The following is a 57093-nucleotide window of genomic DNA, read 5'->3' on the forward strand; positions in this document are numbered from 1 at the left end:
CCACCGTCGGCGGGGCCGGTTGTCAGTGGGCCCCGATAACCTCGTATGTGTGTCGTCCCTTGCGCTGTACCGCCGCTACCGCCCCGAGTCGTTCGCCGAGGTCATCGGGCAGGAGCATGTCACCGACCCGCTGCAGCAGGCGCTGCGGAACAACCGGGTCAATCACGCGTACCTGTTCAGCGGGCCGCGTGGGTGTGGCAAGACGACCAGTGCCCGCATTCTTGCCAGATGTCTGAACTGCGAGCAGGGCCCGACGCCCACGCCGTGCGGGGAGTGCCAGTCCTGTCAGGACCTCGCGCGCAACGGGCCGGGCTCCATCGATGTGATCGAGATCGACGCCGCTTCGCACGGTGGTGTCGACGACGCCCGTGAGCTGCGCGAGAAGGCCTTCTTCGGGCCCGCGTCCAGCCGGTACAAGATCTACATCATCGACGAGGCGCACATGGTGACCTCGGCCGGTTTCAACGCCCTCCTGAAGGTCGTCGAGGAGCCGCCGGAGCACCTCAAGTTCATCTTCGCCACCACCGAGCCCGAGAAGGTCATCGGGACCATTCGGTCGCGTACGCACCACTACCCGTTCCGGCTCGTGCCGCCCGGCACCCTGCGGGAGTACCTCGGGGAGGTCTGCGGGCGCGAGGGGATTCCCGTCGAGGACGGCGTGCTGCCGCTCGTCGTGCGGGCCGGGGCCGGGTCCGTGCGTGACTCCATGTCCGTCATGGACCAGCTGCTCGCCGGCGCGGCAGAAGACGGTGTGACGTACGCCATGGCCACCGCCCTGCTCGGGTACACCGACGGGTCGCTGCTCGATTCCGTCGTCGATGCCTTTGCGGCGGGGGACGGCGCCGCCGCTTTCGAGGTTGTCGACCGGGTCATCGAGGGGGGCAACGATCCCCGTCGTTTCGTCGCCGATCTTCTGGAGCGGCTGCGGGACCTTGTCATCCTCGCCGCCGTTCCCGACGCCGGGGAGAAGGGGCTCATCGACGCCCCCGCCGATGTCGTCGAGCGGATGCAGGCGCAGGCCTCCGTGTTCGGGGCCGCCGAGCTGAGCCGGGCCGCCGACCTCGTCAACGCCGGGCTCACCGAGATGCGCGGGGCCACCTCGCCCCGGCTCCAGCTCGAATTGATCTGTGCCCGGGTGCTGCTGCCCGCTGCCTACGACGACGAGCGCTCGCTCCAGGCCCGTATCGACCGCCTTGAGCGCGGGGCCAACTTCCAGGCCGCGCCCGCCGGTGGGCCCGCGATGGGGTACGTGCCCGGGCCCGAGGCGCATGCGCCGATGCAGGCCGGCCCCGGCGGGCCCGAGGCTGCTCGGGCTGCCGTGCGGGGTACGGGGGCGGCGGGGTCGGCAGCTGGGGGCGGGCCCGCCCACTCGGGGGCCGGCGCGCCTCCCGTTCCGCCGGTGCAGCAGGCGCCTGTCCAGCAGGTGCCCGCACCGCAGGCACCCGGGCCGCATGCGCCCGTTCAGCAGGCACCCGCGCCGCAGGCGCCTGTTCAGCAACCCCCTGTGCAGCCGCCGCCCGCCGCTCAGCCCCAGCCCGCTCAGGCCGCGGAGCGGAGCCCCGCCGGGGCCTGGCCGTCCGCTGCCGCGCCCGGGCAGGGGGGCGGCCGTCCCGGGGCGTGGCCCGGCGCATCCGCGCCCGCCGCTGCCCCCACGCCTGCCCCGGCCCCCTCCGCAGGCGCCTGGCCCTCGGCGGCTCCCGCGCCTGCCCCGGCTCCCGCGGCTCCCGCCGAGCAGGCGCCCGCGCCCGCGGCCCAGGCGAACGCGGGCCAGGGCAATGCCGTGCAGGTGCGCAACATGTGGCCGGACATTCTGGAGGCCGTCAAGAACAAGCGGCGCTTCACCTGGATCCTGCTCAGTCAGAACGCGCAGGTGGCCGGCTTCGACGGCACCACCGTCCAGCTCGGCTTCATCAACGCGGGCGCCCGCGACAACTTCGCGAGCAGCGGCAGCGAGGACGTGCTGCGCAGCGTGCTCTCCGAGCGGTTCGGGGTGCAGTGGAAGGTCGAGGCGATCATCGACCCGTCGGGCGGCGTCCAGCCCCCGCCTGCCGCGGGCAACTTCGGCGGCAGCGCCCCCCGGCCCCCGTCCCCGCCCGTCCAGCAGTACCAGCCGCCGCAGCCGCCCCCGCAGGCCGCCCGGCCCGCGACCCCGGCCGCGCCCGCTCCCGTACAGCCCTCGCGGCAGCCGTCGCAGGCCGCCGCTCCCGTACGGCACGACGTACGGCAGGAGGAGGCCCCGCCCCCGGTCAGCCTGGAGGACGACACTCCGGAGGACGACGACCCGGACCTGGTGGACAACGCGCTGTCCGGGCACGACCTGATCGTGCGCGAGCTCGGGGCGACCGTGGTGGAGGAATATACGAACGAGGGGTGAGGGGCCACCTGGTGGCCCGCACAAAGATCGAGCCATCGCGGCGGCTAGGCTGGCTGCCGTGAAGGTCCTTGTCATCGGCGGCGGTGCCCGTGAGCACGCCCTGTGCCGTTCCCTGTCCCTCGACCCCGACGTGACGGCGCTGTACTGCGCCCCCGGCAACGCCGGGATCGCGGAGGTCGCCGAGCTCCACCCCGTGGACCCGATGGACGGGGACGCGGTCGCCCGCCTCGCCGTCGAGCTGAAGAGCGACCTGGTCGTCGTCGGGCCCGAGGCCCCTCTCGTCGCCGGGGTCGCAGACGCCGTACGCGCCGCGGGCATCCCCTGCTTCGGCCCCTCGAAGGAAGCCGCCCAGCTGGAGGGCTCCAAGGCCTTCGCCAAGGACGTGATGGCGGCGGCGAACGTGCCCACCGCCCGCTCCTACGTCTGCACCACCCCCGAGGAGATCGACGAGGCGCTGGACGCCTTCGGTGCCCCGTACGTGGTGAAGGACGACGGTCTCGCGGCCGGCAAGGGCGTCGTCGTGACGGACGACCTCGCCGTCGCCCGGGAGCACGCGCTGGCCTGCGAACGCGTCGTCATCGAGGAGTTCCTCGACGGCCCCGAGGTCTCGCTCTTCGCGATCACCGACGGCGTCACCGTCCTGCCGCTCCAGCCCGCGCAGGACTTCAAGCGCGCGCTCGACGGCGACGAGGGCCCCAACACCGGTGGCATGGGCGCCTATTCGCCGCTTCCGTGGGCCGACCCGAAGCTCGTCGACGAGGTCATGGCGAGCGTGCTCCAGCCGACCGTCGACGAGCTGCGCCGCCGCGGAACGCCCTTTTCCGGCCTTCTGTACGCGGGCCTCGCGATCACCTCGCGCGGGGTGCGGGTCATCGAGTTCAACGCCCGGTTCGGCGACCCCGAGACGCAGGTCGTGCTCGCCCGCCTCAAGACGCCGCTCGCGAGCGTCCTGCTGCACTCGGCCACCGGCACGCTCGACGCCGAACCGCCGCTGACCTGGCGCGACGATGCTGCCGTGACCGTGGTCATCGCCTCGCACAACTACCCCGCGACGCCGCGCACCGGCGACCCCATCGAGGGCCTGGCCGACGTCGCGGCCCAGGACCAGCCCTCCGCGTACGTCCTGCACGCCGGGACCAAGCGGGACGGTGACACGGTCGTCAGCGCGGGCGGCCGGGTCCTCTCGGTCACCGCGACCGGCAAGGACCTCGCCGAGGCCCGGGAGCGGGCGTACACGGCGGTCGGCCGGATCCGGCTCGACGGCTCCCAGCACCGCACCGACATCGCGCGCGAGGCGGCCGGGGCGCAGGGCTGAAATCCGCCAGAATTCCGTGGGGCCCCGGTGTGCGCCGGGGCCCCGCGGCGTTTGGCCCACGCCCGCAGCGTCCCGGCCCGGGCGGCGCATTGCCCGGGCCCGGACGTCGCCGTACCCCGGCCCGGACCCCGCAGGGCGTGGGCCCGGAACAACCGCACCTTTGCCCAAAGCCATTCCATCGAGTGACGAGTGGCCCATCCGGATGACTCCTGCCGACGCCCCAACTAGGGTGCGGCGAAGGCGTTCCGGCACTTGGCCCACCGGCATTGCGATGTCAGTGGCGGGTGCCACAGTGGGGGAGTGAGCAACGCCGTCGCAGGGCAGAGGGGGTGAAGTCCGGCCGTGTCCGGTACCGGAATGGGTGGAGAGGCGGGTGCGCAGCATGCGCGCTCGCGGGCTCTCGCCGTGCTGCGCATCCGTAGCAGGGCGCTGGCCGTGGCCCTGCTGCCGGCGGCGGTCGCCGTCGTGCTGATCGTCGCGGCCGCGCAGGGCCGTATCGACGGCAGCGGCTGGGACAGCGCGCGCTGGGCGGTCACCGCCGCCGCGCTGCTCGTGCTGCTGCTCGCAGCCGCCGTGGCGGCGGTGATCGTACGGGCCAGACCGGCTCTGTCCCCCACGGTGGACCTCGCCGAATCGGCCGCCCCCGACCTGTACCGCCTGGTCAGGGACCTGGCCGAGCGGCTCGATGTGCCGCCGCCCTCCGCGATAGCACTGACTCCGGACTGCGACAGCTGGCTGGAGGACCGTACGCATCCGGCGCACACCGCCGCCGGGCACGGGTCGTTGCCCGCGCGCTTCATACGCGGCGGCGCCGAGGTGCGCTCCGGCCGCGCCCGGCAGGTGCCGGCCGCTCCGGTCCTGGTCATAGGCTCGCCCTTCATGTGGTGGATGCGCGTCGGAGAGCTGCGCGCGATCCTCGCCCCGGTCGTCGCCGGTACGGGCCCCTCCGCGCACCCGGACATAGCCGCCGCCCGCCGGTTCGTGCGGGGTCTGGACGCGGCCGTCGGCGTGGCTGCCCGGCCCGGGCTCGGCCCGCTGCGGCGCATCCCGCTCGGCTTCGTCGGATCGATCGCCCGGCTGCTCCTGCGCGGCTGCCGGGTGCACGCCGCCGAAATGGAGCGCGGGGTCGCGGCCGCCGCCTCCGAGCGCGCACAGGCTGTGGACTACGGAGTGCGCATCGTCGCCCAGGAGCAGGTCGGGCTCGCCTACGCGGGCTGGGACCGGCTGCTGACCCGGGTCGCGCTGCCCGCCTGGCGGATGGGGCGCTGGCCCTCCCGCCTCGATGCGGGAGTGGTCTCGGCGCTCACCGAGCTGTCCCGGCGCGACCGCCTGGCAGAGGGCTTCACGTCCCGGCTCGGTGAGCGGCCGGCCTGCGACCTCCTGGAGGAGCCCGGCGTCGCCGACGAGGCCACCTCGCTGCTCGCCGCCCGGCTGTTCCACGGCGGCCCCGCCGAAACCGGCCCCGACTGGGCACCGGTCGACTGGGCGGCGTATCCGGAGGAGGTCGTCGACCGCAAGTGGCGCACCGAGGCGGCCCGGCTGCACCGGGTCCTCGACGCGCTGGGCGAGCGCCGCGACACGGAGCCCGGCGCCCCGACGCTGGCCCGCGTCATCGACCACCTGACCGCGTCGGACGGCGAGGCCGCGGAGCGGCTGGCCGCCCACATCGCGGCGGAGGTGGCCGGCGAGGAGGCCGCGTCCGCGCCGCCCGTGCCGGGCCCGGAGTCCTGGGGCGCGGACGCGGTGCCGCTCTTCCCGCTCCAGCCGCCCCGTACGGGCCGCGAGTTGCTCGCCGACCATGTGACGGCGATGGTGTGCTGCGCGGCGGTCGACACCGCGGGCGCACTGCCCGGGCTCGACTGGCTGGACGGCCCTTCCCTCCTCGTCGACGACGTACGCCGCTCGGACCTGGCCTCGCCCGTGCTGACCCTGGTGGAGGACGGCGACGCGGACGCGCTGCGCGGCTGGCTGGCCTCCGTCGGCATCCGCCCGGAGAAGCCGGTACGGCTGGTCTGAGGGTGCCCCACCCCTACCGGGCGCCCGCCCCGCCCAACGTGGGCACCCCACCCCTGCCCGGCGCCCGCCCCGCCCACCGTGGGCACCCCACCCCTGCCCGGCGCCCGCCCCGCCCACCGTGGGCACCCCGTCCCCGACAAGCCTCCGGCCCCTCCCACATCCGGAATGAAACATTCCCCTTAACGTCAATTCGCGACGAACGGTGACGGAGTGCGTGCGTTATGTGATGTGCTGGGGATCGGTAGCTGAACAGACGGCGCACCACCGTCGCACCGCGGCCGCATCACCAGCCGCATCACTGTTGTCTCGGGGGATCGAGGGAGGGGGAGTGACATGGGGGTGGAACGGTCGGACCACATCCGGCGCTGGGAGTCGGGTGCCCTCGCGCACGCCGTCTCGGACCCCTTCGGGCAGGGCCCGCTGCCCTGGCTGCGCGGCAGCGAGACCTACTTCGACGACACCGGGCACGTGGTGCCCTGGTACGTCGACCACGTCCCGGTCCAGCGCGGCACTCCCCGCAGCACCGCCCGGGTCACCGGGCCGCGCACCGCCGACGACGTACGCCAGCAGATCAAGGGGTTCGCCTCCAGCGGGGCCGTCGAGCCCGGCGAGGCCATCGACTTCCACATCACCGTGGACCCCCCGCAGCAATTCACCGTCGACGTCTACCGGATCGGGCACTACGGCGGCGACGGTGCCGCGAAGATCGCCACCAGCCCCCGGCTCTCCGGGATCGTCCAGCCGCCGCCGCTGGCGGCCGACCGGACCGTCTCCTGCCACCACTGGTGGCAGTCCTGGCGCTACCAGGTCCCCTCGCACGCCTCGATCGGTGCGCATGTCGCCGTGCTGACCACCGCCGACGGCTACCGCTCGCACATCCCGTTCACGGTCCGCGACAGCCACCCCGCCGATCTGCTCCTGCTGCTGCCCGACATCACCTGGCAGGCGTACAACCTCTATCCGGAGGACGGCCGCACCGGCGCCAGCCTCTACCACGCCTGGGACGAGGAGGGCCGCCTGCTCGGTGAGGAGGACGCGGCGATCACCGTCTCCTTCGACCGGCCGTACGCGGGCGCGGGCCTGCCCCTGCACGTCGGCCACGCCTACGACTTCATCCGCTGGGCCGAGCGCTACGGCTACGACCTCGCCTACGCGGACGCCCGCGACCTGCACGCCGGCCACGTGGACCCCTCCCGATACCGGGGCCTCGTCTTCCCCGGCCACGACGAGTACTGGTCGGCCCCGATGCGCCGCACCGTCGAGCTGGCCCGCGACGGAGGCACCTCGCTCGTCTTCCTGTCCGCCAACTCCCTTTACTGGCAAGTGGAGTTGGGGCCGTCCCCGTCCGGCGTGCCCGACCGCCTCCTCACCTGCCGCAAGCGGCGCGGCCCCGGCCGCCCCGCCCTGTGGCGCGACGTCGCCCGGCCCGAGCAGCAGCTCCTGGGCATCCAGTACGCGGGCCGTGTCCCCGAGCCGCACCCCATGGTCGTACGCAACGCGGACCACTGGCTGTGGGAGGCGACCGGGGCCGGTGACGGCGACGAGATCGAGGGCCTGGTCGCGGGCGAGGCCGACCGCTACTACCCGCGCACCGCCCTCCCTGAGCACCAGGACCGCATCCTGCTCGCCCACTCCCCGTACCGGGACGGCGAGCAGCACGCCCGGCACCAGGAGACATCGCTGTACCGGGCCCCCTCCGGCGCGCTCGTCTTCGCGTCCGGCACCTTCGCCTGGTCACCGGCGCTCGACCGGCCGGGCCACGTGGACCCCCGCATCCAGCGGGCCACGGCCAACCTCCTCGACCGCATCTGCAAGCGGCACTGAGTTCAGACACAGGCCCTGATTCCGCGGAACACGTCCGCTCGCGACCCGCGACCTGGGTACCCGGCCGCATGCGAGAGAATCGGAATCGCTCCTGGATCAACCTACGCGGAGGAACCGTGTCCGGATTCGTAGAAAAGCCCGAGCCACTTGAGGTTCCGGGCCTGACCCACCTCCACACGGGCAAGGTGCGTGACCTCTATCAGAACGAGGCCGGCGACCTGCTGATGGTCGCCAGCGACCGGATGTCCGCGTACGACTGGGTGCTGCCCACCGAGATCCCCGACAAGGGCCGTGTGCTCACCCAGCTCTCGCTGTGGTGGTTCGACCTGCTCGCCGATCTGGTGCCCAACCACGTCATCTCCGAGGAACTCCCCGAGGGCGCCCCCGCCGACTGGGCGGGCCGCACGCTGGTGTGCAGGTCGCTCGCGATGGTCCCGGTGGAGTGCGTCGCCCGCGGCTACCTCGCCGGCTCCGGCCTGGTCGAGTACAACCAGTCCCGTACGGTGTGCGGCCTCGCGCTGCCCGAGGGCCTGGTCAACGGGTCCGAGCTGCCCGCGCCGATCTTCACGCCCGCCACCAAGGCGGCCGTCGGCGACCACGACGAGAACGTGAGCTACGAGGAGGTGGCCCGCCAGATCGGCGCGGAGACCGCGGCCCAGCTGCGCCAGACCACCCTCGCCGTGTACGGCCGGGCCCGCGACATCGCGCGCGAGCGGGGCATCATCCTCGCGGACACCAAGTTCGAGTTCGGCTTCGCGGGTGACGAGCTGGTCATCGCCGACGAGGTGCTCACCCCGGACTCCTCGCGCTTCTGGCCGGCCGCGACCTGGGAGCCGGGCCGCGACCAGCCCAGTTACGACAAGCAGTACGTCCGCGACTGGCTGACCTCGCCGGCCTCCGGCTGGGACCGCACCAGCGAGCGGCCGCCGCCCGCGCTGCCCCAGGAGGTCGTGGACGCGACCCGGGCCAAGTACATCGAGGCGTACGAGCAACTCACCGGCAGCAGCTGGTCGTAGAACCGGTACCCGAGCAAAAAGAAGCCCCCCGGCCAATGGCCGGGGGGCTTCCTTCTTCTGAGCGAACGACGAGGTTCGAACTCGCGACATCCACCTTGGCAAGGTGGTGCTCTACCAGCTGAGCTACGTTCGCATGCGCCGTGGCGCGGAGACCACTATACCCAACCCCGCTCGCGGGCGAGACGCACCGCGGTGTGACGGTTCTCCGCACCCAGCTTGGCGGCGGCCGATGAGAGGTAGTTCCGCACCGTCCCCTGGGAAAGGGCGGCCCGCTCGGCGATCTCCGCGACGGGCGCCCCGTCGGCCGCGAACCCCAGCACCTCCGCCTCGCGCACGGTCAGCGGAGAGTCCCCGGCGGAGATCGCGTCGGCCGCCAACTCCGGGTCCACATAACGGTTTCCGGCATGTACGGAGCGGATGATCTCGGCGAGCCGCTGGGCGCTCACGGTCTTCGGCACGAAGCCCCGCACGCCCGCCGAAAGCGCCCGCTTGAGGTGGCCGGGGCGCCCGTGACTGGTCACGATCATGGTCCGGCAGGACGGCAGTTCGGCCCGCAGGGTTGTGGCCACTGTCACACCGTCCGCCCCCGGCATCTCCAGATCGAGGACCGCGACATCGGGCCGGTGGGCCCGCGCCATCGCGAGGGCCTCGGGCCCGGACGCGGCCTGCGCGACCACCTCCAGATCGTCCTCAAGGCCGAGGAGGGCGGCGAGCGCACCCCGGATCAGATGCTCGTCGTCGGCGAGCAGCAGGCGTACGCGGCTCATCTGGGCACCTCCGCGGTCAGCCGGAACAGTCCGTCGCCCGCCGGGCCGGCCTCCAGGGTGCCGCCGAGCGCCGAGAGCCGCTCGCGCAGGCCCGCGAGGCCGGAGCCGGGGGCGGTGTTCGGCCGTTCCGGTACGCCGTCGTTCTCGACGACCAGCGTCGCGGTGCGCTCGGCCACGGCCAGCTTGATCGCCACGCTGCGGGCGTCCCCGTGCCGCAGCACATTGGTGGTCGCCTCGCGCACCACCCAGCCGAGCGCGGACTGCACCTCGACGGTCAGCCCGTCGGAAGGGCCGCTGTAGTCGCAGCCGATCCCGGCCGCCTCAAGCACGCCTCGGGCGCCCTCGATCTCCACGCCGAGGTCCGCCTCGCGATAGCCGCGCACCACTTCCCGTACCTCTTTCTGCGATTCCTGGGCGATGCGCTGCACCTCCACCATCTGTGCCACCGCCTCGGGCCGGCCGCGCTGGGCGAGCTGGACGGCGAGTTCGGCCTTCAGGGCGATGACGGCGAGGTTGCGGCCCAGCACGTCGTGCATGTCCCGCCCGAAACGCAGCCGTTCCTCGGCGACGGCGAGCCGGCCCTCGGTCTCCCGGGCCCGGTCCGACTCCCAGAGCACCGACAGCGTCCAGGCTCCGCAGCGCGAGACCATCAGGACGTAGGTGCCGGACAGGGCCACGCCGATCGCCAGGCCGAGCAGTCGCCCGGCCGGCACTCCGACCGGCACGAACACCGCCACGGCCGGGATGCCGAGCAGGGCGAACCGCCACAGGAACGTCCGGGGCGGGAGGAGCAGGCAGTACGTCATCCCGAAGGGCAGCATGATGTACAGCACGACGAGCAGGAGCGTCGGATCCGCGATGCCGTGCGCCGCCCGGAGCCCGGCGAGCACGACGAGCGAGAGCGCGCAGAGCACCCCGGCCACGATCAGCCCGCGCCTCGGCGCCTCGGCGCGCCCCAAGTAGTGGTCGACGGCCGCCCGGTGGGCCCTGATGCCCTGGAAGGCCTGCGCCGCGCCCGCAACGATCGTCGCCCCGGCGAGGGCCAGCGGCAGCGGTTCGTGCCGCAGGCCCTGCAGGACGAACGGCACGTCCCAGCTGAGGAAGAAGAACCAGGTCGAGCACCGCCAGATCAGCCGGCTCTGCACCTCGACCTTTTCGACCCTGCTGCGGTCGCGCCAGTGCCGTCGATGCCACGCTCGTATCCGGCCGAACACCCTGCCGTCCCCCTGTCTCAGCCCGTCTCGGCTTGTCTCAGCGTCGCGGCTCCCAGCGGAAGCGCTTGCGCACGACCCAGACCGCGATGAACGTCCAGACAACCATGACGAGGAGTTCCCGCAGCACCTCGCCCGTGCCCGCGCCGGTCCAGCCGTTCCTGATCATGTCCATCACCGGGCTCAGCGGAAGCATTTCGCAGACCGAGGCCAGCTTGTCGGGCAGCACGTCCAGCGGTACGACCATGCCCGAGCCGGCGATCGACAGCATCATCATCGGCAGGACCGCGACCTGGGCGCCCTCCGCGGAGTTGGTGAGGGCGGCGGTCGCCGCGGCGAGCGCGCCCATCAGGCCCATGCCGAGCAGCAGCCCGACGACCGCGAGCCACACCGTGCCCGGCGCGGCCACCCCCATCAGGACCGAGCCGCCCACCACGAGCAGCACGGACTGCGCGAGCCCGATGAGCACCGCGGGCAGCGCCGCCCCCGCCAGGATCTCCAGGTCCCGCAACTCCCCGGTGCGCAGCCGCTTCAGGACGAGTTCCTCACGGCGGATGACGTAGACGCCGGTCAGCGTCGAGTACACCGCGAACAGCAGGACGTAGCCGAGCGCGCCCGGCAGCAGCACCGTGCCGACGGTGAGCCCGGTCTGCTTCAGGTCGAGGCTCTTGACGGCCGAGTGCATCGAGAAGGTGAGGACGCTCGGCAGCGCGAGGACGGTGAACATCGCCGACTTGTTGCGGCCGAGCAGGATGAGTTCGGCGCGGGCCAGCGCCTTCATGCGGTCGGCCGCGCCTCGTGTGGTCCGCTCGGCGACACGCGCCGGGGCCCGTACCGCGTCCAGGGTGCTCATCGAACGGTCTCCTTCTCCTGGCGCTGGTCCTGCGCGATCTTCATGAACGCCTCTTCGAGCGAGGCCGAGCGCACGTCGAGCCCCCGCAGCTCGACCCCGCTGTCCATGGCCCACAACAGCAGCCCGGTGGCGGTGTGTTGGAGCGCGGTGGTCTTCAGGCGTACGGTGCGGCCGCTCGTCTCGTGGCTGCTGACGCCGAGCCGGTCGAGCGGCGGCAGATCGCCGAGGTGGTAGCCGTCGGGCAGCTCGAAGGCGATGTGCGAGGGCTGCGCGGCGACGACTTCGTCGACCCGGCCGCTCACCGCGATGCGCCCTTCGTGGAGGATCGCGAGCCGCTCGGCGAGCGCCTCGGCCTCCTCCAGGTAGTGGGTGGTCAGGAGCACGGTGGTGCCGCCGTCGCGCAGCGCCCGCACCAACTCCCAGGTGTCGTGCCGCCCTTCGGCGTCCAGACCGGTGGTCGGCTCGTCGAGGAAGAGCACCTCGGGCCGCGACAGCAGCGCGAGCGCCAGGTCGAGCCGCCGCTTCTCACCCCCGGAGAGCTGCTTGACCCGTACGTCGGAGCGCCGCCCCAGATCGACGAGCTCCAGCGCCTCGTCCACTGGCCGGGCGCCACTGGTGCAGTCCGCCCACATCCGTACGGTCTCGGCGACGGTGAGCTCGGCGGGGAAGCCGCCTTCCTGGAGCATCACGCCGGTACGGGGGCGCACGGCGGCCCGCTCGGTGTACGGGTCGTGCCCGAGCACCCGTACGCTGCCGCCGCTCGGCGGGGCCAGACCTTCGAGGAGTTCGACGGTGGAGGTCTTGCCCGCGCCGTTGGTGCCGAGCAGCGCGAAGAGTTCTCCCCGCGCCACGGAGAAGGAGATTCCGGAAACGGCCTCGAAGCCACCGGCGTAGGTGCGCCGCAGCTCCTCGACCTCGATCACGTTCGCTGTGCCTGCCATGACTTCAGCGTTCCGCGGGAAGAGGCGGCGGGGCAGTGCGCGGTGTCATCACCGCCCATGACAAATGTCAGGAGTGAACCGGCACACGACTAAGGCCCCAGTTCGATGAACTGGGGCCTTAGTACTTCCTGAGCGGACGACGAGATTCGAACTCGCGACCCTCACCTTGGCAAGGTGATGCTCTACCAACTGAGCCACGTCCGCATGCCGCCACACAGCTTTCACCGCGTGGTGCGAGCACTACTCTACCTGATCCACAAGAGAGATCGGTACGCAATGCAGAGCGGGTGACAGGAATTGCACACTGCGCCTTCCCCCTGGAAGGGGGATGTTCTGCTACTGAACTACACCCGCACGCTCCGGTGGACCGGGCCTTTCGGCCTTGCCCCTCGGCGTGCTCCAGACTCTAGCTGATCAGCAGGGGGGGTTTGCAACTCCGGTGTCCGGGGCGGGTGCAGGGCCGCCCCGGACGGGAGGTCAGCTCGCCTCGGCGAAGGCGTCGTAGACCTTCTTCGGGATCCGGCCGCGGGCCGGCACGTCCATCTTGTTGGAGCGCGCCCAGGCGCGGACGGCCGCGGGGTCGGGCGCGACGGCGGTGTGTCTGAAGGTCTTCCCGGACTTCGACCGCTTGCGGCCCGCTGTCACGTAAGGCGCGAGCGCCTTGCGCAGTTTCTTTGCATTGGCGGGATTGAGGTCGATCTCGTAGACCTTTCCGTCCAGGCCGAACGTGACCGTTTCCGCCGCTTCTCCGCCGTCGATGTCATCGGAGAGTGTGACCACTACGCGCTGAGCCACGGATATCGGTTCCTTCCTACGGTGTCGCCGCCCCCACATGCCTGACGTGCGGCGATACCGGCCTTCCGGCTGTTATGGAGCAATGTTGCTTTCGCTGGGATTCCTTTGTACAGCGGCACCCATTGCAATGTGAAGCCCAGCCAATTGCATCAGCGTGTCTCAACGCAATGACTTCGGCGACTTTTTCTCGGGATTTTTCCCACGTGTTGTGGAGGCCGAAACCGGAACGTGATCGGAGGTCAGCTATATCTACCCGCGTAGATTTTTTGGGCGGGTACTCTGAGGGAACCGCCTTCGCACCACACCACACCGGGAGTGCCAGTGGCACGCGTCGTAGTCGACGTCATGCTCAAGCCGGAAATCCTCGACCCGCAGGGACAGGCGGTGCAGCGCGCACTGCCCCGTCTCGGCTTCGAGGGGATCGGCGACGTACGTCAGGGAAAGCGTTTCGAGCTGGAAGTGGACGGGCCGGTCGACGAGGCCGCCCTCGCCCGCATCCACGAGATGGCCGAGACCTTCCTCGCCAACACCGTCATCGAAGACTTCACCGTCAAGGTCGAGGAGCAGTCCAAGTGACTGCACGCATCGGCGTTGTCACCTTCCCCGGCACCCTTGACGACCGGGACAGTCTGCGGGCCGTCCGCATCGCGGGCGCCGAGCCGGTCTCGCTCTGGCACCGCGACAAGGACCTCAAGCAGGTCGACGCGGTCGTCCTCGCCGGCGGGTTCAGTTACGGCGACTACCTGCGGGCCGGGGCCATCTCCCGGTTCTCGCCGGTGATGGAGACGATCATCGAGCAGGCGAAGGCCGGTCTCCCGGTCCTCGGCATCTGCAACGGCTTCCAGATCCTCACCGAGTCGCACCTGCTGCCGGGCGCCATGCTCCGCAACAACCACCTGCACTTCATCTGCCGCGAGCAGAAGCTGCGGGTGGAGAACGCGGAGACCGCCTGGACCGCCGACTACGAGGCCGGCCAGGAGATCCAGGTTCCGCTCAAGAACATGGACGGCCGGTACGTCGCCGACGAGCGCGTGCTCGACGAGCTGGAGGCCGAGGGCCGGGTCGCGTTCCGCTACCTGGACATGAACCCCAACGGCTCGCTGCGCGACATCGCCGGCATCACCAACGCCGCCGGCAACGTCGTCGGCCTGATGCCGCACCCCGAGCACGCCGTGGAGCCGCTGATCGGTACGGGCCGTACCGACGGCCTCGGATTCTTCACCTCGATCCTGAAGAAGCTGGTCAACGCATGACTTTGGACACCGTCAAGCACGCCGCCGAGACCCCGGACGTCGAGCAGCCCTGGAAGGAGCTCGGCCTCAAGGAGGACGAGTACGCGCGCATCCGGGAGATCCTCGGCCGCCGCCCGACCGGCGCCGAGCTCGCCATGTACTCGGTCATGTGGTCCGAGCACTGCTCGTACAAGAGCAGCAAGGTCCACCTGAAGCAGTTCGGCGACAAGGTCCCCGAGAACGACGCGATGCTGGTCGGCATCGGCGAGAACGCGGGCGTCGTCGACGTCGGCCAGGGGTACGCGGTCACCTTCAAGGTCGAGTCGCACAACCACCCCAGCTACATCGAGCCCTACCAGGGCGCGGCCACCGGCGTCGGCGGCATCGTCCGCGACATCCTCGCCATGGGCGCCCGCCCGGTCGCGGTCGTCGACCCGCTGCGCTTCGGCGCGGCCGACCACCCCGACACCAAGCGCGTCCTGCCCGGCGTCGTCGCGGGCATCGGAGGCTACGGCAACTGCCTGGGCCTGCCGAACATCGGCGGCGAGGTCGTCTTCGACGAGTGCTACCAGGGCAACCCGCTGGTCAACGCCGGCTGCATCGGCGTCATGAAGCACGAGGACATCCACCTCGCGAAGGCGTCAGGACCCGGCAACAAGGTCATCCTGTACGGCGCCCGCACCGGTGGCGACGGCATCGGCGGCGTCTCGGTCCTGGCGAGCGAGACCTTCGAGTCGACCGGCCCGGCCAAGCGCCCCGCCGTCCAGGTCGGCGACCCGTTCCAGGAGAAGCTCCTCATCGAGTGCACCCTTGAGATCTTCAAGGAGAAGCTCGTCGCGGGCATCCAGGACCTGGGTGGCGCGGGCCTGTCGTGCGCGACCTCGGAGCTCGCGAGCGCCGGTTCCGGCGGCATGCGCGTCGAACTGGACACCGTGCACCTTCGTGACTCCTCCCTCTCGCCCGAGGAAATCCTCATGAGCGAGTCGCAGGAACGCATGTGCGCGGTCGTCGAGCCGCAGCACGTCGACCGCTTCATGGAGATCTGCGAGAAGTGGGACGTCATCGCCACCGTCATCGGTGAGGTGACCGAGGGCTCACAGCTGGAGATCTTCTGGCACGGCGAGCAGATCGTGGACGTACCGCCGCGCACCGTCGCCCACGAGGGCCCGGTCTACAACAGGCCGTTCGCGCGCCCCTCCTGGCAGGACGCGCTCCAGGCCGACGACGCGGGCAAGCTGGCGCGCCCGCGGTCCGGCGCCGAGCTGAAGGACCAGGTCCTGAAGCTGGTCGCCTCCCCGAACCAGGCCTCCAAGGCGTGGATCACCGACCAGTACGACCGTTTCGTACAGGGCAACACGGTGCTCGCGATGCCCGAGGACGCGGGCATGGTCCGGATCGACGAGGAGTCGAACCTGGGTGTGGCCATGGCGACCGACGGCAACGGCCGGTACGCCAAGCTCGACCCGTACACCGGCGCCCAGCTCGCGCTCGCCGAGGCCTACCGCAACGTCGCCGCCTCCGGCGCGAAGCCCCTGGCCATCTCGGACTGCCTGAACTTCGGCTCCCCCGAGGACCCGGACGTGATGTGGCAGTTCGCCGAGGCCACCCGTGGCCTCGCGGACGGCTGCCTCCAGCTCGGCACCCCGGTGACCGGCGGCAACGTCTCGCTCTACAACCAGACCGGCGAGACCGCCATCCATCCGACCCCCGTGGTCGCGGTGCTCGGCGTGATCGACGACGTGAACCGGCGCACCCCGATCGCGTTCGCCGAGGAAGGGCAGCTGCTCTACCTCCTCGGTGACACGCGCGAGGAGTTCGGCGGCTCGGCCTGGTCCCAGGTCATCCACGACCACCTCGGCGGACTGCCGCCCAAGGTCGACCTGGACCGCGAGAAGCTGCTCGGCGAGATCCTGATCTCGGGCTCGCGCGACGGCATGATCGACGCCGCGCACGACCTGTCCGACGGCGGTCTGATCCAGGCCGTGGCCGAGTCCTGCCTGAAGGGAGGGAAGGGAGCGCGTCTCGTCGTGCCCGACGGGCTCGACGCCTTCACCTTCCTCTTCTCCGAGTCGGCCGGCCGCGCGATCGTCTCCGTACCCCGCTCCGAGGAGCTGCGCTTCACCGACATGTGCGGCGCGCGCGGCCTTCCGGCCACCCGGGTCGGTGTCGTGGACGGCGAATCCATCGACGTCCAGGGCGAGTTCACCCTCGAACTGACCGAACTGCGCACGGCCCACGAAGCGACCATCCCGGCGCTCCTGGCGTAACACCGCTCCAACTCCTCGGCCCCGTACCCCAGTTGAAGAGGTACGGGGCCGAAGTGCGTTCAGGCGTCGACGAGTTGCTTCGCCTCGATGGGCTCGTACGATGCCGGGGCGGTCTCGGCGGGGAGGCGGGCGGCCAGCACCGCGGCCACCGCCATGAGGCCGGCCGCCACCAGGAAGACCACGTCCATCGCGGAGACGAAGCCCTGCACGGCGGTGTCACGGGCCGCGCCGGTCAGGTGGGCGATGGCGCTGGTCGAGCCGCCGGGCACCTTCGTCTCGTACACCCGGCTGAGCAGCGTGCCGAAGACGGCCGCGCCAAGGGCGTTCCCCAGCGTCTGGAAGAACCGGATGCTGGTGGTCGCGATGCCCAGCTGGTGGGCGGGGGCGGCGTTCTGGACGTACGGGATGAGCTGGCCTATGAGCAGGCCGAACCCGCAGCCCATGAGCAGCAGCGCGCCCCGGACCTGCCACAGCGAGGTCGCGGTGTCGAGGGTGGAGAGCAGGGCGAGCGCGAGGGCGGCGGTGACCGTGCCGGTCAGCACGAAGGTCTTCATGCGCCAGCCGCGGTCGGTGAGCCTGCCCGCCGCGAGGCCGACGACGGTCATGCCGAGCGCCATCGGGATGAGGTAGAGCCCGGCGGCCGCGGGGCCGATCCCGCGCACCGCCTGGAGGTAGACCATGACGTAGACGAGCGCGCCCATCATCGCGGCGCCGAGCAGCCCCTGGATGGCGAAGCCGTACCGCAGTTGGGGCACCTTGAACATCGAAAGCGGCAGGACCGGCTCGGCGGCGGTGCTCTGGCGGCGCAGGAACAGCGCGAGCGAGAGGACGCAGGCCACGATCAGACCCAGGACCTGGGGCGATCCCCAGGCGTACTGCTTGCCGCCCCAGCTCGTCACCAGGAGCAGACTGCTGGTGAACGCGGCGGCCAGCGCCGCGCCGAGGTAGTCGATGCGGTGGCGGACCGGGGAGACCGGCAGCTTCAGTGCGAGGACGGCGCCGATCAGTGCGGCGATGCCGAGCGGCAGGTTGATGTAGAAGATCCAGCGCCAGTTGGCGTGGTCGGCCAGCGTGCCGCCGATCCAGGGGCCGACGGCCATGCCGGTGCCCGCGACGATTCCGCCTATGCCGCTTCCCTTGTTGCCGCCCTTGCCGTCAGGCCCTTTGAGCTGGGCGAGTACGACCATGGTGACGCTCATGAGCCCGCCGCCGCCGAGGCCCTGGAGGGCGCGGGCCGCGATCAGTTCGGTCATCGACTGGGCGGCGCCGCACAGCGCCGAGCCGAGCAGGAAGCTCGCGACGGCGCCGACGAAGACCTTCTTCGCGCCGAGGCTGTCGCAGAGCTTTCCGTACAGGGGCAGCGCCGCAGCGGAGGCGAGCGCGAACGCGCTGATCAGCCAGGGGATCTTGTCGACTCCGTGCGCCGGGTCGAGATCGCGGGCGATGGGCACGGTGGCCGCCGACACGATGTTCATGTCGAGCACGGCCAGCAGGATCGTGGCGATGCAGACGATCATGCCGATCACGGTCTGGGTCTTCGTCATGGGCACCACCATGGAGCAGAAAATGTACTGAGTCAATCTTTCATCCCGGCTTAAATTTCATCCTGGTACAGTAAGGGCCATGACTGCTGGTGAGGGGCTGCGCGAGCGCAAGAAGCGGGAGACCGCGATGCGGATCTGGCGCACCGCGCTCGACCTGTTCACCGAGCGCGGCTTCGACCACGTCTCGGTGGCGGAGATCGCCGCCGCGGCCGACGTGTCGAAGATGACCGTCTTCAACTACTTCGGCACGAAGGAAGACCTGGTCACCGCGCCGATGATGAACCACGTCGGCGATGTCGTACGGGCGGTGCGCGAGCGCGAGGCGGGGGAGTCGGCGGTGGCCGCGGTGCGCCGCCAGTTCCTGGAGATGATCGAGCTGCGCGACCCGTCGGTCGGCCTCAACGACGACCCGCGCTCCCTCCAGGCCCGCCAACTCATCCAGAACACACCGGTGTTGCTCCAGCGCGCCTCCCTCGCCTTCCGCGAGGCACAGCAGGAGCTGGCGGAGCTGCTCGCCGAGGAGGGCGGCGACCCGATGCTCGCCGCGGTCGCGGCCGCCCAGCTGAACGGCGCCCGCAACGCGCTGATCAACGAGCACCACCGCCGCATCCTCGCCGGGGAGTCCGCGCGATGGGTCGCCACCGATGCCGCCGAGCGCGCCGAGCGGGCGTTCGCGCAGGTCGAAAACGGTCTGGGGAGCTACCCCGGCCCGGCGTAGGCTCGGTTTCATGTCCCTGGCCAAGAAGCGCGCCCGCAAGTACGACCCGGCGAAGATCCGGGCCGCCGTCCTCGCCCAGTTCGGCCACGTACGCCGAGCCGTCGGCACGCTCACGCCCGAGCAGCTCGCCCGACCCACCCGGCTCGGCGACTGGACGGTGCGCGAGCTGGCCGTGCACCACACGATGGCGCTCGGCATGCTGGACCGCTACCTCGCCGAGGAGGAGCCGCTCAAGCAGGAGGTGGCGCTGCTCGACTGGCCGTTCCGCACGGCGGACGTCGCGGATCAAGTCTCCGACGGAACAAGGGAGTTGGCGGCCTCGACCGCCGATCTCGACGCGCTGTACGAGCAGCGGGCGGCCCGCACCGAGGAGCTCTTCGCGACCACTGCGGACACCCGGCTCATGCCGACCCGGTTCGGCGCGATGACCTTCGCCGACGTCCTGGTGACCCGCGTCGTCGAACTCGTCGTCCACACCGACGACTTGAATGACGCGCTGCCCGAACTCGGCATCCCCTACGACCCGCAGGCGCTCGCCGCGTGCACCCGGCTGCTCGCCGACGCACTGGCCGTGAAGGCACCCGGCGGCTCGGTCGAGGTGCGGATCCCGCCGTACGCGGTGGTGCAGTGCGTGGCCGGCCCCAAGCACACCCGGGGCACCCCGCCGAACGTCGTCGAGACCGACCCGCTCACCTGGATCCGGCTCGCCACCGGCCGTACGGGATGGGCCGAGGCGCTGGACTCGGCGAAGGTCACGGCGAGCGGGGAACGGGCCGACCTGGCGGCGGTCCTTCCGGTGATGTCGTAGCCGTACGTAGGTCTGCGAAGGCGTAGGTCTGCGAACGAGTACGCCTGCGAACGAGTACGCCTGCCGATCGCGGAACCGGGCCCCCGCCCGGCCCGTCCCATCGGCATGGGAAAGCCCAGCCGCACGCCCCGCCGCAAGCTCAGCATCGCCACGGCCGTCCTCGCCGGGCTGTTGGCCGTCGCTGCCTGCGGCGACGTGCACGCCATCGCGCCGGTCGCCACGGCGAGCCGCGCCCCGGACGTACCGCTCACCACCACCAGGTGGACCGTGAACGGGCTCCTCGACACGGGTGTCTCACAGCGCGTGCCGGACGGCACGGCGGGCAAGGCGTATCTGATCTTCGGCGAGGACGGGCGGGTGCAGGGCAAGGCCGGGTGCAACACCATCAGGGGTGCGGCGACGGTTTCCGCATCCGCGCACACCATCACCTTCGGCCCCCTCGGCTCGACCCGAATGTTGTGCACGGGCCCCGAAATGCGGCTTGAGCGGGCTGTTCTCGACGTCCTCAAAGGCAAGGTCGGCTACCGCCTGGACCACCGCGGGCTGATCCTCACCGCCACACCGGGCGGTAAGGGCCTGTCCGCGGGCGTGGGCTGAACAGGGCGTGGGCTGAGGGCGCGCTCACGCAGCGCACACGCGCCCCTACCGGGCCCCGCCCCCGACCCCGGGCGCGAAGCGAACTCCGTCACACTCGGCCCGTTCGCACATCCGCCATCGCAAGCACGCGCAAACACCGCGAGCGGCCGAGGCGCACCCGGGCCCACCTGCGCGGACGCACCGAAGGCTCGACGGGGAACCCGCCGCGAGGCCGCGAGGCCCGAAAGCTACAAAAGCGGGCAGGCGGCCGGCTGTCCTTATCCCCAATTCGGACCAGTGGTCGATCTCGCCTACACTCGGTGGCGTGCCACGTGGTGACGGACGACTCAACCACGACCTGCTCCCCGGTGAGAAGGGCCCCCAGGACGCTTGCGGCGTCTTCGGTGTCTGGGCTCCGGGTGAAGAGGTCGCGAAGCTCACTTACTTCGGGCTCTACGCCCTCCAACATCGGGGCCAGGAATCCGCGGGCATCGCGGTCAGCAATGGCTCCCAGATCCTCGTCTTCAAGGACATGGGACTTGTCTCCCAGGTCTTCGACGAGACCTCGCTCGGTTCCCTCCAAGGTCATATCGCGGTCGGTCACGCCCGCTACTCGACCACCGGTGCCTCCGTGTGGGAGAACGCTCAGCCGACTTTCCGGGCGACCGCCCACGGCTCGATCGCGCTCGGCCACAACGGCAACCTGGTGAACACCGCGCAGCTCGCGGAGATGGTCGCCGAGCTGCCCAAGGAGAACGGCCGGGCCACCCAGCTCGCCGCCACCAACGACACCGACCTGGTCACCGCGCTGCTCGCGGGCCAGACGGACGAGGACGGCAAGCCGCTGACCGTCGAGGAGGCGGCCGCCAAGGTCCTCCCGCAGGTCCAGGGCGCCTTCTCGCTGGTCTTCATGGACGAGCAGACGCTGTACTGCGCCCGCGACCCGCAGGGCATCCGCCCGCTGGTGCTCGGCCGCCTGGAGCGCGGCTGGGTCGTCGCGTCCGAGAGCGCCGCTCTCGACATCTGCGGCGCCAGCTTCGTCCGCGAGATCGAGCCGGGCGAGCTCGTCGCCATCGACGAGAACGGCCTGCGCACCTCACGATTCGCAGAAGCGAAGCCCAAGGGCTGTGTCTTCGAGTACGTGTACCTGGCGCGCCCGGACACCGACATCGCCGGCCGGAACGTCTACCTCTCCCGAGTGGAGATGGGCCGGAAACTCGCCAAGGAAGCCCCGGTCGAGGCCGACCTGGTCATAGCGACTCCGGAGTCCGGCACCCCCGCCGCGATCGGATACGCGGAGGCCAGCGGCATCCCGTACGGCTCGGGCCTGGTGAAGAACGCCTACGTCGGCCGTACGTTCATCCAGCCCTCGCAGACCATCCGCCAGCTCGGTATCCGGCTCAAGCTGAACCCGCTGAAGGAAGTCATCCGGGGCAAGCGCCTGGTGGTCGTCGACGACTCGATCGTCCGCGGCAACACCCAGCGCGCGCTGGTGAAGATGCTCCGCGAGGCGGGCGCCGCCGAGGTCCACATCCGGATCTCGTCGCCGCCGGTGAAGTGGCCCTGCTTCTTCGGCATCGACTTCGCGACCCGCGCGGAGCTGATCGCCAACGGCATGACCATCGAGGAGATCGGCACGTCCCTGGGCGCCGACTCGCTCTCGTACATCTCGACCGACGCGATGATCGAAGCGACGACGATCCCCAAGGACAACCTCTGCCGCGCCTGCTTCGACGGCGTGTACCCGATGGAGCTCCCCGACCCCGAGCTGCTCGGCAAGCAGCTCCTGGAGTCCGAGCTTGCCTCCGGCCCCGCCGCGACGGCCGCCGCCGACGCGCTGCGCCGCCCGTAACACCCCTGCAGTACGACACGAAAGTTCTCTGAGCCATGTCATCCGCAGAGTCCAATCAGGGTGCTCCGAACCCGGGCACTGGTGCCAGCTACGCAGCCGCGGGCGTCGACATCGAGGCGGGCGACCGCGCCGTCGAGCTGATGAAGGAGTGGGTGAAGAAGACGAAGCGCCCCGAGGTCCTCGGCGGCCTCGGCGGATTCGCCGGACTCTTCGACGCCTCGGCCCTCAAGCGCTACGAGCGCCCGCTGCTCGCCTCCGCCACCGACGGCGTCGGCACGAAGGTCGACCTCGCCCGCAAGATGGGCGTGTACGACACCATCGGCCACGACCTCGTCGGCATGGTCGTCGACGACCTGGTCGTGTGCGGCGCCGAGCCGCTGTTCATGACCGACTACATCTGCGTCGGCAAGGTCCACCCCGAGCGCGTCGCGGCCATCGTGAAGGGCATCGCCGAAGGCTGTGTCCTGGCGGGCTGCGCGCTGGTCGGCGGCGAGACCGCCGAGCACCCGGGCCTGCTCGGCCCCGACGACTTCGACGTGGCGGGCGCCGGCACCGGCGTCGTCGAGCACGACCAGCTCCTGGGCGCCGACCGGATCCGCGAGGGCGACGCGGTCATCGCCATGGCGTCCTCCGGTCTTCACTCGAACGGGTACTCACTCGTACGGCATGTGGTGTTCGACCGGGCCAAGATGACCTTGGACCAGCAGGTCGAGGAGTTCGGCCGCACGCTCGGCGAGGAGCTCCTGGAGCCCACCAAGATCTACTCGCTGGACTGCCTGGCCCTGACCCGCACCACCGAGGTGCACGGTTTCAGCCACATCACCGGCGGCGGCCTCGCCAACAACCTGGCCCGGGTCATCCCCGACCACCTGCACGCCACGGTCGACCGCTCGACCTGGACGCCGGGCGCGGTCTTCGACCTCGTCGGCAGGGCCGGCAACGTGGAGCGGCTCGAACTGGAGAAGACGCTCAACATGGGCGTCGGCATGATGGCGATCGTCCCCGAGGCCTCGGTCGACGTCGCACTCCGGACCCTCGCGGACCGAGGCGTGGACGCCTGGGTCGCCGGCGAAATCCTGGAGCGCGGCGACCACCGTGACGGCGCCGAGCTGACCGGTGACTATTCCAAGTAAGCCGCTACAGGCAGCACGAAACCCGGTCTGGGGCGAAGGCCCCGGACCGGGTCGGTGTGCTCAGAGCAGCGAAGAGATGCGTTGCTGCGAAAGCGGGATCAGCGAAGTCAAGCGCCGCGGCGCTGCGACGACGGACCGGACTCTTCGTCCTCGTCGTCGTCATTCCCGTACAGATCCGCATAGCGGGCGTACGGGTCGTCGTCCTCGTCGTCCTCCAGTGGCTCCGCGTTCGGCGGTTGGCTCACTGTCGGGTTCGGAGTAGATGCGCCCAGCTCGTTGGCCAGACGCGACAGGTCAGTCCCGCCGCTGCTGTACTTCAGCTGGCGGGCGACCTTCGTCTGCTTGGCCTTTGCCCGGCCGCGCCCCATGGCTCGACCCCCTCGGTGACGGGGCTCGACGGCCCCAGAGTCTTGACACGCGTTCATGATCCGGAACGGACTCTCCGTGGAGAGACCGCGTCCGTAGGGCTTCAACGGTACCTGCTTCCGCGGCCATACGGTACGCCGCCCGCATGACGCGCCACTTGGCAGAACCAACAAAGAGCCCTGTCCTCGCTGGTCAACCGCGATTTTAACCTCTTCTTGGCGCCCGACCCGCCGACCGGCGTGAGTCATGTCTCTCAGCCCGGTCGGCGGGCGCTTCAGGGGCTCAGTGTTGACGTGCCTCCGCCATGCGCTGTTCGGCGATCCGGTCGGCCGCGGCGGCCGGCGGAATGCCGTCTTCCTTCGCACGAGCGAATATGGCCAGCGTGGTGTCGAAGATCTTCGAGGCCTTCGCCTTGCAGCGGTCGAAGTCGAAGCCGTGGAGCTCGTCGGCCACCTGGATCACGCCACCCGCGTTCACGACGTAGTCGGGTGCGTACAGGATCGCGCGGTCCGCGAGGTCCTTCTCCACACCCGGGTGCGCGAGCTGGTTGTTGGCCGCGCCGCACACCACCTTCGCGGTGAGCACGGGCACGCTCGCGTCGTTCAGGGCGCCGCCCAGTGCGCACGGGGCGTAGATGTCGAGCCCCTCGGTACGGATCAGCGCCTCGGTGTCCGCGGCGACGGTGACCTGGGGGTGCAGGTCGGTGATGGCGCGTACCGACTCCTCGCGTACGTCCGTGATCACGACCTGGGCGCCGTCCGCGAGCAGGTGCTCGACGAGGTGGCGGCCGACCTTGCCGACGCCCGCGATGCCGACCTTGCGGTCGCGCAGCGTCGGGTCGCCCCACAGGTGCTGGGCCGAGGCCCGCATGCCCTGGAACACGCCGAACGCGGTCAGCACGGACGAGTCGCCCGCGCCGCCGTTCTCGGGGGAGCGGCCGGTCGTCCACTGGCAGGTGCGCGCCACGACGTCCATGTCGGCGACGTAGGTGCCGACGTCGCAGGCCGTCACGTAGCGGCCGCCGAGCGAGGCCACGAACCGGCCGTAGGCGAGCAGGAGTTCCTCAGTCTTGATCGTCTCGGGGTCACCGATGATCACGGCCTTGCCGCCGCCGTGGTCCAGCCCGGCCATGGCGTTCTTGTAGGACATTCCGCGCGACAGGTTGAGGGCGTCGGCGACGGCCTCCGCCTCGGTCGCGTACGGGTAGAAGCGCGTACCGCCCAGGGCCGGGCCCAGGGCGGTGGAGTGGATGGCGATGACGGCCCTGAGCCCGGTGGCTCGGTCCTGGCACAGCACGACCTGCTCGTGTCCGCCCTGGTCGGAGCGGAAGAGGGTGTGCAGTACGTCATCGGCTCCGGTCACATCGGTCACTGTGGTGACTCCCAAGTACGAAGCGGCGGTTGACGGCCCGCCTGCGGGTGGGGCAGGCCTGGTTCGGGAGCAGGTTAAGTCCTACGCGCGCGTAGATCAGGCGCAGTGCTGAGGATCACCCCCGTCAGGAGCACAGGGGGGCGCGCCCGTGGGACGATGCGGGGCATGGCGGTGGTGTCCTCGGTGATCGTTCCGTACGCGTCCTACCTGCGGGTGTACGAGCCCCTTGCCGCCTTTCCCGAGCCCGAGCGGAGCCACTGGCAGCGCTACGCCGAGCGCGGGCGCACCCCGGGGGCCCAGGACGAACTCCGGCGCGCGCTGGCCGACTTGGTGCCCACCCCGCCCGTCCCGGTGCCGGTGCACGAGAGCGGGGACGCGTTCGTGGCCGAGGTCGACGGGGTGGTGTGCGTGTGCCCCTGGCGGACCCGGCTGCGCGGCTGGCAGGCCCTGGAGGGCCTCGCGGGCCAGTTCCCCGAGCCGGTCCTGGACGCGCTGCTGCCTCCGGTGGTGCGACGGCAGGCCGAGGCGGACTACGAGCGCTGGCGGGAGCGGAACCCGGACGCCCGGCCGTGGATCTTGACCAGTGTTTGGCACATCCCTGTGAGCTGGTTCACGGTCTTTTCGGACGAAGAGCGCGAGTATGCACCCGGTGAGGGTGCGACCGCGCCCGTGCTGCGCTACCGCACCCCGATGGTGCAGGCCCGCCGCCGCCTCGCCAGGGCACTGCGGACGCTGCGGGACCACATCGACGAGGGGCCGCTGACCGAGGGCCTGGTGGACGTCGGGCGCTGGCTGGAGGAATTCCATCCGCGCTCGCTGGTCGAGCTGGACTACGGCGGCCTGGTGCACGCGCTCTCACAGGACAGCCTGGAGGCGGACCGCTCGGCGGCCGACGTGGCCGAGGGGATCGCCGCGCTGCGGGCCGGCGACGACGCCGGCGCGGAGGAGGCGTACGGCCGCTTCACGGAGCGCTGGCGGGCCGTCAAGGAGCGCCGGATGGCCAACTGAGGTCCGTCGGCTGGTTCTGAGGGGCCTTCGGGGTCGTTCGGCGGCCGTCGCCGAAGCCTTCGCGAGGACTTCGTGGGGCCTTCGGGGGGCTTTCGGGAGTTGGCCTCAGGACGTAGGTCCTGATCCGGGCCTTTGCCCTAAGGGTGACGGACCGCACTTATCTCACCCTTGCGCCCAGACCCCACCCTCGTGCCAAAATAGGACAAGGGGTCCGGGGAGGATCCCTTCCGCCCAACTAAGGGCGGATTGCTCGGTATTGCTTGCTATGGGGGGTCTGACGACTCCTGATCGCTCTGTGACTGATCGTCACTGTGGCGTGACTGTCCGCTATGGCATGGTCCATCGGCTTCCGTCGCTGATGAACACCTGGGAGGGCAATTCCATCGGTTTGGCCGACGTGGCTGGACGGATGGTGTAGTTGTAGTGCCGAGGACAAGCCGTTCGTCCTATAACCGACTCGGCTCGCGTCCGCCATTTCGGGCAACGCGGGTCAAGGTGCAGAATTTAGAGGAAAGAACCGAGAAGGTTCGGTTCTCCCGAGGAGGCCGCTCATGACCGCTCGCACCCCTGATGCCGAGCCGCTGCTGACCCCGGCTGAGGTTGCCACGATGTTCCGCGTGGACCCGAAGACGGTGACCCGCTGGGCCAAGGCCGGCAAGCTCACGTCCATCCGCACGCTGGGTGGGCATCGCCGGTACCGCGAGGCAGAGGTCCGCGCACTGCTGGCGGGTATTCCGCAGCAGCGCAGCGAGGCCTGAACAACACCCCAATAATCCGGGCCATCCGGGGCCCCCACCCCGATCCAGCCCGCCTATAGCTCCATATGACGCCCAGCCCGCCCCAACGGGCTGCGTCATTGATCGCGCTGGACTCCGCCGGGTCCAGCGCGATCTTTTTATGTCCGGCCTTGTCCGGCACTTCCGGCAACTCCCCGGGGCCTCGTGCGGCCGCTCCGGAAGGGGGCCTTCCGTCGGCTCCGTGGCACCACCATCCAGGGTGGTGCAATTGCACATATTAAATCGGGGTGTTGTATGAGGTGCGTAAGGTCAGTCGTTCCGGAAACTCATTCCGTGACTCCCGTCACACCGTCAAGGGCCGTCCAATCAGAGCCTGCCACCGCGCGGGCGGCCACCAACCCGCCATAGGTCACCGGTTGGAGGGACTTTCGTCCTCGGGGCGCGTGGGCTCGGAGACCTCCATGGCGAGCCTCAGGAGCCGATGGCAGACCGCGCAGTGGCGGGTGAGGTGGCGGTAGCCCAGAGCGGCCGACAGATGGGCACGCAGCAGCGCCCGCGTCTCGTGCCTCGACGACGCCGTCATGCACCACCTCCCGGGGGAGCCCCCGTTCCCCTCCCTTGCAGGGGTACCGGCGGCAGGTGCCCCCGTCAAGACGGCGAGAAGGCCCGGATCCTGGGGGATCCGGGCCTGGTGTCGCTGCGGGTGCCGCGCTGGGAAACACCGAAGCCCGCATCCGGTGTGCTGGGAAACACCGAAGCCCGCATCCGGTGAGGGATGCGGGCTCGGGAATGGCGGCGGTCCTGACGGGATTTGCTGCGTCTGTTTCGCGGCTCCGCCGCGGGGCGCAGCCTCCGGGGGGCTGCATCCGGCACAAACACCGGAGCCCGCATCCGGTGAAGGATGCGGGCTCGGGAACGGCGGCGGTCCTGACGGGATTTGCTGTGTCCATTCGCGGCTCCGCCGCGGGGCGCAGCCTCCGGGGGGCTGCATCCGGCACAAACACCGGAGCCCGCATCCGGTGAGGGATGCGGGCTCCGATTTGCTGCGGTCCTGACGGGATTTGAACCCGCGGCCTCCACCTTGACAGGGTGGCGAGCACTCCAAACTGCTCCACAGGACCTTGTTTCGCAGCCCGTTGGTGCTTGGCTGCGAGTGAGACTGTACAGCAGGTCAGCGGGCCAGGTCGAACTCACTCACAGCGATACCCGCGCTACGGCGCAGCCGCGTCGATCGCCTTCACGATGCGCTTGTCGGAGACCGGGAACGCCGTGCCCAGGGCATGCGCGAAGTAGCTCACCCGGAGTTCCTCGATCATCCAGCGGATGTCCAGGACCTGCCGCGGAACCGGCCGTCCCTGCGGCAGCTGCTCAAGCAGCCACGCGTACTCGTCCTGCATCTCGTGGACCTTCTCCATGCGCGTGGTGTCGCGCTGGACGGCCGTCGGCATCTGCTGGAGCCGGCGGTCCACCGCGACCAGGTAGCGCATCAGGTCGGCGAGGCGCCCGAGGCCGGTCTTCGTGACGAAGCCGGGCGGCACGAGGGCCGCCAGCTGGTTCCGTACGTCCGTGACGTTGTTGACCAGGGTCAGGCTGTTCGTGGCCTTCAGGCGGCGCTCGCAGGCCTGCCAGGCGGCCAGGATCTGCTGGACCTGGCCGACCGTGCGCACCGTCGCGTCCACCAGGTCCGCGCGGACCTTGTCGTACAGCTTGCGGAACGATTCCTCGTCCCACGCCGGGCCCCCGTGGTCCGCGATCAGCTTGTCCGCCGCCGCCGTCGCGCAGTCGTCGAAGAGCGCCTGGATCGAGCCGTGGGGATTGCGCGACAGGGCGAGCTTCTGCTGGTTGGTCAGCTTGTCCGAGGCGAACTTGGCCGGGTTCACCGGGATGTTCAGCAGGATCAGCTTCCGGGTGCCGCGCCACATCGCCTGCTGCTGCTCGGCCTCGGTGTCGAAGAGGCGTACGGAGACGCTCTCGCCCGCGTCCACGAGCGCCGGGTACGCCTTCACGGGCTGGCCGGCCCTGCGGGTCTCGAAGACCTTGGTCAGGGTGCCGATCGTCCAGTCCGTGAGGCCCGAGCGCTCGATGGACTCGCCCGAGGGGCCCGCGGTCGCCGCGGCGGCCTTGGAGAGGGCCTGACGGGCCTTCGGGCGCAGTTGGAGCTTGAGCGCCTCCAGGTCCTTGTCCTCGGCGAGGTTGCGGCGCCGCTCGTCGACGATCCGGAACGTGATCTTGAGGTGGTCCGGGACGCGCGTCAGGTCGAAGTCGTCGGCCGTGACCGGGACGCCCACCATCCGCTGGAGCTCGCGGGCCAGAGTCACCGGCAGCGGCTCCTGCAGCGGCACCGCACGCTCCAGGAACTTCGAGGCGTAGTTCGGCGCCGGTACGTAATGGCGGCGGATCGGCTTGGGGAGGGAGCGGATCAGCTCCGTCACGACCTCCTCGCGCAGACCCGGAATCTGCCAGTCGAAGCCCTCGTCGGTGACCTGGTTCAGGACCTGGAGCGGCACGTGCACGGTCACGCCGTCCGCGTCCGCGCCCGGCTCGAACTGGTAGGTCACGCGGAACTTCAGCGGGCCCTGACGCCACGAGTCCGGATAGTCGTCCTTGGTGACGGCTCCGGCCTTCTCGTTGATGAGCATCTCGCGCTCGAAATCGAGGAGTTCGGGCTCCTCGCGCTTCTTGTGCTTCCACCAGGAGTCGAAGTGCGCGCCGGACACGACGTGTTCGGGCACCCGCTGGTCGTAGAAGTCGTACAGCGTCTCGTCGTCGACGAGGATGTCGCGGCGGCGGGCGCGGTGCTCCAACTCCTCGACCTCGGTGAGGAGTTTGCGGTTGTCCGAGAAGAACTTGTGGTGCGTACGCCAGTCGCCCTCGACCAGCGCGTTGCGGATGAACAGCTCGCGGGACGCCTCGGGGTCGATGCGGCCGTAGTTGACCTTGCGGTTGGCCACGATCGGCACGCCGTACAGCGTCACCCTCTCGTACGCCATGACCGCGGCCTGGTCCTTCTCCCAGTGCGGCTCGCTGTAGGTGCGCTTGACCAGGTGCTGGGCGAGCGGCTCGATCCACTCGGGCTCGACCTTCGCGTTCACCCGGGCCCACAGGCGGGACGTCTCCACCAGTTCCGCCGACATCACGAGCTTGGGCTGCTTCTTGAACAGCGCCGAGCCCGGGAAGATCGCGAACTTGGCGCTGCGGGCGCCCAGATACTCGTTCTTGTCGGTGTCCTTGAGCCCGATGTGGGACAGGAGCCCGGCGAGCAGTGACGTGTGTACGGACTGCTCGGGCGCGTCCTCCTCGTTGAGATGGATGCCCATGGACTTCGCGACCGTACGCAGCTGCGAGTAGATGTCCTGCCACTCACGGATGCGCAGGAAGTTCAGGTACTCCTGCTTGCACATCCGGCGGAAGGAGCTGGAGCCGCGCTCCTTCTGCTGCTCGCGTACGTACCGCCACAGGTTGAGGAAGGCGAGGAAGTCGGACGTCTCGTCCTTGAAGCGGGCGTGCTGCTGGTCGGCCTGCGCCTGCTTCTCGCTCGGGCGCTCGCGCGGGTCCTGGATGGAGAGCGCGGCCGCGATGACCATGACCTCGCGTACGCAGCCGTTGCGGTCGGCCTCCAGGACCATGCGGGCCAGGCGCGGGTCCACGGGGAGCTGGCTCAGCTTGCGGCCCTGCGGGGTGAGCCGCTTCTTCGGATCCTTCTCGGAAGGGTCCAACGCGCCCAGTTCTTGCAGGAGTTGGACGCCGTCGCGGATGTTGCGGTGGTCCGGCGGGTCGATGAACGGGAACTTCTCGATGTCGCCGAGGCCGGCCGCGGTCATCTGGAGAATGACGGACGCCAGGTTCGTACGGAGGATCTCCGCGTCGGTGAACTCGGGCCGGGTGACGAAGTCGTCCTCGCTGTACAGCCGGATGCAGATGCCGTCGCTCGTACGGCCGCAGCGGCCCTTGCGCTGGTTGGCGCTGGCCTGGGAGACCGGCTCGATCGGCAGGCGCTGCACCTTGGTGCGATGGCTGTAGCGCGAGATGCGGGCCGTGCCCGGGTCGATGACGTACTTGATGCCCGGGACGGTCAGGGACGTCTCGGCGACGTTGGTCGCGAGCACGATCCGGCGGCCGCTGTGCTGCTGGAAGACGCGGTGCTGCTCGGCGTGCGACAGGCGCGCGTAGAGGGGGAGCACCTCCGTCGAGCGGAGGTTCTTCTTGATCAGCGCGTCCGCCGTGTCGCGGATCTCGCGCTCGCCGGAGAGGAAGACCAGGATGTCGCCGGGGCCCTCGGACTGGAGCTCGTCCACGGCGTCGCAGATCGCGGTGATCTGGTCGCGGTCCGAATCCTCCGAGTCCTCTTCGAGGAGGGGGCGGTAGCGGACCTCGACCGGATACGTACGGCCGCTGACCTCGACGATCGGGGCGTCCCCGAAGTGCCGCGAGAACCGCTGCGGGTCGATGGTCGCCGAGGTGATGACGACCTTCAGGTCGGGGCGCTTCGGCAGCAGCTGGGCCAGATAGCCGAGCAGGAAGTCGATGTTGAGGGACCGCTCGTGGGCCTCGTCGATGATGATCGTGTCGTATCCGCGCAGCTCGCGGTCCGTCTGGATCTCGGCGAGCAGGATGCCGTCGGTCATCAGCTTCACGAACGTGGCGTCCTGGTCGACCTGGTCGGTGAACCTGACCTTCCAGCCGACCGCCTCGCCCAGCGGGACCTTGAGCTCCTCCGCGATCCGGTCCGCGACCGTGCGGGCCGCGATCCGGCGGGGCTGGGTGTGCCCGATCATGCCGCGCAGGCCGCGGCCCAGCTCCATGCAGATCTTCGGGATCTGCGTGGTCTTGCCCGAGCCGGTCTCACCCGCGACGATCACGACCTGGTGGTCGCGTATCGCCTCCAGGATCTCGTCCTTCTTCTGGCTGACCGGGAGCTGCTCGGGGTACGTGACCTCGGGCATGCGGGCGGACCGCCGGGCGATGCGCTCGGCGGACTTCTGGGCCTCGGCGGCGATCTCGGCGAGCACGGCCTGCCGGGCCTCGGGCTTACGGATGCGGCGGGCGCCTTCGAGACGGCGGCCAAGGCGGTGGGCGTCGCGCAGCGAGGCCCCGTCGAGCAGCGTCTGGAGATCGGCGAAGGAAGTAGACATACCTGATTCAGGATCTCACCCGCCGAGGACGAGTGGCGAACGCATTTAGACGCACTCCGCACCCCACCCGTACCATTTCGGGCATGCCCCGCTCCCGTGCCCCACGCCGCCGCCTCACCGCGGTGCTGCTCATGGTGCTCGGGGTGCTCGCGGTGGCGCTGTGCGGGCCGGCCCCGACGGCTTCGGCCGCGCCCGCCGGCGTACTGGTGAAAAAGGCATCGGCGCCCGCCTTCACGGACCGCTCGGCCGCGCCCGGCTGCAAGCAGGGTGGGCACCACCAGGATTCCGACCCGGCAGCTCCCGTCCGGGCCCGCGCCGCCCACGACCAGGCACCGGTCCTGGAGGACCGCGTGGCCTCCGCCGAGCTGTGCGGCCGGTACGCGGCCCACCGCAACCCGCCGGCCCGCGGTCCCACGCTCAGCGCGCCCACCCCCGTCGAACTCTCGGTGCTCAGGGTCTAGACGCCGGTCCTCGCCAGCGACCGCCGTCCCTTTCCCTTTCTCTTCCCTTCTCGTACGCGATTGCTTGTACGCGATCGCTCGTACGCGATGTGCCGTACGCACCGGAGTTCCGCATGCCCAAGAACACGAAGCCCGCCAAGTCCACGCAGTCCAGCAAGGGTGCTGCCAGGTCCACGAAGGCCGGCCGGACGACTTCGAAGCCCGCCGCCAAGTCCCGGAAGCCGATCCTGATCGGGGTCGCCGCGGTGGCCGCCGCCGCGGTCCTCGGGATCGCCTCCTACCAGGCGACCTCCCCGGACGCGAAGCCCACCGTCAACGACTCCGCGTCCACCGCCGACCCGGCCGCGGGCGCCCACCCCGAGCTGGAGAAGCTGGCCCGCCGCGACGCCAAGGACCCGCTGGCCCAGGGCCGCGCCGACGCACCCGTCGTGATGATCGAGTACGCCGACTTCAAGTGCTCGTACTGCGGCAAGTTCGCCCGCGACACCGAGCCCGAGCTCGTGAAGAAGTACGTCGACAACGGCACCCTGCGCATCGAGTGGCGCAACTTCCCGATCTTCGGCGCCGAGTCCGAGACCGCCGCGCGCGGGGCCTGGGCGGCTGGGCAGCAGGGGAGGTTCTGGCAGTTCCACGCGGCGGCGTACGCGGCGGGCTCCAAGGAGAAGGGGTTCGGCGCGGACCGCGTGAAGGAGCTGGCCAAGGAGGCCGGCGTGCCGGACGCGGCCCGCTTCGCGACGGACCTCGACAGCGACGCGGCGAAGGCGGCCGTGAAGAAGGACCAGGACGAGGCGTACGGCCTCGGCGCAAGCTCCACCCCCTCCTTCCTCATCAACGGCACCCCCATCGCGGGCGCCCAGCCGATGGACGCGTTCGCGGGGGCCATCGAGGCGGCGGCGAAGGCGAAGAAGTGACCCCGGACATCGGTTACCTCGCCGCGTTCCTGGGCGGCCTGCTCGCCCTCCTCAGCCCGTGCAGCGCGCTGCTCCTGCCCGCGTTCTTCGCGTACTCGATCTCCAGCCGCACCAAGCTCCTCGCCCGCACCGGCATCTTCTACGCGGGTCTGGCCACCACCCTCGTCCCGCTGGGCGCGGCGGGCTCGTACGCGGGCCGGATCTTCTACGGCCACCGGGACCAGCTCGTCCTCTTCGGCGGCTGGCTGATCATCGCGCTCGGCGTCGCCCAGATCGTCGGCATGGGCTTCGCGAGCCGCCGCATGACGGAGCTGTCGGGCAGGATCCGCCCCACGACCGCGCTGTCCGTGTACGCGCTGGGCGCGGTCTACGGCCTCGCCGGGTTCTGCGCGGGCCCGATCCTGGGCAGTGTCCTCACGGTGGCGGCGGTGAGCGGCAGCCCGGTCTACGGCGGCCTCCTCCTCGCGGTGTACGCCCTGGGCATGGCGGTCCCGCTGTTCCTCCTGGCCCTGCTCTGGGAACGCTTCGAACTGGGCGGCCGCAGGTGGCTGCGCGGCAGGGTGCTGAAGGTGGGCCGCTTCGAACTCCACACGACGTCCTTGCTGTCGGGCCTCTTCTTCATCGCCCTGGGCGCCCTGTTCCTCGCCTATGACGGGGCGACGGCCCTGCCCGGACTGCTCGACGTGGACGACTCGTACGCGGTGGAGGAGTGGACGAAGGGGATCGCGGACGCGGTTCCGGACTGGGCGTTGCTGACCGGGGTGGCCGCGCTGGTGGCGGTCGTGCTGGGCGTACGGGGCTGGCGGGCGCGAACCCGGGAGCCGGGAGAGAGCTGACGCCGCGGTACGGGCGGGCCCCCAACTCCCTGGGGCTCCGCCCCAGACCCCGGGAGGCCCCACCCCGCTGTGACACTCTGCGGCTCCGCCGCGTGGCCTCCGGGGGTTGGGAGTGGGGGAGGCCGGTTTTCCTGGGGCTGCGCCCCAGACCCCGTTCGCGCCTTAAGGGCGCTCGTCCTCAATCTCCCCCAAGGCCTTAAGGGCCAGGGGGGACCCCCATGACGGGCTGAAGATGCCAGCGCCGACCAGGACCAACGCTGCTAGGGGCGCGGGGCTGTGACATTTTGCGGCTCCGCCGCGCGGGCGCGAGAACCACGCACGGTGCGAGGCCGAAGGAGAGGGGTTGGGGGCGGCCCCCGGACACGGCGAAAGCCCCGGCCAAGTTGGCCGGGGCTTTCGGATGGTGGCTGGGGCCGGGGTCGAACCGGCGACCTATCGCTTTTCAGGCGATCGCTCGTACCAACTGAGCTACCCAGCCACGCGGTTCACCGAAGTGAACCGCAGCGGTCCTGACGGGATTTGAACCCGCGGCCTCCACCTTGACAGGGTGGCGAGCACTCCAAACTGCTCCACAGGACCAAGCTTGCGCGAGACCAAGTCTCGCACAGGATTGTGCGTGCCCCCAACGGGATTCGAACCCGTGCTACCGCCTTGAAAGGGCGGCGTCCTGGGCCACTAGACGATGAGGGCTAATTGGCCCGCCTGGGCACTTCGCAGTGCGTCGGGGACGTGAGAAGCATATGGGATGCGGGGAGGTATCGCCAAAACGGTTTCCGGGGAGGTCATCGGGGCGGGGGCAGATGGCGGCTGACCTCGGCCGTGATCAGGCCCAGGCCGCCCAGGGTCAGCTCGTCCCAGGCCTGGAGCCGGTGGGTGCCGCTGTCGAGGTAGAGGACCGAGGCGCGGACCTGTTCCGGCTCCTTGTTCTGCAGGGCGCGCAGGCCGCCGCCGCCCGTCGAGCCCTCCACCTTCAGGCGCGTGCCCAGCTTCATGACCTCCGTCTCGCGGCGGTGGAGGTGTCCGGCGAGGACCAGCGGGACCGTGCCGTCGGTCTCGCGCGCGGCGGCCGGCTCGTGGGTGACGGCGATGTCGGCGGGGGTGCCCGCGCGGCTCTGGGCGCGCAGGGCGGCGGCGAGCCGGCCCCCGGCCGCGCGTTCGGCACCGTCGGGGTCGGTGTCCGCCGTCGAGCGGTCCGGGGTGAACTGGGGGTCGCCGATCCCCGCGATGCGTACGCCCCCGATCGTGACGGCCTGCCCGTCGTCCAGGACGTGCGCGTTCTTCAGGCCGGCGACATAGCGCTGGGTCGCCGAGGAGTCGTGGTTGCCGCGCACCCAGACGTACGGGGCGCCGAGGTCGGGGATCGCGTCCAGGAAGCGGTTCTCGGCGGTGCTGCCGTGGTCCATGGTGTCGCCGGAGTCGATGATCACGTCGATCCGGTACTGGGCGACGAGCGAGGCGATGATGTGCCACGCGGCCGGGTTGAGGTGGATGTCGGAGACGTGCAGGACGCGCAGGGTGGCCGGGTCCGGCTGGTAGGCGGGGAGGGTGGAGGCGGCGTCGTACAGCTTGGTGACGTTGGTGACGAGCTTCGCCAACTCCTGCTGGTAGACGCCGAATTCGGTCATGATCGAGCGCGCGTTGCCGACGACCTGCGGGGCCGAGGTGAGCAGCCCCGAGTACTTCGGCTCCATGACGGATTCCGGGTTCCAGGTGGCGTACGCGGAGAGGCCGCAGGCGGCGAGCAGGGCGAGGGAGAGGCCGCCGGCGAGCAGGGCGCGGCGCGGGCGGCGGTAGACGGCGAGGCCGAGCGCGGTCGCGCCGGAGACGACCGCGACGCAGGAGCGCCACGCCACGTCCCGGGTGCCGTGGCCGACGTCGCGGGCGATCTCCTGCTGGAGCCCGGAGATCCGCTCGGGGTGGCTGACCAGGGACTGGGCGCGTTCGGGGTCGAGCCGGTCGACGTCGACGTCCAGGCGGAGCGGTGCGAGGTGGGAGCGCAGTTCGAGGGCGCCGAGCGGCGACACGTTGATCTTGGTGCCGCCGGTCAGGGAGGGCCGCAGGGTCATGGTGGTGTCCATGGGGCCCACGGGGGTGCGTACGTTGCCGACGACCAGGAGCCCGAGCCAGGCGCCGATCAGGACGACGCAGCACAGGCCCGCCGCCCGTGCCAGGGCCTGACGGCTCGCGGACATGGCTCGCATTGGGGCCATATGCCCCCGCGGGCGGGTCGGTATGCCGATGCGTGACCGACAATGGCCGGGTGCTGGAGATGACGCGCGAGGAGTTCGAGGAACTGGTCGGCGAGGCGCTGGACCGGATCCCCCCGGAGCTGACGCGGCTGATGGACAACGTCGCGGTGTTCGTCGAGGACGAGCCGGCCACGGACGACCCCGACCTGCTCGGCCTCTACGAGGGAACCCCGCTCACCGACCGCGGCGAGTGGTACGCCGGGGTTCTCCCGGACCGGATCACCATCTACCGGGGCCCCACGCTGCGGATGTGCGCGACGCGCGAGGAGGTCGTCGCCGAGACGGAAGTGACGGTGGTTCACGAGATCGCCCACCACTTCGGCATCGACGACGAACGGCTCCACGCGCTCGGGTACGGGTGAGTCGCCGAGGCTCCGGTGGGTTCGTGGGCCCGGGTGCGCCCGCCCGGCCCCCTGATTCCGCTCGGACGGATGTCGGGCGCAAGCCGCGTGCGGCCCGGGCGTGTCCCCGGCGGGGGGCGGGGAGTTGGAACCTGTGTCCCCATCGCTCCCGTGTTCCGGAGGTGCCCCCCGTGCGCCAGTTGACCACCCCTGTCCGCCTGGCCGAGCTGGCCGTGACCGTCCTGGTGCTCACGGCGTCGGCGGGCTGCATGAGCGTGAGCGACAACGGGGGCGGGCCGAAGCCCTCGGCGTCCGCCGGGCGGCACGGGGACGCGGCCAGGGCCGAGGAGGGCAAGGGCGGACAGGGCGCCGGCAGGGGCCACAGCGGCAAGCACGACCAGAAGGTGCCGGGCGGTCCTTCCGGGTCGCCGAGCGCCAGCGGGTCGCCCGGGGCGCCGAGCGCGGCCGCGCCCTCGTCGGGTGCCCCGAAGCCGGGCGGTGGTCCCGGCCCGGCCAGGCCTCCGCAGGGCGGCGGCGGCCCCTCGCGGCCGACCCCGTCGCCGACGAGTCACCCGGTGCCGCCGACCCCGCCCGCCTCGCCGTCGCCGAGCCCGGCGCCTCCGAGCCCGCCGGCCTCGCCGTCGACGACTCCGGGGGCCGACACGCACAACAGCGCGCTGCGCGCCAATCAGGCTCCGATCGATCAGGAGCCGACCGCATCACCGCAGGTGGGACCGGTTTAGGGGGACTCGGTTTGCCTTAGGGGGGTGAGGGTGCGTATGGTAGTAGATCGTTTGATCCCATTGCCCGGCGCCGACACAGAAGAGCGCCGTGTGGCGCGTACTCTCCCTAGCCGTGGCTGACCGCATTGAGGCGGTCGAATTGCGAATTCACGGAGTTGACGGGCGCGTGCCGAGACTCCGGAAGGTTTCGCATTTCGCATGTCCATTTCCAGCACTGATCACTCCGTCCTGCCCGAGAACGAGAACAACGACACCATCGCGACCCGCGAGAACGACGTCGTCGAGGCCGTAGCGGCCTCCGAGGTCATCGATGTCGTCGAGATCGTCGAGTCCGAGGCGGACGAGAACACCGAGCCCACCGTCACCTTCGCGGACCTCGGTCTGCCCGAGGGCGTGGTGCGCAAGCTCGCCCAGAACGGGGTGACCACCCCCTTCCCGATCCAGGCCGCGACCATCCCGGACGCCCTGGCCGGCAAGGACATCCTCGGCCGTGGCCGTACCGGCTCCGGCAAGACCCTCTCCTTCGGTCTGCCCACCCTGGCCGCGCTGGCCGGCGGGCACACCGAGAAGAAGAAGCCCCGCGCGATCATCCTCACGCCGACGCGTGAGCTCGCGATGCAGGTCGCGGACGCGCTCCAGCCGTACGGCGACGTGCTCGGCCTGAAGATGAAGGTCGTCTGCGGCGGTACGTCGATGAGCAACCAGATCTACGCCCTGGAGCGCGGCGTCGACGTCCTCGTCGCCACCCCGGGCCGTCTGCGCGACCTCATCAACCGCGGCGCCTGCTCGCTCGCTAACGTCCAGGTCGCCGTCCTCGACGAGGCCGACCAGATGTCCGACCTGGGCTTCCTGCCCGAGGTCACCGAGCTGCTCGACCAGATCCCCGGCGGCGGCCAGCGCATGCTCTTCTCCGCCACCATGGAGAACGAGATCAGCACGCTGGTCAAGCGCTACCTGACGAACCCCGTCACGCACGAGGTCGACAGCGCGCAGGGCAACGTCTCGACGATGACCCACCACGTCCTGGTCGTGAAGCCGAAGGACAAGGCGCCGGTCACGGCCGCCATCGCCGCCCGCAAGGGCCGCACGATCATCTTCGTCCGCACCCAGCTGGGCGCGGACCGCATCGCCGAGCAGCTCTGCGAGTCGGGCGTGAAGGCCGACGCGCTGCACGGCGGCATGACCCAGGGCGCCCGTACCCGCGTTCTTGAGGACTTCAAGAAGGGCTACGTCAACGCGCTCGTCGCGACCGACGTCGCCGCCCGCGGTATCCACGTCGACGGCATCGACCTGGTCCTCAACGTGGACCCGGCCGGTGACCACAAGGACTACCTGCACCGCTCGGGCCGTACCGCCCGTGCCGGCAAGTCCGGTGTCGTCGTGTCGCTTTCGCTGCCGCACCAGCGCCGCCAGATCTTCCGGCTGATGGAGGACGCGGGCGTCGACGCCTCGCGCCACATCATCCAGAGCGCCGGCGCGTTCGACCCGGAGGTCGCCGAGATCACAGGCGCCCGTTCGCTGACCGAGGTCCAGGCCGACTCGGCGAACAACGCCGCCAAGCAGGCCGAGCGTGAGGTCGCCGACCTCACCAAGCAGCTGGAGCGCCTGACGCGCCGGGCCGGCGAGCTCCGCGAGGAGGCCGACCGCCTGGTGGCCCGTGCCGCCCGCGAGCGCGGCGAGGACCCGGAGGCCGCGGTCGCCGAGGTCGCCGCCGAAGCCGAGGCCGAGGTCGCGGCTGCTGCCGCCGCCGCTGCCGTGCCGGTCCAGCAGGAGTCCCGCGAGGACCGCGGTGGCTTCCAGCGCCGTGACGACCGGGGCAACTTCGACCGCCGTGACAACCGTGGCGGCGACCGTGGTGGGGACCGTGGCGGCTTCCGCCGTGACGACCGCCCCTCCGGTGGTTTCCGCCGTGACGACCGTCCGTCGGGTGGCTTCCAGCGTCGCGATGACCGTCCGTCCGGTGGTTTCCGTCGTGACGACCGTCCGTCGGGTGGCTTCAACCGCGATGACCGTGGTGGGGACCGTGGCGGCTTCCGCCGTGACGACCGCCCCTCCGGCGGCTTCCGTCGTGACGACCGCCCCTCGGGTGGCTTCAACCGTGACGACCGTGGTGGGGACCGTGGCGGCTTCCGTCGCGATGACCGCCCCTCCGGCGGCTTCCGTCGTGACGACCGTCCGTCGGGTGGCTTCAACCGCGATGACCGTGGTGGCGACCGTGGCGGCTTCAACCGCGGCGGCAGCGACCGTCCGTTCAACCGCGACCGTCGTGACGACCGTCCCTCCGGCGGCTTCCGCTCCGGCGGCCACGACCGCCCGTCCGGCCGCCGCGACGACCACCGCGGTTCCGGGTCCGGCTCCAACACCGGTTCCTTCGGCGGCCGCCGCGACGACAAGCCCCGCTGGAAGCGCAACGGCTGATCCCGCTGCCTGACGGCTCTTCAGGGCCCGTACGACACCCTGCCGGTGTTGTGCGGGCCCTGTTTGCGTACGGCCTGCCTCCGGCGGATCAGGGGCGGCTGAACGTGTTCGAAACAGGCTGCCGGTTCCTGTGAGGCTGCTGTTACAGTCGGCGCGAACTTCGCATGGGGGGCAGGGCCGGGGGGCTTCCGCTTCACACTGAACGCGGCACGCGTCGGCGTGCCGCGTTTCCCCGTGCGCCGACGAGGGTGGGGCCCCGCGGGGCCGCTGGGGAGGAACCGGAATTGAGACGGCATGTGCGGGTACGGGGTGCGGTCGCGGTGGCCGCGGCCGTCGGGATCGCGACGGGGTTCATACCGCTGACGGCGGCGGTGGCGTACGCGGACGGGGTTCCGGGGGAGTTGGTCGTCCCGGCCGCGTGGCAGGCCGACCCCAACGCGGGTCTCCTGATCGGCGGCGGTGCGACGGGCTACCTGTGGGGGCAGGAGGGGGACGGCTACAACTGGACCTCGTACGCCGATGGTTCCAGCAGGCCGGTGCCCGTGCCGGACGGGCTGCGGGTGGCGGCGCCGAGCGGTGACGACCACGTCGTCTTCTGGTCGACGGGGACCCAGAAGATCGTCCAGCGCGACATGAAGGACGGCTCGGAGCGGACCGCCACGCTCGGTGCCGGGCAGCGATTCGCCGCCGCCTTCGGCAACGCCGTCCTCACCACCACGGGGAATGTCGGCCTGCACCTGCTGACGTGGGACGGCGATCAGGTCGTGGACCGCGCCGTGACCGGCGTCCCCGCCGGTACCAACAGCCTGAAGACGGCGCTCGCGCAGAACAAGGACGGCGCGCTCGTCTACTCGTCGGCGCCGGACCCCACGGCGCCGGGCGGCGAGAAGCGAACCATGCTCTGGGTCGACGGATCGGGCCGGGCCCGGACGACCGCCGTGTCGTTCATCAGCAACACCCTGATGAACGGGGACCGGTTCGCCGCATGGTGGGGCGTGACCGATCGGGTACGGGTGTGGAGTGCCGCCGACCTGTCCGCACCGGTTCACGAGGTGACCGTCGCCGACCGCGCGGGTGCGCGGCTGATCGGCGTGGTGGGGGACAGGTTGTTGCTGGCCAGGTACGTCGCGGGCAGCATCGGCATCTTCGCGGTGCCGCTGACCGGCGGCGCCGAGCAACTCGTCCTCGACAAGGCCTCCTGGGACCCGGCGTTCACTCCCGACGGGAGCATGCTGATCGCGCACACCGGCGAGAACGGGGGCCCCGAAGTGGTCTCGGTCCGCCAGGGCGCCGACGGTGCGCTCACCGTGACGAAGACAGGTGCGGCTCCGCGGATCCGTACGGCCGTCACCGGGATCTCGCTGGCGCAGGGCAGGCTCAGCACGGTGGAGGAGGAGCCCTTCGACAGGACCCGGCTGCGTGGCATCGACCTCTCGGTCAGCGGCCCGCCGAAGGCCGGCGAGCGGGTGGACCGGGGCGCCGACACCAGCCTGTTCCGGAGCTGCGCCACGCTGTGGTGCGCGGACGTCCAGTCGACGGGCGACGGCGGGCTCGCCTTCCAGCGGATGAACGGCACGGGCCTCGGCGTGCTGCCGGAAGGGGCGTCGTTCCCCGGGACGACCGGCAGCCCGGTGACCACGAGCGCGCAGCCCGACTCCCCCTTCCAGGCGTCCGGCAGGTACGGGGTGGCCCGGCTGGACGGGCTGAACCCGCGGATCCAGGTCGTCGACCTCGACACCTGGCAGCCGGTCTACACCGGCGCCCCCGACAGCGAGGCCCGCCACCCGTCGTACGCCCTGAACGGCTCCACCCTCTGGCTGGAGACCGGCACCGGTTCCGCCGAAGCCGTCGACATCCGCACCGGAAAGACGCTCACCACAGCCAAGGTGGGCGACTGCGACCTCACCTCCCTCCAGGCCAACGGCACCAACCTCCTTTGGGAGTGCGGGAGTTCGGCCTCCGGGGTGTACGACACCGTCACACGACGGAACGTCGCGCTGCCCGCGCACCAGAGCGCCCGGCTCGGGGACGGGTACGTGGCGTGGCAGCAGGGCGGCGTACTCAGCGTCACCGATGTGCGCGGGGCGTCGGGCACGCGCACGCTGGGTACTCCCAAGCGGGGCGAGCCGGGCAAGGGCTGGGCCGTGGACCGCTTCGGCGGCCCGGTCGCCTACACGGACGCCGACGACGCCGTCCACATCGCGCCCACCGGCATCGCCACCTCCGCGCTGAGCGTGCTCGACACGGACACGCCCGCCCGCACGAACGCCAACTCCGGTTCCTGGACGCCCCGTTGGTGGCTCAACAAGCCCGCCGCCTCCTGGCAGCTCACCCTCAAGAACAGTGCGGGCGCCACCGTCCGTACCCTCGGCGGCGGTGAGGCGCGCGGGCTCGTGCGGCCCTCTTGGGACGGCAGGGCGGACGACGGGCAGTACGCCCCCAACGGGGCCTACGCCTGGACCCTCACCGTGACCCCGGCCGACGGACAGGGCGCTGCTCTCACCCGGACCGGGACGGTCGGCCTGACCGGCGGCGCCCCGGTCGCGCGGGACTTCGTCGGCTACGGGGGGCCCGACGGGCGCGCCGATCTTCTCGCGCTGACCCCCTCGGGCCGCTTCGACCTGCGGACCGGACCCGGCGTCGCAGGCGAGGCACAGGCCACCGGCGAGGGCTGGACCGGGGACAACGCGCTGACCGCCGCGATCCCGTACCGGGACGTGAACGGCGACCGGTGCGACGACGTCCTGGTGCGGCTGGCGAGCGGCGAACTGCGGGCGTACACCCCGGCCTGCGGGGCCCCGCTGACGCCGTCGACGACGTACAAGAGCCTCGGGCGCGGCTGGAACGCGTACGACACCCTCGTCTCGCCCGGTGACGTGGACGGCGACGGCCGCGCCGACCTGGTGGCCCGCACGCCCGGCGGCGACCTGTACGTCTACTCCGACAACGGCACCCTCGGCTTCAAGGACCCGGTCAAGGCGGGCTGGGGCTGGGGCGGGCTCCTGGTCGTCGGCGCCGGCGATCTGACCGGCGACGGCAAGGGCGACCTGCTGGCCCGGGATGCCTCCGGTGTCCTGTGGACGTACCCGGGCAACGGCAAGGGCGGCTTCGCCGACCGGATCCGGCTCGGCGCCGGCTGGGGCGGCTTCGACGCCCTGGTGGGCGCGGGCGACCTCGACGGCGACGGGAAGCCCGACCTGCTGGCTCGCGAGACGGGCGGCATGCTCTGGCTGTACCCGGGTGCGGGCAACGGCGCGTTCGGCGGGCGGAAGCCGCTCGGCGGCGGCTGGAACATGTACAAGTCGCTGTATTAGCCGACAGGTTGAGGCCGCGGGGACCCCGTGGGAGCGCTCGCGAACTCACAGGAAGCCGAATCCGGCCATCCCATGGCCGGCTGATGGCATGTCGGGCCCCCGGTGCGGGCATCACCGGGGGCATGACAAGTGACGTCGGCACCACCAGCGAGGGCGCGCCCGAGGGAGCGCCGGGGTCGGACGAGGAACGCCTGGCACAGCTGGGCTACAAGCAGGTCCTCGCCCGCCGCATGTCGGCCTTCTCCAACTACGCCGTCTCGTTCACGATCATCTCGGTGCTCTCCGGCTGCCTGACGATGTACGCGTACGGCATGAAGACCGGCGGCCCCGCCCTCATCACGTGGGGCTGGGTCGCGGTCGGCCTGATGACGCTGGTCGTCGGCCTCGCGATGGCCGAGATCTGCTCGGCCTACCCCACCTCGGCGGGCCTCTACTTCTGGGCCCACCGCCTGGCCCCGCCGCGCCAGGCCGCCGCGTGGGCGTGGTTCACGGGCTGGTTCAACGTGCTCGGCCAGATCGCGGTGACGGCGGGCGTCGACTTCGGCGCGGCGTCGTTCCTCGGGGCGTACCTGAACCTCCAGTTCGGCTTCGAGGTGACCCCGGCCCGCACGATCCTCCTCTTCGCGGCGATCCTGCTCCTGCACGGCCTCCTGAACACGTTCGGCGTGCGGATCGTCGCCCTCCTGAACAGTGTGAGCGTGTGGTGGCACGTGCTCGGGGTCGTCGCGATCGTGGCCGCACTGGCGCTCGTCCCCGGCAAGCACCAGTCCACGTCCTTCGTCTTCACCCGATTCGTGAACGAGACGGGTTTCACGAACAGCGTGTACGTGGTCCTGATCGGCCTGTTGATGGCGCAGTACACCTTCACCGGGTACGACGCCTCCGCGCACATGACGGAGGAGACCCACGACGCCTCGACGGCCGGCCCGCGCGGCATCGTCCGCTCCATCTGGACATCCTGGATAGCGGGCTTCGTCCTCCTCCTCGGCTTCACGTACGCGATCGGCTCGTACGACACCCAGCTGAACTCGGACACGGGCGCGCCCCCCGCCCAGATCCTCCTGGACTCCCTGGGCGAGACGGGCGGCAAGCTGCTCCTGCTGGTGGTGATCGGCGCCCAGCTCTTCTGCGGAATGGCCTCGGTGACCGCCAACTCCCGCATGATCTACGCCTTTTCACGCGACGGCGCGCTGCCGTTCTCACGCCTGTGGCACACGGTGAGCCCGCGCACCCGCACGCCGGTGGCGGCGGTGTGGCTGGCGGCCGGGGCGGCTCTCGTCCTGGGCCTGCCCTACCTCATCAACGTGACGGCGTACGCGGCCGTGACCTCGATCGCGGTGATCGGCCTGTACATCGCGTACGTGATCCCGACCCTGCTGCGCCTGTTCCGCGGCGACGCCTTCGCGCGGGGTCCCTGGCACCTGGGCCGCTGGTCGCGCCCGATCGGGATCGTGGCGGTGGCCTGGGTGGCGGTGATCACAGTCCTGTTCATGCTGCCGCAGGTCTCCCCGGTGACCTGGGAAACCTTCAACTACGCCCCGATCGCGGTCCTGGCCGTCCTGGGCTTCGCGACGGTGTGGTGGGTGGTTTCGGCCCGGCACTGGTTCCTGCGGCCCGTGGATGCGGGCGAGTTGCGGGAATGAGGGGGGGGAAACGAGGGGGGATGAGGAGGGGCGACCGCTGAGCGCCGGCCCGCTCCCGGCGATTCGCCCCGCTGTGTCCGACCCGAGAGGGATCCCGAGACGGGCTCCGCGGCCGGGCGTTCGACTCGCGACGGGCCCGTCAACCGATACCCGATCGGCTGCCGGGCGCCGTCCGGCTATGCTCGGGGGTGACTCGCCAAGGGCCATTAGCTCAATTGGCAGAGCAGCGGACTTTTAATCCGTTGGTTGTCGGTTCGAGTCCGACATGGCCTACCGCCCGATCAGCCCCTGACCTGCGACTTAGCGCGCCGGGCAGGGGCTGATTCGCGTTCCAAGATCAATTGCTGGCCCGCTGCTGGCCCGAGCGAAGATGATCATGGTTGGTGAGGTGCTGCGGTGTCACCACGACAGGGGGAGCGATGGAAGCCCAGTACTTCGAGCTGATCTGTGACGAGCCCCCTAACTCAGTCGTGCTCACCGCCATGGGGGCGCGCAGGGTCGACGTCTGGCAGGCGCTGCGCCGGCTGACTGGACTCAGCCTGTGGCGCAGCAAGGAACTCACCCGCCACTTGCCGGTGACGATCTTCGACGATGTGGCCCGCGAGACGGCCGACGCGGCGGTCGCAGTGCTGCAAGCAGCAGGGGCGGACGCCGAAAGAAGAGAGGGGCCGCCTCGACTGCTCGGCGCACAGCGGGCGCCGACTGCCTGACCGACGTAGCGAACAGCCGTGAGCACTCCACACCCAACCACCCGCGTGGGTACCGTGCTCGTGTGTGAGCTTGAACGGACGGAGGCGCGATGCCCTGCCGAACGCGTGAGCACAGCAGGCCCGCGACTGCTTGGGGGTTGTGATGTTGGAGGAAGCCGAGGAGATCGGCCGGCGCGTCCGTCGTGCCAGGCTCCGGCTGGGGATGCCGCAGGCGGACCTCGCTACCGCGCTCGGCAAGACGCAGGGCTGGGTGTCCAAGATGGAGCGGGGCCTCATCGAGCTTGACCGTGTCGGTCTGCTCAACCTGATCGCCGCCGAGCTGCACGTTCACCCCAACGACCTGATCGGCCGTCCGTACTCCAGCAGTCCGGCCGAGAATCAGTGGCAGGTGTCCGCCAGCTCGATCATGCGCGAGCTGCGACGGTACGACTTGGCACCGGTCTACGACGGCGCTCCGCGCCCCTCCGGTGAGCTGTGGCGCGAGATGACCCGCCTGCATCGGCTGCGGGACGCGGCGGCCAACGTGGCCATCCTTCGAGTCCTGCCCGACCTGCTGCGCGAGGCCCGCGCCCTGGCCGAGGTCTCCGCCGGGCACGAGCGTGAAGAGGCGTATGCGATCTACGCGGTTGCCTGCAAGTTCGCCCACACCGCCGCGCACGCGCTCGGGCATCCGGAGCTCATCGCCATGGCAGCCGAGCGCGCCGCGTGGTCCGCCCGCCTGTCCGGTGATCCCGTCATGCCCGCCCTCGCCGACTGGATGCGGGTCTGGGACATGTGGGCAACCGCCGACTGGGACGACTCCCTCACGCTCTCCGACAAGGCCCTCGCTGGCGTGCAACGCGACTACGAGCGGGGCGAGCCGCTCGCCGTCCGCATGTGGGGGACGCTGCAACTGCGCGCCGCTGTGTCCGCCGCGCGCAGCGGGCGCGCCGCCGAGACCGAGGAGCGCATCGGCCACGCCAAGGCAGCCGCCGACCGCCTGAGCGGCTACCAGGGGCCGCCGGTGTACGACCGGCACTCCGTGACGTTCTCGCCCGGCAACGTGCAGATCCACGCCATCAGCGTGGCGCTTGAGATGGGCGACCAGACCAAGGCTCTGGCCATAAACCGCCGGACCGGCCCCGAGGTGGTCGCTGCACTGCCCAACTCCCGCCAGGGGCACCACCACATGGACCTTGCCCGTGCCTGGCTCTGGGACGGCAGCCGCGACCGCGCCCTCGGCGAACTGGAGACCGCCGAGCAGATCGCCCCGCAGCTCGTACGCAACCACCCGGTGGCCCGCTCGACCCTGCGCGCCATCGTCTACGCCGAGCGGATCGCCACCCGCGAGAAGCTGCGCCGCATGTCAGATCGCTTTCACCTGGACGGATGAGGGCAGTATTCCTCCGATTCATATTCGCCCCCTGGCACGCTCCTAGCTTCGGAGCATGACAGGACGAGCAGCCCCTCATCTCCCTTCCCAGGGCGCCGAGTTAGGCACTGCGGCCCCTTTCTTCCCCCGGCTCGGCGACCTCGCCCGTGACACTGCCCACGGCGGCGAGATCGGCGTCGTGATCGCCCTGCCGGGCGCGGACGCGGCGACGTACCACCTACGCCCGCCCGGCGGCGGTGAAGAGTGGACGGCCCCGGCCGACGGCACCACCCTGCGCCCCGTTCCGGCTCAGGTCACCTACGTCGCTTCGGCGAGGCGCGACGTCTCGTACGACCACCGCGCGCAGCAGGGCGCGCTACCCGTTCTCGTCTACTTCGAGGACGGAGGCAACGTCGAGTCACTGCTCGTCCTCGACCCGGACCAACTTGAGCTCCTCTACTACCAAGTTGGGCGGATCATCGAGCACCGCGACAAGGCCCGCGGCGGCGCCTTATGAGCGCCCGCCACGCCACCCGCCACCACGCCGCGCACGATCCGCTCGGCCGCTTCCTCGGCTGGCTGTGGGTACTCGGAACGGTCATAGGGCTCGTCACTCTGGCAACTGCTGTCGACAGCAGGCTCGCCAACCGAGGCGCCCTCGGGCCGACCCTGACAACGCCCGATCTCGCCGTTCCGGACCTCTGAATCTCCCCACCCGCCCGGCGGTGCCTGACACAACCCACCGGGTGGGCGGGGGGTTCGCCTCGGCGCGGAACGCACTGCGCGAATCCGGCCGGGTGCCGCACCACGCACGTCCGACGCACCATCCCATCAAGGAGGCAAAGGACCGTGACCGTAGTACAGGAACGCCCCGCGACCGACGCGCGGACCCTGATCGGCCCCGAGCTGCGGGCGACACTCGCGGCCAACATGCGCGCCAAGTTCGAGGACATGACCGAGGAGCAGGCGCACCGGGGCATCGGGCAGATGCTCGCCTTCCTCGCCGCCGGCGCACACAGCCCCATCCCGTTGAGTCCGTCCCCGTTGGTGGACGACTTTTGGCACGCCTTCCTGCTGCACACCAAGGCGTATCAGGACTTCTGCGAGCAGACGCTCGGGAAGTTCGTCCACCATCAGCCGGGCTTCCTCGACAAGGAGGAGCACGGCGGCGGCAAGGCCCTGCGCGCCCGCACCGTGGACGCCATCGCCTCGGCCGGGTTCGTGGTCGACATGGACTTCTGGCCCGAGCTGGACATCGCCGACTGCTCGCAGTGCCATGCGAACTGCCACAACAGCCCCAAGCACAACGCTGCTCGGCTGGTCTGACAGTCCGCTGTGCTGGCCCCCGACTTGTGCCACGCTGTGGCCGAGCCGGGGGCCGGCTTCCGTTCCGTACGAGGAGAGACGCGGGTGGAGCGCACACCGTGGCAGGAACTTCCGCCCGCAGCACGGCGCGCGGTCGAGGCGTGCACGGGCACGGTCGAGGGGGCGGAGAGTGCTGACAAGGGCGTGATGTCGCACCTGGCTTGTACCCTGCGCACCGCGTCGGGGCGCGTGTTCGTCAAGGGCACCCGGGCCGACGACACCTCGGCGTGGGTGTACCGGACCGAGGCACGGGTCACCGAACGCGCTCTGCTTGCACCCCGGCTGCTGTGGCAGGCGGAGGCGGGCGGGTGGCTGCTCGTCGGATACGAGTACATCCCCGGGCGTCACCCGGACCTCGCTCCCGGGTCCGCCGATCTCGGGCCGCTGGTCGACGCCCTCGGCGTCATGTCGGCGGCCGACTGGCCTGAGGAAGTCGGCAAGAAGCCGCTCCCCGTTCGGTGGGGCTCGCTCATCCCGGACGGCCGGGCGCACCTCCTTGACGGCCGGGCCCTCGTGCACACCGACATGTCGCCACTCAACATGCTGGCCACCGCCAACGGCATCCGGCTTGTCGACTGGGCCCTGGCCTGCCCCGGACCCGACTGGGCCGACACCGCGTTTACCGTGCCGCGCTTGATCCACGCCGGCCACACCGCCGAACAGGCCGAGGCCCTGGCCCGCAGAGTGCCTGCCTACCGCGACGCATCCCCCGCTGCTGTCAGCGCCTTCGTGTCCGCTCTGCACGCCGTTTGGGAGAGTCGGGAGCGGGCTGACCCCCTGCCGCACAGAGCGGCGCTGATCGCCGCTGCCGCGGCTTGGGCCCAGTACCGCGCTCTCACGGTTGTATGAGGGCATACATAACTGGGCTCCGTCCGCATAACTGCCCCAACAGAAAACGGCCTATCAGTGCAGCTCAGACACCCGACGAAGTGAGCCCGATGTGAGCCCGGACGCCTTCGGATCGGGTGTCATGAGCCGATCTTGGAGGTCAGGCAGCACCTCCCCTGACCAGCCACAACGGCATAGGGTGGCATGGGGTGTTGATCGCCATCACTGGTCCTCCCCGTCTTTTAATCCGTTGGTTGTCGGTTCGAGTCCGACATGGCCTACCGGTCGGAGAGGTAGCGATACCTGTCTGACCAGCGGTTTCCTCGGCCCGACCGGACGACCCCGGTCGGGCCGGATTCGTTTTGACCGCTTTGCGGCCCACGTGAGTGCTCGAAGAGTGCTCCAACCGCTGGCGCGCGTTCTTGGTCCGCTGCGCTGACCGGGGCACGAGGTCGGCCGCCGCATTGGCGAGTTCCTGGTCGAGCTCGACGAACAGGGACGTGTATGTGTCGCCGGCGAGCTTGATCGTCGAGTGCCGGAGAACGGTCTTCACGACGAAGATGTCCCGAGCCTGGGCGTAGATGATCGAGGCCGCGACGTGCCGCAGGTCCCGGGGCCCAACGAGTTGCTGACCCACGCGGTCCTGGTGACTGGGGGCGACTTCTCCGACAATCCGTACGCGGACGACACCATCATCCGCTGGACGGATGGCGAGCTGTCCCTCTACGTCGACGGTAACGAGCAGGGCATCGGCAAGGAACACTCGCTCGTCGTGAAGAAGTAGTCCCACCTGGTGCCCCGGGCAGACCCTGTCCGGGGCACCTCTCGCTTGGATTGGACAACGATGCTGACGACGCTGCCCCGCCGAAGGGCCGCTCTGGCCGGCACGGCTCTCGCATGCCTCCTGGCCCTGGCCGCCTGCGGCGAAGATCCCGACCCTCCCACTAAGGCGCCCCTGCCCGCTTCCGACCCTCCCGAGGCGACCGCCTCCGCTGGTGAGCCCCCCAAGGCCACCATCGCTGCCGAGCCCGGAACCTGCGACGCGACGAAACCAGGCGGGGCCGGTCCCTGGAAGACGGTGCTCACCGAATTCCGCGCCTACCTGGATGCATCGGGACCTGCCTGGATCGAGGTCCACGTCAAGGACGCGACGGTCCGTGACTGCCCCGGTGGGGACAGGGAGGCAAACGTCCTCACTGACTACGACCCGTACTTGTCAGCCCCCAACGTGGGCGCGGAGGTGAGGAAGAAGGCCGACCGGATCGCATGGGCATTCACCGAGTGGCGGGACCAGAAGTTCCACGACGAGGGGTGGGTGTACGTCATCAACGGAGCAGTGGAAACAGTCACGAAACGGGCTTGGTGACCTGCGGTCGGCCCCTACAACCTCCTCGGCCCAGCACTTGCTCTTCCTCGGCAGACGGCTCTGACGAACTGCCCAGCGCCTGGCGCAAGGTATGAGCAGGGGCGGCTCCTCTGGTTGCAGTTCCGGATGCATTCACCGCCGTACAGCATCGTTCAGAAACCCCACTCGCACCCACTGCACCGCAGGTCAGACCGCTCCCGCAGACTCCCGCACACCCCTGAACCCCCAGACGAACATCTGGAAAGCGTGTGGGTGGTGCACTGTTTCTCCTTGCGGGTGCTGATGAAAACCCGCTGGTCCGATCCGTCCCATGCGTGAGCGATGCGTGAGCGGATGCGCAAGCACGGGCTGTCCGGGGCTGGACCGGTCAGCAAGCCGGGCCTCGCTGACCAGGCAAAACAGGACGCCGGGGGAGCGGCCAAGACCGCCCGGCATGATCTTTCTGGGACTTTTAATCCGTTGGTTGTCGGTTCGAGTCCGACATGGCCTACCGGTCGGAGAGGTAGCAATACCTGTCTGACCAGCGGTTTCCTCGGCCCGACCGGATACGTCCGGTCGGGCCGGATTCGTTTTGGCTGTTTTGCGGCCCACGGAGAGGTCCCGGAGGTTGATCGGGGGCAGGTCGGTGCGGGCGAGGATGCGGTCGAATGCCGCGCTCACCTTGTCGGGGTGCAGCCACGTTCCGTCGGCCTCGGTGAAGACCTTCCCGGTGTCGACCCAGGCCTCACCGCGAGCAAGCCGCTCGCGCTCCTCCCCCTGCTGCCGCGCTTGACGGCGCTTCAGTACGGCCACGTTCAGGGCGCGGTATGCGGGAGCTGACAGAGAGCACCTCACTATCTGGAACTGACCATGGCGATCAGGGAGTTGAGAGCGCTACGCTCGCGAGAGCGAGGCGGGGCCTCGTGTGCGGAGTCAGGCAGGATGACGGCAACGACGACCGTCCTCAGGAGCCTCCTGACGAAGCTCCCCCGATCGGTGGACGCTCTGGGGGCACCGGCGGCGTAGCTGTAGTAGTGAGCGCTTTGATTGCGTCCAAAGCCTCAGTAAGGCCACATCCATGTGGCCGAGCTGAGGTGACCCCTGCCATCGGTTCGGCCGCCCTTTCGAAAGGGATTCGGACCGGTGAAACTCTCCCCCTTCGCCGCGCAGGTGCTCTTCCTTCTCCTGGCGCTGGTGTCATCGGCCCTCGTGGCCGGCGTCGCCGGTGTGCTGAGCTATGTGGCCGGATCGGGCATCGCTGCCTCCGTGCTCTATGGCGGCGGCGCGTTCATCCTCGTCATGACGCTCTGCGTCACCATCCTCACGGCCCTCGGCCTCCTCGGAGGAGTCGGCAGCAATGGCCCCTGACCAGCGCCGGTTGCGCTGTACCCGAGCCGCCGAGGACCGGTCGGAACAGCCGGCCTGTCGTGGGCGAGCGGTAGACAGCTCGCAGGCCGATTCGAGGGTGTGCAGGAAAGGAATCGGTTTCAGACATGACGGTCTCTCCAGAAGGGGTAGGGCCGTTGGCGTGGCAGCCGTGACGAGGGGAAGTTGAGAGCCCCATGGGCACGGACGCTCGCCCTGTTTCCAACAGCGTCAGCCCGGCCTCCTCGGCGACTGCGGCCAGGAGCAGGTCCACGGCTCCCGCGCTGCGATGCTCGGTGCCGGTATGCGCGGGAGCGGGCGTGTGCGGGTGTCGGTGTGTGCGGCAGCCGGTATGTGTGCGAGCCGCTGGCTGGATCGATATCGCCGCCCAGCCCCCTGTGGCGCAGGTCACATCGCCCCCATGTCACGTATCGGCGGGCAGCTTCCATCTGGTGGTCGTCAAGCAGCGAGCGACGGAAGGCAGAGCGATGAGCAAGCGGAACGAGACCGGCTCGGCGACCACCCACCGTGTCCTGATCCTGGGGGCGGGTTACGCGGGTCTGGCCACGGCGATTCAGCTGGCGGCCCGCGTCAAGCGGGGCGACGGCGTGGAGGTGACCCTGGTGAACCCGCAGGAGCGGTTCACCGAGCGGATGCGGCTGCACATGACGGCGACCGGGCAGCAGCTCGCCGAGCTGAGCATCCCGGAACTGCTGGAGGGCACGGGGGCACGCTTCGTGCGCGGCTGGGTGACCGCGGTGGACGCGGACGCGCGCACCGTGCGGATCGACGACGAGCGGGTGCTGTCCTACGACACGCTCGTGTACGGGGTGGGCAGCGTGGCCGACACGGCGGCGGTGCCGGGTGTCGAGGACCACGCGTACACCCTGAACAGCCCCCAGGACGCCGAGGTGCTGGCCGGCCGGCTCGCGGGGCTCGGCGGCGGCACGGTGGTGGTCGGCGGCAGCGGGCTGACCGGCATCGAGTCGGCCGCGGAGATCGCCGAGCAGTACCCGCAGTTGGACGTGGTGCTGCTGGGCCGGGGCGAGCCCGGAGCGACCATGAACCCGAAGGCCGGGGCTTATCTGCGGGCCGCGCTCGACCGGCTCGGTGTCCGGGTGCGCTCCGGGGTCGAGGTCCTCAAGGTGCGGCCCGGTGCGGTCGAGCTGGCTGGCGGGGAGAGCGTCGCCGCCGATGTGGTGGTGTGGACCAGCGGTACGCGGGTGTCGCCGCTGGCGGCCGCCGCCGGTCTTGACGTCGACGAGCGCGGCCGGATCGTCACGGACACGGCTCTGCGGTCGGTGTCGCACCCGGAGGTGTTCGCGGTGGGCGACGCGGCCGCGATCCGCCAGGGGTACGGCGTCATGCACGGCACCTGCCAGGGCGGCATGCCGACCGGGGTGCACGCGGCGCTGTCGATCCTGCGGGTCCTGAAGGGCAAGCAGCCCAAGCCGTTCCGGTTCGGCTACTACCACACACCGGTGAGCCTGGGCCGGGGTGACGCGGTGGTGCAGTTCACCCGCCCCGACGACAGCCCGCGGCGAATCTGCCTGACGGGCCGTACGGCCGCCCGGTATAAGGAGGCGGTGACCGCTTCCCCCTGGCCGACATACGGCCGTATGAAGAAGATGCCCGCCTCGGGCGCGTTCTGGCCGCGCGGTGGCCGCTTCACCCGGATACGGGTGGCGCGGTGACCCAGCAGATCGCCGATCCCGACGAGCAAGTCTTCCACCAGCACCGCAACTTGCTGTTCTCGGTGGGCTACCGCATCCTCGGCACCGCGGCCGATGCCGAGGACGCGGTCCAGGACGCCTGGATCAAATGGTCGGCCGCCGACCGCTCCCAAGTGGCCGACCCCAAGGCGTACTTGACGCGGATCGTGTCCAACCTGGCGCTGGAACGGCTGCGTTCCACCCGGCACAAGCGCGAGACCTATGTGGGGCCCTGGCTTCCGGAGCCCATCCTCACGGTCGGCGACACCGCCGAGACCGTCGTCGACGCGGAGTCGGTGTCGATGGCGGTGCTGGTGGTCCTGGAGACGCTGAGCCCGCTGGAGCGCGCGGTGTTCGTACTGAAGGAGGTCTTCGGCTTCAGCTACGCCGAGATCGCTCAGGCGGTGGAGCGTTCCGAGCCCGCGGTGCGCCAAGCCGCCCACCGCGCCCGCGAGCACGTACAGGCCCGGCGGCCGCGCTTCACCACCGACCGCTCACAGCAGCGCGAGGTCACCGAGCGGTTCTTCGCCGCCGCGACCGGCGGTGACGTCAACGCCCTGATGGAACTGCTGTCCCCGGACGTCACGTTGTGGACGGACGGCGGCGGCAAGGTCCGCCAGGCCCTGCGCCCGGTCGTGGGCGCGACCACGGTGGCCGCCTGGTTCGCCGCCATCGGCACCGTCACCTATCAGGGCATCGAGCCCGCCGACATGAAGGCGGAACTCGTCGAGATCAACGGCGGGCCGGGCATGGTGTTCTCCGGACCGGACCGCGTGATCGCCACGGTCACCTTCGACTTCGACGCCGACGGCCGCATCACCCACATCCACAACGTGGCCAACCCCGACAAGCTCCACGCCGTCACCCGGGGCACCACGCACGACGTCGGCACGCGGTAGGACCTGCCGCCGACGGAACGCCGTTCCGACCACCCCGGTCCCGGTCACCGAACCGGTTCACGGGGTGTCGTCGGTGATGCCGAGGTCGCCGTCGAAGGTGCTGTCGACGACCTGCTGGGCGAGCTCCGCTGATCGCTGATGCGGGGGCGGCCGATAACGTGGGCCGGACACCGCGCGGCCCGCCGTGCTCGCATCGAGGGGAATCCGTGACCGACCCTGACCGCTCCTGGCGGCACCTGCTGGCCGTACTGCTGCGTGGCGAGGACCTCGGTGCGGACGACGCTCGCTGGGCCATGCGGCAGGTCATGGACGACGCGGCCGACCCGGCGCAGCTCGCCGGGTTCCTGGTGGCGCTGCGGGCCAAGGGCGAGAGCGCCGAGGAGATCCACGGGCTGCTCGACGCGCTGATGGAGCGGGTTGTTCCGCTTCCCGTGGACGGGTCCGAGGTCGTCGACATCGTCGGTACCGGTGGCGACGGCGCGCACACCGTCAACGTGTCCACCATGGCCGCCGTCGTCGTCGCCGGGGCCGGGGTGCCGGTCGTCAAGCACGGCGGGCGGTCCGTCTCCAGCAGGGCCGGGGCCGCCGACGTACTCGAAGTGCTCGGGCTGCCGCTCGACCTCACCCCGGACGCCGTCGCCCGCTGCGTCCGCGAGGCCGGCATCGGCTTCACCTTCGCGCCCCGCTTCCACCACGGGCTGCGCCACGCGGGCCCCGTCCGCAAGTCCCTCGGCGTGCCCACCGTCATCAACTACCTTGCCCCGCTGACCAATCCGGCGCGGCCCCGTACCGCCGTCGTCGGCTGTTCCAATGCCGCGCTGGCCCCCGTCCTCGCGGACGTGCTCGCCGCCCGCGGGGCCAGTGCGCTGGTCGTACGCGGCGACGACGGGCTGGACGAGATCACCACCGCCGCTCCCACTCGGGTGTGGGTCGCAGCGGGGGAGTGCGTGCGTCAACTGCGCCTGGATACGGCCGAGTTCGGGCTTCCTCGCTGTGCGCCCGACGCGCTGCGCGGGGGCGACGCGGCCTACAACGCGCTCGCCGTCCACCGCGTCCTGGAGGGCGAGACGGGGCCGGTCCGCGACGCCGTACTGGCCAACGCCGCGGGGGCGCTCGCCGCGTACCGGGGACTGGAAGAACGGAGCCTGGACGACGCGTTCGATGCCGGGTTGCGCGAGGCCCGGCGCTCGATCGATTCCGGGGCCGCCGCACGCACCCTCACGCACTGGCTGGACCTCGCCCGCTCCCTGGCCCCGACCCCCCGCTGACGAGGCCGAACCTCTGTTGCCTACCGGTGACAGAGTGACGATCGTTCCGGGTCAGGTCCTGGCAGAAGATGGGCACATCGCAGCAGCCGGGGGGAATGCAAGACCGGCGAAGCGGCGACAAACCTTCGCAACACCCTCTGCACCACTCTTCGCGTCACCTTCGCATCACTCTTCGCACCACCCCGTCGGCCCGGCGCTCTGCCGCAGCCGGCCGCCGTTCCTTCGTGAACGGCTGAACCCATGAACCGCTGAACCTTCGCCGTCCTTTCGCCGACTGCCGCTGCGCAGAACGCCTCTGTGTCTCCTTGGGGGGAGTCCACCATGTCCGCTCGTATCGCCCACCGCCTCTTCCGTCCCGCCGCCACCGCCGTTGTCGTCGCCGCCGTCGCCGGCACCGTACTGCTGCCGGTGTCGGCGCAGGCCGCGACGTCCGACGACGCCCAGCGTCCGCTGCTGATGGAGATGGGGACCCCGGCGCCCAACGGGCCGCTCACCCGGGGTGGGGCCACCGAGACGTTCGAGCTGACGGTGAGCAACCCGACGCGGCAGACGCAGGCCTTCCACCCGTGGATGCTCGGCGACGCGACCGGCGCGAGCCCGCTGCAGACGGACGACGTCACCTTCAAGGTCCAGCCCGTGAACGCGCCCGCGACCACGTACGACGTCGGGCACCAGGACGGCGGCTGGCAGGGCTACTTCCACCCGGCGGGCAAGGATGCCTCGGCCGGCTTCGACGTCCCGGCGAACGGCAAGCTGACCTGGAAGGTGACCATCGGGCTCGGCGCCAACTACCCGACCAACGACGGCGACTTCAAGCTCACGGCCACCAGCCTCAACGGCGAGGTCGCGCAGAACCACCAGGCTTCGCACACCTTCAAGGCCGACCCGGCGATCAAGGCGGGCCACCTGAAGACCTGGTTCGAGAAGAAGCCCGGCTCGACCATGGACGCCCCGAACGGCCGCCAGTACCTGGACCTGCACTACCAGGCCACCGGCGACGGCGTGTTCAGCAGCGCGCTCACCACCCGGTTCCAGCTCTCGTACGCCGGCCCCCAAGTGAAGAACCCGGCCTTCTTCGTGCAGGCCCTGATCGACGGGCGCTGGCAGGACCTCAAGGTCGACTCCGACAACAGCGTCACCCTGCCCGCGATCCCGAAGGGCTTCGGCGCCGCATCCGGTGTGCGCACCCTGCCGCTGCGGATCAACCTGGGCGTCAAGACCCAGATCAAGAAGGTCACCCCGATCACCGCCGCCGTCGACGTCTCGCTGGCCTCGGGCAACACCTACCCGTTCGGCGGGGCCACGGCGCAGTTCGCGCTCGGCCCGATCGACGAGGGCACCGCCCCCGCCACCAAGCCGTCCACCAAGCCCACCGGCACACCCTCCGCGAAGCCCGGCGCGTCCGCGGCCACCTCCGCGGCCCCGGTGGCGGCCGGCAACGCCAACCTCACCACCACCACCTCCGCCACCGGCAGCCT

At 70.6% G+C, this 57093-nt stretch carries 48 protein-coding genes, 8 tRNA genes and 1 pseudogene (1 of these 57 cut by a window edge); 37 read left to right on the forward strand and 20 right to left on the reverse strand.

What is annotated here, in order from left to right; translation table 11 throughout:
• Nucleotides 1–49 precede the first annotated feature (49 nt).
• The 5 genes from ACWC2B_RS24145 to ACWC2B_RS24165 all read left to right on the forward strand — a co-directional run bounded on the left by ACWC2B_RS24145 (nucleotide 50) and on the right by ACWC2B_RS24165 (nucleotide 8545).
• Nucleotides 50–2374, forward strand: coding sequence for a DNA polymerase III subunit gamma and tau (locus ACWC2B_RS24145; protein WP_450719877.1), 2325 nt, complete (start codon nucleotides 50–52; stop codon nucleotides 2372–2374).
• Nucleotides 2375–2432: 58 nt separating this feature from the next.
• Nucleotides 2433–3689 carry a phosphoribosylamine--glycine ligase gene (purD, locus tag ACWC2B_RS24150; protein WP_450719879.1) on the forward strand — a complete coding sequence of 419 codons (1257 nt, stop codon included), beginning with the start codon at nucleotides 2433–2435 and terminating at the stop codon, nucleotides 3687–3689.
• A 342-nt stretch (nucleotides 3690–4031) separates the two neighbouring features.
• Nucleotides 4032–5705: a hypothetical protein gene (locus tag ACWC2B_RS24155; protein WP_450719881.1), complete on the forward strand. Its 1674-nt coding sequence runs from the start codon at nucleotides 4032–4034 to the stop codon at nucleotides 5703–5705.
• Nucleotides 5706–6038: 333 nt separating this feature from the next.
• Nucleotides 6039–7529: a N,N-dimethylformamidase beta subunit family domain-containing protein gene (locus ACWC2B_RS24160; RefSeq protein ID WP_450719883.1), complete on the forward strand. Its 1491-nt coding sequence runs from the start codon at nucleotides 6039–6041 to the stop codon at nucleotides 7527–7529.
• Nucleotides 7530–7645: 116 nt separating this feature from the next.
• Nucleotides 7646–8545, forward strand: a complete 900-nt coding sequence (locus ACWC2B_RS24165) for a phosphoribosylaminoimidazolesuccinocarboxamide synthase (protein ID WP_450719885.1) — start codon at nucleotides 7646–7648, stop codon at nucleotides 8543–8545.
• 60 nt (nucleotides 8546–8605) lie between these two features.
• Here ACWC2B_RS24165 and ACWC2B_RS24170 read toward each other — a convergent pair.
• The 8 genes from ACWC2B_RS24170 to ACWC2B_RS24205 form a co-directional block, all read right to left on the reverse strand.
• A tRNA-Gly gene (locus ACWC2B_RS24170) sits at nucleotides 8606–8678 on the reverse strand.
• 22 nt (nucleotides 8679–8700) lie between these two features.
• Nucleotides 8701–9312 (reverse strand): response regulator, encoded by a 612-nt coding sequence (locus ACWC2B_RS24175; RefSeq protein ID WP_450719887.1) that lies wholly within the window; start codon nucleotides 9310–9312, stop codon nucleotides 8701–8703.
• The gene (locus ACWC2B_RS24180; RefSeq protein ID WP_450719889.1) at nucleotides 9309–10457 is read right to left on the reverse strand and encodes a sensor histidine kinase; all 1149 of its coding nucleotides are present in this window, start codon (nucleotides 10455–10457) and stop codon (nucleotides 9309–9311) included. Before ACWC2B_RS24180 ends, ACWC2B_RS24175 begins: the two co-directional genes overlap by 4 nt.
• Before the next feature lie 106 nt (nucleotides 10458–10563).
• Nucleotides 10564–11376, reverse strand: a complete 813-nt coding sequence (locus tag ACWC2B_RS24185) for an ABC transporter permease (RefSeq protein ID WP_450719891.1) — start codon at nucleotides 11374–11376, stop codon at nucleotides 10564–10566.
• Nucleotides 11373–12317 (reverse strand): ABC transporter ATP-binding protein, encoded by a 945-nt coding sequence (locus ACWC2B_RS24190; RefSeq protein WP_450719893.1) that lies wholly within the window; start codon nucleotides 12315–12317, stop codon nucleotides 11373–11375. Before ACWC2B_RS24190 ends, ACWC2B_RS24185 begins: the two co-directional genes overlap by 4 nt.
• Before the next feature lie 131 nt (nucleotides 12318–12448).
• A tRNA-Gly gene (locus ACWC2B_RS24195) sits at nucleotides 12449–12521 on the reverse strand.
• A gap of 78 nt (nucleotides 12522–12599) precedes the next feature.
• A tRNA-Gly gene (locus tag ACWC2B_RS24200) sits at nucleotides 12600–12671 on the reverse strand.
• 123 nt (nucleotides 12672–12794) lie between these two features.
• Nucleotides 12795–13112 carry a histone-like nucleoid-structuring protein Lsr2 gene (locus ACWC2B_RS24205; protein WP_450719895.1) on the reverse strand — a complete coding sequence of 106 codons (318 nt, stop codon included), beginning with the start codon at nucleotides 13110–13112 and terminating at the stop codon, nucleotides 12795–12797.
• Nucleotides 13113–13433: 321 nt separating this feature from the next.
• Between ACWC2B_RS24205 and purS the strand changes: the two genes are divergently transcribed.
• From purS to purL, 3 genes are read left to right on the forward strand one after another with little or no spacing between them, the layout of a single operon-like run.
• A complete protein-coding gene (gene purS, locus ACWC2B_RS24210; RefSeq protein ID WP_120722307.1) occupies nucleotides 13434–13688 on the forward strand; it encodes a phosphoribosylformylglycinamidine synthase subunit PurS in 255 nt (84 codons plus the stop codon).
• The gene (gene purQ / locus ACWC2B_RS24215) at nucleotides 13685–14365 is read left to right on the forward strand and encodes a phosphoribosylformylglycinamidine synthase subunit PurQ (protein ID WP_450719898.1); all 681 of its coding nucleotides are present in this window, start codon (nucleotides 13685–13687) and stop codon (nucleotides 14363–14365) included. Before purS ends, purQ begins: the two co-directional genes overlap by 4 nt.
• Nucleotides 14362–16611, forward strand: a complete 2250-nt coding sequence (gene purL, locus ACWC2B_RS24220; protein WP_450719900.1) for a phosphoribosylformylglycinamidine synthase subunit PurL — start codon at nucleotides 14362–14364, stop codon at nucleotides 16609–16611. The genes purQ and purL overlap by 4 nt, the downstream gene beginning before the upstream one ends.
• A 59-nt stretch (nucleotides 16612–16670) precedes the next feature.
• Here the strand turns inward: purL and ACWC2B_RS24225 are convergent, their stop codons facing one another.
• Nucleotides 16671–18155, reverse strand: a complete 1485-nt coding sequence (locus ACWC2B_RS24225; RefSeq protein WP_450719902.1) for an MFS transporter — start codon at nucleotides 18153–18155, stop codon at nucleotides 16671–16673.
• A 79-nt stretch (nucleotides 18156–18234) separates the two neighbouring features.
• On the opposite strand from ACWC2B_RS24225, the gene ACWC2B_RS24230 reads away from it, so the two are divergent.
• From ACWC2B_RS24230 to purM, 5 genes are all read left to right on the forward strand, one after another.
• A complete protein-coding gene (locus ACWC2B_RS24230; RefSeq protein ID WP_450719904.1) occupies nucleotides 18235–18873 on the forward strand; it encodes a TetR/AcrR family transcriptional regulator in 639 nt (212 codons plus the stop codon).
• Between the two features lie 10 nt (nucleotides 18874–18883).
• Nucleotides 18884–19681 carry a sterol carrier family protein gene (locus tag ACWC2B_RS24235; protein WP_450719906.1) on the forward strand — a complete coding sequence of 266 codons (798 nt, stop codon included), beginning with the start codon at nucleotides 18884–18886 and terminating at the stop codon, nucleotides 19679–19681.
• Between the two features lie 105 nt (nucleotides 19682–19786).
• A complete protein-coding gene (locus ACWC2B_RS24240; RefSeq protein ID WP_450719908.1) occupies nucleotides 19787–20278 on the forward strand; it encodes an META domain-containing protein in 492 nt (163 codons plus the stop codon).
• Between the two features lie 304 nt (nucleotides 20279–20582).
• Nucleotides 20583–22109: an amidophosphoribosyltransferase gene (gene purF, locus ACWC2B_RS24245; RefSeq protein ID WP_450719910.1), complete on the forward strand. Its 1527-nt coding sequence runs from the start codon at nucleotides 20583–20585 to the stop codon at nucleotides 22107–22109.
• Nucleotides 22110–22144: 35 nt separating this feature from the next.
• Nucleotides 22145–23242 (forward strand): phosphoribosylformylglycinamidine cyclo-ligase, encoded by a 1098-nt coding sequence (purM, locus tag ACWC2B_RS24250; RefSeq protein ID WP_450719912.1) that lies wholly within the window; start codon nucleotides 22145–22147, stop codon nucleotides 23240–23242.
• Between the two features lie 107 nt (nucleotides 23243–23349).
• On the opposite strand, the gene ACWC2B_RS24255 is transcribed toward purM, so the two are convergent.
• Together ACWC2B_RS24255 and ACWC2B_RS24260 are read right to left on the reverse strand one after the other, a co-directional pair.
• Nucleotides 23350–23610, reverse strand: a complete 261-nt coding sequence (locus ACWC2B_RS24255) for a DUF3073 domain-containing protein (RefSeq protein ID WP_053725910.1) — start codon at nucleotides 23608–23610, stop codon at nucleotides 23350–23352.
• Nucleotides 23611–23890: 280 nt separating this feature from the next.
• Entirely contained in the window at nucleotides 23891–24979 is a 1089-nt protein-coding gene (locus ACWC2B_RS24260) for a Leu/Phe/Val dehydrogenase (protein ID WP_450719914.1), read from the reverse strand.
• Nucleotides 24980–25144: 165 nt separating this feature from the next.
• Here ACWC2B_RS24260 and ACWC2B_RS24265 point away from each other — a divergent pair, with 165 nt between their 5' ends.
• Nucleotides 25145–25987: a hypothetical protein gene (locus ACWC2B_RS24265; RefSeq protein ID WP_450719916.1), complete on the forward strand. Its 843-nt coding sequence runs from the start codon at nucleotides 25145–25147 to the stop codon at nucleotides 25985–25987.
• Between the two features lie 551 nt (nucleotides 25988–26538).
• Entirely contained in the window at nucleotides 26539–26745 is a 207-nt protein-coding gene (bldC, locus tag ACWC2B_RS24270; RefSeq protein ID WP_003949541.1) for a developmental transcriptional regulator BldC, read from the forward strand.
• A gap of 388 nt (nucleotides 26746–27133) precedes the next feature.
• Here the strand turns inward: bldC and ACWC2B_RS24275 are convergent, their stop codons facing one another.
• From ACWC2B_RS24275 to hrpA, 3 genes are all read right to left on the reverse strand, one after another.
• Nucleotides 27134–27307, reverse strand: a complete 174-nt coding sequence (locus ACWC2B_RS24275) for a DUF6274 family protein (protein ID WP_450719918.1) — start codon at nucleotides 27305–27307, stop codon at nucleotides 27134–27136.
• A 463-nt stretch (nucleotides 27308–27770) separates the two neighbouring features.
• Nucleotides 27771–27845: transfer RNA gene (locus tag ACWC2B_RS24280), tRNA-Asp, on the reverse strand.
• Nucleotides 27846–27935: 90 nt separating this feature from the next.
• Nucleotides 27936–31856, reverse strand: a complete 3921-nt coding sequence (gene hrpA, locus ACWC2B_RS24285) for an ATP-dependent RNA helicase HrpA (RefSeq protein ID WP_450719920.1) — start codon at nucleotides 31854–31856, stop codon at nucleotides 27936–27938.
• An 83-nt stretch (nucleotides 31857–31939) separates the two neighbouring features.
• Here hrpA and ACWC2B_RS24290 point away from each other — a divergent pair, with 83 nt between their 5' ends.
• The 3 genes from ACWC2B_RS24290 (at nucleotide 31940) to ACWC2B_RS24300 (ending at nucleotide 34064) form a co-directional block, all read left to right on the forward strand.
• Nucleotides 31940–32317 carry a hypothetical protein gene (locus ACWC2B_RS24290; protein ID WP_450719922.1) on the forward strand — a complete coding sequence of 126 codons (378 nt, stop codon included), beginning with the start codon at nucleotides 31940–31942 and terminating at the stop codon, nucleotides 32315–32317.
• 113 nt (nucleotides 32318–32430) lie between these two features.
• Nucleotides 32431–33228: a DsbA family protein gene (locus ACWC2B_RS24295; protein WP_450719924.1), complete on the forward strand. Its 798-nt coding sequence runs from the start codon at nucleotides 32431–32433 to the stop codon at nucleotides 33226–33228.
• Entirely contained in the window at nucleotides 33225–34064 is an 840-nt protein-coding gene (locus ACWC2B_RS24300; RefSeq protein ID WP_450719926.1) for a cytochrome c biogenesis CcdA family protein, read from the forward strand. Before ACWC2B_RS24295 ends, ACWC2B_RS24300 begins: the two co-directional genes overlap by 4 nt.
• A gap of 401 nt (nucleotides 34065–34465) precedes the next feature.
• Here the strand turns inward: ACWC2B_RS24300 and ACWC2B_RS24305 are convergent.
• The 4 genes from ACWC2B_RS24305 to ACWC2B_RS24320 form a co-directional block, all read right to left on the reverse strand.
• Nucleotides 34466–34542 (reverse strand) — tRNA-Phe (locus tag ACWC2B_RS24305).
• Nucleotides 34543–34568: 26 nt separating this feature from the next.
• Nucleotides 34569–34643 (reverse strand) — tRNA-Asp (locus ACWC2B_RS24310).
• Nucleotides 34644–34681: 38 nt separating this feature from the next.
• Nucleotides 34682–34754, reverse strand: a tRNA-Glu gene (locus tag ACWC2B_RS24315).
• Nucleotides 34755–34846: 92 nt separating this feature from the next.
• Nucleotides 34847–36274: a metallophosphoesterase family protein gene (locus tag ACWC2B_RS24320; RefSeq protein ID WP_450719928.1), complete on the reverse strand. Its 1428-nt coding sequence runs from the start codon at nucleotides 36272–36274 to the stop codon at nucleotides 34847–34849.
• Nucleotides 36275–36324: 50 nt separating this feature from the next.
• Here ACWC2B_RS24320 and ACWC2B_RS24325 point away from each other — a divergent pair, with 50 nt between their 5' ends.
• The 14 genes from ACWC2B_RS24325 (at nucleotide 36325) to ACWC2B_RS24390 (ending at nucleotide 50392) form a co-directional block, all read left to right on the forward strand.
• Entirely contained in the window at nucleotides 36325–36675 is a 351-nt protein-coding gene (locus tag ACWC2B_RS24325) for a metallopeptidase family protein (RefSeq protein ID WP_450719930.1), read from the forward strand.
• Between the two features lie 170 nt (nucleotides 36676–36845).
• Nucleotides 36846–37397: a hypothetical protein gene (locus ACWC2B_RS24330; RefSeq protein WP_450719932.1), complete on the forward strand. Its 552-nt coding sequence runs from the start codon at nucleotides 36846–36848 to the stop codon at nucleotides 37395–37397.
• A 198-nt stretch (nucleotides 37398–37595) separates the two neighbouring features.
• The gene (locus ACWC2B_RS24335) at nucleotides 37596–39815 is read left to right on the forward strand and encodes a DEAD/DEAH box helicase (protein ID WP_450719934.1); all 2220 of its coding nucleotides are present in this window, start codon (nucleotides 37596–37598) and stop codon (nucleotides 39813–39815) included.
• 284 nt (nucleotides 39816–40099) lie between these two features.
• Nucleotides 40100–43129 (forward strand): FG-GAP-like repeat-containing protein, encoded by a 3030-nt coding sequence (locus tag ACWC2B_RS24340; protein WP_450719936.1) that lies wholly within the window; start codon nucleotides 40100–40102, stop codon nucleotides 43127–43129.
• A gap of 122 nt (nucleotides 43130–43251) precedes the next feature.
• A complete protein-coding gene (locus tag ACWC2B_RS24345) occupies nucleotides 43252–44772 on the forward strand; it encodes an amino acid permease (RefSeq protein ID WP_450719938.1) in 1521 nt (506 codons plus the stop codon).
• A gap of 200 nt (nucleotides 44773–44972) precedes the next feature.
• Nucleotides 44973–45045: transfer RNA gene (locus ACWC2B_RS24350), tRNA-Lys, on the forward strand.
• Between the two features lie 146 nt (nucleotides 45046–45191).
• Nucleotides 45192–45482, forward strand: a complete 291-nt coding sequence (locus tag ACWC2B_RS24355; protein ID WP_450719940.1) for a ribosomal protein L7/L12 — start codon at nucleotides 45192–45194, stop codon at nucleotides 45480–45482.
• Nucleotides 45483–45624: 142 nt separating this feature from the next.
• Nucleotides 45625–46854: a helix-turn-helix domain-containing protein gene (locus tag ACWC2B_RS24360; protein ID WP_450719942.1), complete on the forward strand. Its 1230-nt coding sequence runs from the start codon at nucleotides 45625–45627 to the stop codon at nucleotides 46852–46854.
• A gap of 55 nt (nucleotides 46855–46909) precedes the next feature.
• Complete coding sequence (locus ACWC2B_RS24365; protein WP_450719944.1) at nucleotides 46910–47350, forward strand: hypothetical protein; 441 nt, start codon at nucleotides 46910–46912, stop codon at nucleotides 47348–47350.
• Nucleotides 47347–47538: a hypothetical protein gene (locus tag ACWC2B_RS24370; protein WP_450719946.1), complete on the forward strand. Its 192-nt coding sequence runs from the start codon at nucleotides 47347–47349 to the stop codon at nucleotides 47536–47538. Before ACWC2B_RS24365 ends, ACWC2B_RS24370 begins: the two co-directional genes overlap by 4 nt.
• A gap of 144 nt (nucleotides 47539–47682) precedes the next feature.
• Nucleotides 47683–48159: a glycine-rich domain-containing protein gene (locus ACWC2B_RS24375; RefSeq protein ID WP_450719948.1), complete on the forward strand. Its 477-nt coding sequence runs from the start codon at nucleotides 47683–47685 to the stop codon at nucleotides 48157–48159.
• 84 nt (nucleotides 48160–48243) lie between these two features.
• Nucleotides 48244–49047 carry an aminoglycoside phosphotransferase gene (locus tag ACWC2B_RS24380; protein WP_450719950.1) on the forward strand — a complete coding sequence of 268 codons (804 nt, stop codon included), beginning with the start codon at nucleotides 48244–48246 and terminating at the stop codon, nucleotides 49045–49047.
• Nucleotides 49048–49624: 577 nt separating this feature from the next.
• Nucleotides 49625–49810 (forward strand): hypothetical protein, encoded by a 186-nt coding sequence (locus tag ACWC2B_RS24385; RefSeq protein WP_450719952.1) that lies wholly within the window; start codon nucleotides 49625–49627, stop codon nucleotides 49808–49810.
• Between the two features lie 60 nt (nucleotides 49811–49870).
• Nucleotides 49871–50392 (forward strand): hypothetical protein, encoded by a 522-nt coding sequence (locus ACWC2B_RS24390; RefSeq protein WP_450719954.1) that lies wholly within the window; start codon nucleotides 49871–49873, stop codon nucleotides 50390–50392.
• A 186-nt stretch (nucleotides 50393–50578) separates the two neighbouring features.
• On the opposite strand, the gene ACWC2B_RS24395 is transcribed toward ACWC2B_RS24390, so the two are convergent.
• Nucleotides 50579–51184, reverse strand: a complete 606-nt coding sequence (locus tag ACWC2B_RS24395; protein ID WP_450719956.1) for a hypothetical protein — start codon at nucleotides 51182–51184, stop codon at nucleotides 50579–50581.
• Nucleotides 51185–51514: 330 nt separating this feature from the next.
• Between ACWC2B_RS24395 and ACWC2B_RS24400 the strand changes: the two genes are divergently transcribed.
• The gene (locus ACWC2B_RS24400) at nucleotides 51515–51739 is read left to right on the forward strand and encodes a hypothetical protein (protein WP_450719958.1); all 225 of its coding nucleotides are present in this window, start codon (nucleotides 51515–51517) and stop codon (nucleotides 51737–51739) included.
• Nucleotides 51740–51947: 208 nt separating this feature from the next.
• On the opposite strand, the pseudogene ACWC2B_RS24405 reads toward ACWC2B_RS24400, so the two are convergent.
• A pseudogene (locus ACWC2B_RS24405) lies at nucleotides 51948–52031 on the reverse strand (PIN domain nuclease); the annotation flags it as partial.
• A gap of 193 nt (nucleotides 52032–52224) precedes the next feature.
• Between ACWC2B_RS24405 and ACWC2B_RS24410 the strand changes: the two are divergent.
• From ACWC2B_RS24410 to ACWC2B_RS24425, 4 genes are all read left to right on the forward strand, one after another.
• Nucleotides 52225–53430, forward strand: coding sequence for an NAD(P)/FAD-dependent oxidoreductase (locus tag ACWC2B_RS24410; RefSeq protein WP_450719960.1), 1206 nt, complete (start codon nucleotides 52225–52227; stop codon nucleotides 53428–53430).
• Nucleotides 53427–54347, forward strand: a complete 921-nt coding sequence (locus tag ACWC2B_RS24415; protein ID WP_450719962.1) for an RNA polymerase sigma-70 factor — start codon at nucleotides 53427–53429, stop codon at nucleotides 54345–54347. The genes ACWC2B_RS24410 and ACWC2B_RS24415 overlap by 4 nt, the downstream gene beginning before the upstream one ends.
• A 206-nt stretch (nucleotides 54348–54553) precedes the next feature.
• A complete protein-coding gene (gene trpD, locus ACWC2B_RS24420; protein ID WP_450719964.1) occupies nucleotides 54554–55615 on the forward strand; it encodes an anthranilate phosphoribosyltransferase in 1062 nt (353 codons plus the stop codon).
• Nucleotides 55616–55936: 321 nt separating this feature from the next.
• A protein-coding gene (locus ACWC2B_RS24425; protein WP_450719966.1) for a hypothetical protein crosses the window boundary here: on the forward strand, nucleotides 55937–57093 show its 5' portion. It continues 121 nt past the right edge of the window; only the first 1157 of its 1278 coding nucleotides appear in the window; its start codon is at nucleotides 55937–55939; its stop codon lies off the right edge, out of view.

It is taken from the genome of Streptomyces sp. NPDC001415 (genome assembly GCF_053597395.1).

What these genes read in the sequence shown, in the direction of transcription:
- ACWC2B_RS24160 (WP_450719883.1), top strand. Translation starts at nt 6,039, where the DNA reads ATGGGGGTGGAACGGTCGGACCACATCCGGCGCTGGGAGTCGGGTGCC.
- ACWC2B_RS24175 (WP_450719887.1), bottom strand. Translation starts at nt 9,312, where the DNA reads ATGAGCCGCGTACGCCTGCTGCTCGCCGACGACGAGCATCTGATCCGG.
- ACWC2B_RS24185 (WP_450719891.1), bottom strand. Translation starts at nt 11,376, where the DNA reads ATGAGCACCCTGGACGCGGTACGGGCCCCGGCGCGTGTCGCCGAGCGG.
- ACWC2B_RS24190 (WP_450719893.1), bottom strand. Translation starts at nt 12,317, where the DNA reads ATGGCAGGCACAGCGAACGTGATCGAGGTCGAGGAGCTGCGGCGCACC.
- purL (WP_450719900.1), top strand. Translation starts at nt 14,362, where the DNA reads ATGACTTTGGACACCGTCAAGCACGCCGCCGAGACCCCGGACGTCGAG.
- ACWC2B_RS24225 (WP_450719902.1), bottom strand. Translation starts at nt 18,155, where the DNA reads ATGACGAAGACCCAGACCGTGATCGGCATGATCGTCTGCATCGCCACG.
- ACWC2B_RS24230 (WP_450719904.1), top strand. Translation starts at nt 18,235, where the DNA reads ATGACTGCTGGTGAGGGGCTGCGCGAGCGCAAGAAGCGGGAGACCGCG.
- ACWC2B_RS24235 (WP_450719906.1), top strand. Translation starts at nt 18,884, where the DNA reads ATGTCCCTGGCCAAGAAGCGCGCCCGCAAGTACGACCCGGCGAAGATC.
- ACWC2B_RS24240 (WP_450719908.1), top strand. Translation starts at nt 19,787, where the DNA reads ATGGGAAAGCCCAGCCGCACGCCCCGCCGCAAGCTCAGCATCGCCACG.
- purM (WP_450719912.1), top strand. Translation starts at nt 22,145, where the DNA reads ATGTCATCCGCAGAGTCCAATCAGGGTGCTCCGAACCCGGGCACTGGT.
- ACWC2B_RS24255 (WP_053725910.1), bottom strand. Translation starts at nt 23,610, where the DNA reads ATGGGGCGCGGCCGGGCAAAGGCCAAGCAGACGAAGGTCGCCCGCCAG.
- ACWC2B_RS24265 (WP_450719916.1), top strand. Translation starts at nt 25,145, where the DNA reads ATGGCGGTGGTGTCCTCGGTGATCGTTCCGTACGCGTCCTACCTGCGG.
- bldC (WP_003949541.1), top strand. Translation starts at nt 26,539, where the DNA reads ATGACCGCTCGCACCCCTGATGCCGAGCCGCTGCTGACCCCGGCTGAG.
- ACWC2B_RS24275 (WP_450719918.1), bottom strand. Translation starts at nt 27,307, where the DNA reads ATGACGGCGTCGTCGAGGCACGAGACGCGGGCGCTGCTGCGTGCCCAT.
- hrpA (WP_450719920.1), bottom strand. Translation starts at nt 31,856, where the DNA reads ATGTCTACTTCCTTCGCCGATCTCCAGACGCTGCTCGACGGGGCCTCG.
- ACWC2B_RS24290 (WP_450719922.1), top strand. Translation starts at nt 31,940, where the DNA reads ATGCCCCGCTCCCGTGCCCCACGCCGCCGCCTCACCGCGGTGCTGCTC.
- ACWC2B_RS24295 (WP_450719924.1), top strand. Translation starts at nt 32,431, where the DNA reads ATGCCCAAGAACACGAAGCCCGCCAAGTCCACGCAGTCCAGCAAGGGT.
- ACWC2B_RS24320 (WP_450719928.1), bottom strand. Translation starts at nt 36,274, where the DNA reads ATGGCCCCAATGCGAGCCATGTCCGCGAGCCGTCAGGCCCTGGCACGG.
- ACWC2B_RS24335 (WP_450719934.1), top strand. Translation starts at nt 37,596, where the DNA reads ATGTCCATTTCCAGCACTGATCACTCCGTCCTGCCCGAGAACGAGAAC.
- ACWC2B_RS24345 (WP_450719938.1), top strand. Translation starts at nt 43,252, where the DNA reads ATGACAAGTGACGTCGGCACCACCAGCGAGGGCGCGCCCGAGGGAGCG.
- ACWC2B_RS24355 (WP_450719940.1), top strand. Translation starts at nt 45,192, where the DNA reads ATGGAAGCCCAGTACTTCGAGCTGATCTGTGACGAGCCCCCTAACTCA.
- ACWC2B_RS24360 (WP_450719942.1), top strand. Translation starts at nt 45,625, where the DNA reads ATGTTGGAGGAAGCCGAGGAGATCGGCCGGCGCGTCCGTCGTGCCAGG.
- ACWC2B_RS24365 (WP_450719944.1), top strand. Translation starts at nt 46,910, where the DNA reads ATGACAGGACGAGCAGCCCCTCATCTCCCTTCCCAGGGCGCCGAGTTA.
- ACWC2B_RS24370 (WP_450719946.1), top strand. Translation starts at nt 47,347, where the DNA reads ATGAGCGCCCGCCACGCCACCCGCCACCACGCCGCGCACGATCCGCTC.
- ACWC2B_RS24390 (WP_450719954.1), top strand. Translation starts at nt 49,871, where the DNA reads ATGCTGACGACGCTGCCCCGCCGAAGGGCCGCTCTGGCCGGCACGGCT.
- ACWC2B_RS24410 (WP_450719960.1), top strand. Translation starts at nt 52,225, where the DNA reads ATGAGCAAGCGGAACGAGACCGGCTCGGCGACCACCCACCGTGTCCTG.